This window comes from Paenibacillus chartarius, from assembly GCF_042432825.1.
GTDB classification, from domain to species: Bacteria; Bacillota; Bacilli; order Paenibacillales; family NBRC-103111; genus Gordoniibacillus; species Gordoniibacillus chartarius.
In genome coordinates, this window is record NZ_JBHLWN010000062.1 from 1 (window position 1) to 43504 (window position 43504).

Here is a 43504-nt window from a genome sequence, read left to right on the forward strand (position 1 = left end):
CTTCTGCCTCATTCACCCCTCATTCAGACTCAGAACACCTGCTTAATTCCGAGCCTCTATATTCTCAGATAATACAAAGAAGCACGATAATATCAATTTTCCATGCTTGGCCAGATCGACACCTTGACGGTGACGATGCTGGAGCAGACAAGTAATACGAAGTAGCGTATAGTAGGAGTAGTTGAAAACGTATTCCAGGAGGCTACAGCCATGTCACAGGAGATTTGATTAACCTGCCGGTCAAAGATGTTGAGAGGTCCACTTGGGTTCCATGCGGTGAGCTTTGGTAACGAGAGGGCCAAGCTTGACATAGGCCAAACAACGATATTGCTGTTCCCGGATGCGGCGTTTGAGCAATTTACAGGCTCAAAAACCGCAGATACCTCCCATAGCGCAGAAGTAATATTTTCCGTTGGCGCTAAAAGCAGAGAAGAAGTAGATGCCCTTATTCAAAAAGTAGAGCTTGCCGGAGGATGCATCTTTGGCAAGCCGAGTGAAATAGACGGCTGGATGTACGGCGCAGGATTTGCCGACCTGGACGGTCACCGCTGGAACCTGCTGTATATGGATGAAAGCAAACAGCCGAAACGCTAATATGGAAGTACACATATTGGAACCAACCTCCCGTTAGCGGAACGAGGCCGCGGGAGCCGCCGCGGCTTCATTGTGCCGTTATAGCCGGCTCACGCATCAGTTAGTTCAGTCTAAATTTTTATTGTCCCGTGTAGCCACCATTCTACATACTTGCTTATTGTTGGCGCAACCCACTGCCGACTATCGTTTTCATGGTTCCATACAAACACGTCATCTTTGCACGCTCCCTTTCCAAGCACCGGAAAACAAAATAAGTCCCCGATTCCGCTATCCGCAAAAAAGATCAGGTTATCGAATGGCATATAATGTTCTTTGAAGTAATCGTCCCGATACCTCATGTTTTCATTCATAATTTCATCTATAGACCAGATCAGTCCCAAATCGTAACATCCCTTTAATCCATTTGTCTCCAACAGAATTTCTTTCAATTGTTGGGGCAGCACCGCGCTAAGCTGCTCTTCAACTTTTGCAATCTCATTTAGCGATGCTGGATTATGAAACGTACAATCCTCTGAAACACCCTTGAAAAATTCAACCCACATACATTCTCCTCCGCCGACAGCTACATAACCAGCTTTTCATATCCCGTCGTAGTTCAACATTCGATAGACCTTTTTTCTTGAAGTGCTTTCGAAATTTTGCAGACAACGTAACCCACAATGCTTCCAAATAAATTTAATAACACATCGTCAATATCAGCTATCCCGAGATTTGCAGTGTATTGGATGGAATATCCAAAGGAACTATGCCATTTCCCCTTGAAAAATAAATGTTCCCGTAACATGCCTTCTTGGGTCATTCCGATTTTCTCCATAACTCTTGACGAAGCAGCATTTTCAGGTCTGCACGTTGCGAAAATCCTGTGAAGTCTGAGATCGGTAAACCCAAATTTGCACAAGGCATATGCGGCTTCCGATGCATATCCAAGCCCCCCAATACTGACGATGTAAGCAATATCCAAGTGCCGCCTGCGAAGGTTCACCGATATGCAGCCCGCACCCTCCAATTAATGAACCGCTTTCTTTGAGGGTGATAGCTAACTAGTAAATCTCTCTAGGCTGTTGTTTCTGAGACCTTATCATTCTGTCTAAATAGTCTTTTGTTGCGGCCTCCGAGTTTGGCCCCCATTCCATAAAGCGTACTAGGTCGGCATCGGAAGCATAGGCATGAAACTGTTCCCAGTCATCCTTAGTAAATTCCCGTAAAATCAGTCGGTCTGTCTTAAGCAGCATAATAACCTCCCCGTAGCACGGCTAAGAAACAGGAATATCAACTCAGGACACCGGCTCTCCGCTCGAGGGATTACTCAGAAGTTATGCATGGGTTGAAAGGAAAACCTTAGGCAGTTACTGTACGATAAATCTAATATACCATAAAATGTAATTCTCTTGGTGTGGCGCCATACTATGATTTTTAAATTAATAATTGGAAATTCAATTGATAGCTTTATAGGAATCATTATTTTTCTCCCGTAAACGAAAATAGCGCCGCCCACAGGGACGACGCTCGTTTTTCGCTTCCAGTAGCCTTAATGAACCGGCTCCGTCTCAAACAAAATTTCGTCAATCGGCTCGTTCTTTACCATCATCGTCACATTAAACGAATCATAATCTTTCTCTTTATCCAGCTCTTCCATCAGCAGCATCGCGATCAGCTCGCGGTCGTCGGCGCCGCCCGGTTCCCGGAAGTCGATAAATCCTGTCAACTGGCGGTGGCTAATATCGACCGTTGCCGTACCGATCGGCAAGCCGCCGCGGGACTGCTGATATATTTCGTAGGTCAGCACATCCCCGTCGTCCCGCACGAGCACGATGTTGTAATCGTCACGGTCACCCTCGAACATCGCCTCATCCTCTTCTTGGCCGAGCAGGTCGTTTCGCTTCAGCTCGATGGAATCGACCAGCTCTTCCTCGAACATCATAACCAGCTGAAACGATTCCACATCATGCTCGTCAAAATCGTTCACGATAAGCCGTGCGGCTTCATCAATCTCTTCCTCAACGGGGTCGTACACCCAATCCACCGTACCGGACACATCGCGGCCCCGTATCGAGAGCAGCGCTTCGGCGACCAAATCCTGATGCCTGTCATAGATTTGATATTCGACCCGGCCGCGTTCTTCATGGACGATGATCAGCTCGAAGCCGAGCCCCTCCGACTCGTCATCGGCATAAATCGTCTCCGTCAGATCGTCTTGGTAAGAATCCATGGCGGACAGTTCCCCGTCATCCTCCACCCAATCGAAGTCGTTCTCTTGGCCTAGCTTGACAATGACTCGTTCGTAAGGAGCATAAGTTACGATCACATCGCAAGCTTGAACCGACAATGCTTCGGCCAGCGCCTCTACATGCCGCTGAACGCGATCCAGAACAAGAGGCTTCGACTCCTCGTCAAGCTCCTCCGCTTCGAGCTGCACGGCTCCCGTCAAGCGATCGTTTTCCCGGTATACGAGGGTCATATTCCCGACGTATCGATCGTCGTAGACGATGTCGAGCGTCTCTCCGCCAGACGTTTTCAAATCAGGTCTAAGCAACCATTGAGCCATAGTGAACAGCTCTCCCTTCCGCTTCGGATTCTTTCTGTAGAATACCCAAGAGCGGCAGGTTTATAACAAATATTTCAAAAGAAGGCGAGCTTAGACCGGAGCTCCGTCCTGTGCGCGCTGAGCGGCACCAGGCTGATCCGTCTCCGCCCCATTTTCGCTGCTAACCGTACGGTCCTCAGTTCCTCTCGGCAAGGCTAGCTGCGCCATCGGCGGAATCGGCTGAACCGGCGGCATCCCGGAATTCGGCATACCGGCCGGCTGAGTACCCTCATGAGGAATCGTCCCTGCCGGATTGACCGCCGTCATCCCGCCGGGCACTTCCTCTACGTACTGTTTTGCCATTCTTACCGTATTATCGAACAAGTCCTGAACGATGGTCCGAAACGCCGGCTTGGAAATGAACATCCGCAGCGCTGCGGGCATCATATCGTAGCCTTTGTCCACAACCCAATTGAATTTATCTTGGCCGGTAATGAGAATGAGCTGCTCCGCCCGCTTTTCCGCACCCAGCATAAGCGTCATGGCCGTCTTTTTCGCCTGCGACATCGCTATGCCCCGGTGCAAAATCAAATATAATACCCCTAGCACAAACGCGGCAATCGGCTCTCCGTACTCCACAATCCACGTAAACCACATTAGTACCCCTCCTCATGATGTGAACTTGTGTCTACGCTAACAAAGTACGCAAGCAAGCCCATTTGTGTGCTTACGGGATAAGAGTCCAAGCGCAGCGGGAAAGACGCCCATAGGATATCGTATACCGGGCGGCAAACCCGGAATCAAGAGCCTCAAGGAGGTTGAGGCATATGCATCCTGTTGGTGCATTTACCTCGACTGCTGCCATTTTGGTACTGTTCATTTTGCTGGTCATCGTTTCCCGTACTTTCCTTCTGTAAGCAGCAGAAAAGGGACTATCCGAAATCATCGAGGATGACGTCGGATGGTCCCGTTTCATTATGGCATAGTTATCTGGGTTTGTTTACGTTACTGCGCACTCCCGCCGTGCGCCATTAGAGCCGCCAGCTCGCTGTCCGTCAGCTCGCGGACAGCACCGATCGGCAGCTCGGGGTCCAGCTCTAGCGGTCCCATCGTTAGCCGTTTCAAATAGACGACTTTCTTGCCGACCGCCTCGAACATTCGTTTCACCTGATGGAACTTCCCTTCGGTAATCGTCAGTTCGATCCGGGCGAGACCGTCCGCCGCCTCCTCCGCACGCTCCACGATGTGCAGCTTCGCCGGCAGCGTGACATAGCCGTCGTCCAAGGCGACTCCCGCTTCAAAGGCTAGCTTGTCCTGCTCGCTTACGTTTCCGGCGACTCGGGCATAATACGTCTTCGGTACGTGCTTGCGCGGCGACAGCAGGTTGTGGGCCAGCTTGCCGTCATTGGTCAGCAGCAGCAGACCTTCGGTATCTTTATCGAGCCGGCCGACCGGGAACGGTTCGAACGTCCTGTATTCTTCCGGCAGCAGATCGATAACGGTGCGGTCTCTCGTATCTTCCGTTGCCGATACGACGCCGGGCGGCTTGTGAAGCATGAGATAAATAAACTCCCGGTAGCGTACCTCCTGCCCCAGAACGGTCACGCGGTCCGTTTCCGGATCAACCTGCAGACCGCTGTCCTTAACGACTTTGCCGTTCACTAGAATATCTCCGCTCTTGGCCAGCCGCTTCAGCTCGGTACGCGTGCCATAGCCCATATGCGCGAGCAGCTTGTCGAGTCTTAGCTTTTTGCTCATTGTGCTGTAGTTTCCCTCATCTTTCGATTTTACCCGTTCTCATGCTCTTTCACCGGCGGATTCGCGATTAGGCGCTCAACCGCATCACACAGTACCGGATCAAGCACTTCGATATCCAGATCATAGGGAGCGAACGGAGCTTCCCCGATCCGGCGCAATTTGTCCAGATACTCGGCACTATCCCGGCGAAGCTTGTCCAGATGAATGCCCAGCGTCTCTTCAGGCTGCGGGTCCAGCTTCTGCAGAGCGGCGGTCAACAGCTTCACCGCACCGCTGACGTTTCCGTTCGCATGATGATACAGTCCGACCGCGACCTGCAGCAAGCCTTGAAGCAGCGGGTGCCGGCCTTCCTCCAGCCACAGCTCCTCCATCACTTCATGGCACTCGAAGTAGTCTCTTTCGACGTTGAAATAGTATACGAATTCGATGAATAACCGGTCGTATCCTTGTACCATTCGGCTTCAGCCTCCCCGGCCCGAAGTCATTTCGGGGCTTCGTTCTTCGCTCTTGCGATCGCCGCTTCAAGCTCGTGCGACAGCTCCTCCAAAAGCCACAGCTCTTCCTTCTCCCAAATTTCGTTGAACCGGAGCTGGAATTGCGCCGCTTCGCGAACCCGGTGGTAAAAATACAGCTGCTGAATGTAGTTGAGAACGCGCGATACGTGGTTGGAGTTGTCCTCGAACATCTTCTGGGACTCCACAATCTCTTCCCGTATCGAAGACATTTCCAGATCGAGCAAGTAGGCCGCCTCCGCCGCTTTGCTGAGCCGCTTGCGCACCTCTTCGGGCAGCTTCGATTCTTTATATTTATAATTAAGGGAATGCTCGATCGTCGCCCAGAAATTCATCGCCAGGGTGCGGATCTGAATTTCCGCCAGCACGTGCTTCATGCCGAGCGACGTTTGCACCGGATACTCGACGATCAGGTGGTAGCTCCGGTACCCGCTTTCCTTTTTATTCGTGATATAGTCCTTCTCATAAACAAGCTTAAAGTCGCGGCGCTCGCGAATAAGCTCGGCTACCCGCTGAATGTCTTCCGTAAACTGGCACATGATGCGGATACCGGCGATGTCTTCGATGCCTTTCTCCAGCTGGTCCATCGGTACATTCAGGCGTTTCGCCTTCTCCAGAATGCTCGATATTTTCTTCACCCGACCTGTTACGAATTCGATGGGCGCGTACTCCTCCGAGCTTTTCAGCTCCGTGCGCAGCGTCTTGAATTTGACCTTCAGCTCCTCTACCGCTTGCTCGTAGGGAAACAAAAACTTTTTCCAGTCACGTCCGTCCATCCGACCTGCCTCCTGTCATCCCTGCCTACCGGTGATCCGCGCCGACCGCCTCCGCAATATGCGCAAAGCCGTCCCGCTTGAGCAGCTCCGCCAAGCCGTCGTTCAGCTTGCGGAGCAGCGCCGGGCCTTCATAAATAAGAGCCGTATACACTTCGATCAAGGAAGCGCCGGCGCGTATTTTATCATAAGCATCCTGTGCCGTGAAAATCCCGCCGCAGCCGACGATCGGCAGCTTGCCCTCCGTCAGCGAATAGATGCGCTTAACGATTTCCGTCGAGCGCTTCGTTAACGGTCTGCCGCTGAGCCCGCCCGCCTGCTGGCGGTTCGGGTGGAGCAAGCCGTCGCGACCCAGCGTCGTATTCGTCGCAATGATGCCGGATACGCCGCTGCTTCGGATCGTTGCGGCCGTCGCTTCCAGCTCGATATCCGATAAGTCCGGTGCGATCTTGACGAGAATCGGCTTCGCTTCGCCGCCATGATGCCGGCGCTGAGCCGCCATCTCGTCCGTAACGGCGCGAAGCAGACGCTCCAAATCGTTCCCATGCTGTAGATTACGCAAGTCCGGCGTATTCGGTGAGCTGATATTGACGACGAAGAAATCGCCGTATGGATACAGCGACTGAATGCATTTCCGGTAGTCGTCTTCCGCCTGCTCGTTCGGCGTCGTCTTGTTTTTGCCGATGTTCACCGCAACCGGAACGGGCTGCCGTCCCGCTCGCCGCAAATTGTCCGCCATGGCGGCGGTGCCGACATTATTGAAGCCCATCCGGTTAATGAGCGCTTCGTCCGGCGGCAGGCGGAACAACCGGGGCTGCTCGTTGCCGGCTTGTTCGACCGGCGTCACCGTACCGACCTCGACGAATCCGAAGCCGAGCCGGGAGAAGCCTTTGACCGCCCGCCCGTTCTTGTCGAGACCCGCGGCAAGCCCGATCGGCGTATGGAATTCTAGATTCCACAGCTTCGTACGAAGCTCCCGCTTCGCCTCCGTCCCCCATACCGCTTGGAGCAATGCGCCTGCGCCGGGCAGGCCGGCAAAGCCCCCCAGTCCGTCGACTATTAAATGATGCGCCGCTTCCGGATCCATCCGGAACAGCACAGGTTTTGCAATCGTTTTATAGATCATGTCCGACCCCTCCGTTTCTTACCAGTTTATCGCGAACGGGGCATTTATGCAAAAGGAGTTAGGCATATTTTGGATCGGAGCTTTTCAGCAATCGCTTACATTTTTCCGCTACCGCGGTTTCGGCGTTTATGATACGATATGGGCAGAAGCATCTATCGATCAAGAGAAAGGGTGATAGACTATGGCGCAGCGTAAAACCTATATGGACAAGCGCGCGAAAGATACGGTAAACAAAAAAGCCATCATATGGACGGGAGCGATCGTACTCGCCCTCGTCGTTGCGATGACTGTTTTGCTCATTGTGAATCCGTAAACGGACTAGTCTAGCCATTGATATACTTTGTTCGGATTGCTGTCGTTCGTTTGCAGGGGAAGCCGGAATGCCGGCTTCCCTTTGCCGTTTCCGGGATTTCCCCCGCCCCCTGCGCTGCCTGTTCCGCTGCCGCTCAGCGGTGCATCTTCGGGCAGAAGACCGCTGCCGATCGTTACTTTCGTCCCGTGCGGTACCATATCGTACAATTCCTCCACATCCGCCTGAAGCATCCGCACGCAGCCGAGCGACTCGTCCTGACCGATGCTCGACGGCTTATTCGTACCGTGAATCGCATACAGCGTATCCGACAGCGTCATCCCCCGCGAGCCGAAATCACCGTTCGACTTGTTGTTCGGGTTGCGGACCTTTTCCGATATCGTAAACTCGCCGTCAGGCGTCTTGTCGCCGCCCAAGCCGACCGGATACAGCCGCACGATACGGTTGCCCGACAGCAGGGCGAGCCGGTGCTGTTTCTTATCGACGACGATGCGAAGCGGCTCGGAAAGCGGCGGCAGCTGTGCGCCCGGAGGCGCTTTGGCGGATGCCGATGATGCGGGCGGCTCCGCCGCCGTCCCGGCGGCAGGAACGGCCGTTGATCCCGCTTGTACGATGATGGGAAAACGCGCTTGCATCTCCGGCGTTACTCCCGGCAGCAGATTGTCGGGATACGGTCTGGCCAGCTGCTCCGGCTGCTGAGGCGCCGTGCCGTAGCGCTGCGTATATGCGGCGATGGCGGAACGCAGCACTGCGTCCTGCTCCTGGGCGGACGCCCAGGCATCGACGACGGCGCGCGCCGCGTCCGCGCCGACGACCTCGCAGGCGCAGGCTGCCGGATCGAGCGGGCGTGCGGTCCGCACGCCCGTCTCGTCGGCGGCGCCTAGCCTGAACAGCAGCTTCGCCGGGACGTGCCAGTACACCCACTGGCCGTCCGGCGAAGCTGCCCCCGCGGCGGCGATCGCTTCGCCGCCGCTTCCCGCCGCCAGCAGCGCCATCGCTTGCGCTGCGGCGGCGCCGCTGCCGGCCCCGGCTTCGCCCGGGGCCGCGTACAGCACAGCGGGGGGCTGCCCGGCCCCCGCTGTGCCCGGTGCCGGCCCGCCGGGCTGGCCGGCACCGCCGGCGGCGCCTGGCGCCGCAGCGGCGGGCTGCGCGGGGGCGGCGGCTGCGCCGCCGTCCGCCCCGCGCCGGTCCGCCTCCGCGGCGCCCGCGCCCGGCTCGGCGTCGGACGCCGACGCCGAGAACAGCAGCAGCGCGGCCAGGCCCGCGCCGAGCAGCGCCGTGCGGCGGCGCCGCCGCTGCTGCGCCGGTGCCGCAGCCTGCGGCTTCGCGCGGCTGCCTCCCGCTCGCTCCGCCGCCTGCGCATCCGTCATCTCTCGCTTCAGCCGTTCGAGATCGACATCCGGCTTGCGCTTCTCGAACGCCTCATACACTTCGCCCGCTTGAGCGAAGCAGTATGCGGCTTTGCCCTCCTTGCCCTGCGCGGCATATTCTCTGCCCAGCAAGTACCAGGCCATCTTCTGATCGGGATGCTCGCGTAAAAACTGCTTCAAATACAGCGGATCGTCGATTTGGCTCCGGTCGAAAAATTGCTTTACCTGCTGATCCGTCCCTTTGCGCTCTATCGGTTTTCCTTCCACCGCTGCTCCTCCTGTTTCGTTACCACCTTATTCCAATAATGTATCGGCACGAAAACGGTATCTTGGGAGAGGCTTAAGTCCTATACGAGCCCCTGCTTTGCCCCAGATGACGCATCGCATCCTAATCCCGCAACAAGCAAAAAACCGGAGGCATCGCCCCCGGCTCATCTCACTGCCTTATTTCCAATCGCCCTATTCCTGCTCAGCCGCATCCATCAAATACCGCTTCTCTTCCATAACCGCCGCAAACGCTTGAACGACGATCGGATCGAAATGCGTACCTTGACAGCGCAGCAGCTCCTGTACGCCCTCATAATAGCTTCGGCCTTTGGAGTAAGGACGGTCTGTTGTCATCGCATCGAAAGCGTCGGCTACTGCCGTAATCCGCGCGAAGAATGGAATCTCTTCGCCTTTGAGTCCATCCGGATAGCCGGTACCGTCCATCTTCTCATGGTGATGCTTGGCGATAAGCGCTGCGGATACATGCTTCCCTTCTTCCTCCATCTTCGATAAGATGCGCGCGCCGATCGTCGCATGCGAGATCATGACCGCAAACTCGTTGTCATCCAGGCTGTTTTCCTTCAGCAGCACGCTATCCGGCACTCCGATCTTGCCGATATCGTGCATCAAGACAGCTCGATGAAATTGCTTGCATTGCTCCTCCGGTACGCCTAGCTTACGGGCGATCCAGAGCGAGTACAGCGCTACGCGGGAAGAATGACCGGCTGTATACGGATCCCGGGATTCCAGAGCGACGATCAGCATATGGATGGCGCTCATCGTAAACGGCAGCTTCTGCTCCTGTCCGTCTGCATACAGCTCTTGTGCGGATTCCAGCAGCAGCGTCAGTTCCCGGTTGCGCTGCTCCAACACACGGATCCGTTCCTCCAGAAAGGAGGTGTCTCTCATCTGCAATCACTCCCTGATAGCCGGAAGCCCCAGGGAAGGTCCCCGGGGCAACGTTAAGCCTTATTTTGTTCGCAGCACGGCAGCGCGCACTTCCCCAGCCCATTGTACGTCAAGTCCGATCTCTTCGGCAAAGAAACGAACCGGTACATATGTGCGGCCATCCTTGATATAGGGAGCAACGTCCGTAGGCTTGCTTACGTCGGCTTGTCCGGCTTCTTTGCGCGTCAGGCCGGTTTTCCCGACATACAGCTCAACGGTCGTATCGCCCTTCACAAGCGAGACGGTCTGATCATCCGAAAATTTCACTTCATAACCGAGCTCCTCGGCGATGAATCGAACCGGAACCATCGTGCGGCCGTTTTCGATTTCGGGCTGCGCATCGAATGCAATTTGCTTATTCTCAACGACGACCTTCACCAGGTTGTCTTTAGTCAGCACCGGAAGCTGGTAAGCCTCGAGCTGCCGAATCCGGTTGTTGCCCGAATCCGCTACATAAATCGTTCCGTCCGTGTCAATGGCAACTCCGGTCGGGACATTAAACAGCGCCCCCGACTCCGTCCCGTCATGAAAGCCATGATCGTTTGGCGTTCCGGCAAGCGTCGACACGACGCCATCCTTGATATAGCGGACCGCATGATTCAGCGAATCGGCGACAACCAGACCGCCATTGGGATCAACCGCAATCCCTTTCGGGAAGTTGAACATCGCCTGATCGGCCGCTCCGTCCGCATAATCCCCCTCGGCATACAGCGAAGCTTTCGCGTAGAGCGTTCCGTTCTCGCCTGTGCCTGAACCGGCAACCGTCGTCACTTTACCTGCCGCAAAATCAATATAACGAATACGCTGATTCCCGGAGTCACTCACATACAGATTGCCCTTGGCATCCAAAGCGAGTCCCGTCGGTTCATTGAACAAGGCGGTTTTCAAATCCCCGTCCCTGTAATCTCCTGCCGGCCTGACAACCGAAGCAGACAGTTTTACGGCACGTTTGGAAGCCGCATTGAGAGTGCTCACCGTTCCGTCGGCGGTTATTTTGCGAATCACGTGGTTCAAAGTATCCGCAACATAGACGGTACCGTCCGCTGTCACTGCGATTCCCGTCGGATAATACAGCTGAGCCTCCGCTCCCTTACCGTCCTTCAAACCGAGAACGCCGTTACCGGCCAATGTGGTTACGTTGCCGCTCGTATCGATTTTGCGAACGGCATGATTATCGGAATCCGCGACATAGACGCTGCCTTTGCCATCGACTGCCAGCGCTAATGGATTATTAAACAAGGATCGTTCCGCTTTGCCGTCCACCAGCGCTCCTTGCGGCAGCCCTTTGTTATCCAAAATGACGCTGATCGGCAGTCCCGCTGCTGTCGATACGATGCCGCCGCTTAGCTTACGAATCTTGTCATTCGTCGCGTCTGCAATATATACCGTCTTATCCGCCCCTATTGCAACCCCTGTCGGCATCCGGAACGACGCTTCCGCCGCCGCGCCGTCCTGCTCCGTATATGCGCCGCTGCCCGCAACGGTCGACACTTGAAGCATCGGCGTGCCATTACTGTTCAATACCGCTGCGGAATCGGCGGCGTATGCCGCCGTTCCCGCAACGGAGCTTGTAAGCAAGAGCAATGATAGCGTAGTTTTCGTTAAAAGTTTCATAGCTAGCTCCCTTGAATTATTGGACTGGAATTACTTCGTATAGGTGAACGATGTGTTATTTTGTTGAGCGACGGGAATTGCATTCCCCGCCTGATCGACAATCAGCACGTATTCAAGCTTGAAGTGCACCGGATCGGATGTCGTTACGTTGAATGGAATCTTCACAAGCTGATCATTGGTGAACGATACGGTGGAGCCTGCATTGAATTTGGTAACGGCATAAATCGTTTCGAGCTTTGTCGCACCGTTAACCGTACCTTGCGCGTATTTGATCACTTCAACGCTTTGAGCATCCGGGAATTTGTCTACATTGCGAACCGGAGTGCCATAAGGGTTCCCCGTCCCGCTGTCGCGCATCTCATCGCTCAAAAAATGAAGCTCGACACCATACACATTCGATAATCCGTCCAGCTTCACAGCAACATCGAAGCCGTCCGTTCGATCGGTTTTCACCAAGGTTACGGAGCTTTGATTCTGCGTAGTCACCTCAACGACAGGATGAGCCGTGTTGTCAGCCGATGTTACGTAAACATTTAACTTCTGTCCCCATAAATCAGTGGTCCACGACACATTAAACTGACCGTTAAGCCCTGTAGTCCCCTGAGCAATGATATCACCGGAAACATTCTTAACAACAATCGTAGAGCCTGCACCTGCTTGACCTTGAACATAATTGCTGCCCGCGGTAATGCCTTCCGGCGCTTTTGCTTTCACTACAGCTTCCAATGCAGCGCTATTGTTACTTCCATCCGTCACATAGGCGCGGAGCGTCGTACCGGCCGGGATCAACTCCGATGCACTTACATTATACGAACCATTCGTTCCGACTGGCCCGCTCGCAACCGCTACATAGCTTGTTCCGCTAAGCTTTTCAATCTTAATCGTTTTTCCTGCCATCGCTTTACCGCTAATGGACAGCGAGCGGTCATTAGCCGTCAGCTCCGTCGGCTTATCCAGCACAATTGTACCGCCCCCGTCCGAGCCCGAATTCGTGTTCGTATCCTGCTGCGGATTCTGCTGCGCCGGCGGCTTGGTTGGGTTGTTCACCGATTGTGCAGCACTTTGTACGATTTTCGCTTCTGCTTCCTTATTACTTTTCTTCTGATCCCGAATTTGCTCCTGGACCTTTTTAATAAAATCGTTCAATTGCAGCTGCTGCTGAGTCCGGTTCTGCAGCGTCTGCTGGGCGATCCGATCCATCCGGTCTTTTTCAGCCTGCTTCTGCTGCTGCTGCGCTGGATCGACACCGGCGTTACGGTCGATTGCCGGCTTGTTCAAATCAATCTTCTGCTCGGTCTTTTGGATATCCAGATTTGCATTGTCGATCAGTCTGCTGAGCTCGGCCGAATCCGTTTTATTCAACTTGATTGCTTCATTGGCAATATTGGATACGAGGCCGTTAATATTTTGCGATACTTTATTGAGATCCTCGAGAGTTTTTACCGTCAGGTCCGATACGGCATCTCCTCGCTGAAGAACAACGGGATTATTGTTGTTAAGTGCATTTCTCAAGTTGTCGATCAGCTGCGTGTTCTATTCTGCGATAACCGGTGCGTCAATAATAAACGCTTTAATGATTGCCGGATCCGCTTGCTTCACGATTGTCGACACATCGACAATGTTGACTGCATTAATGAGATTGCTAGGCGGAGCTGCAGGATTTAGATTGATTTGCTGCGTTGGAGCCAGCAGAACGGTTTGGCTGTTCGTTTGGCTGTCCGATTTCTGAATTTGCGTCGCCGGATCCGGTGTCGCCGTCGTATCGCTGCCCACCAGCTTTTGAGTGCCCGTTACCTTCGCAGCTACGAGTCCCGATGCAACGACGACCGACAGCGTTCCGTCCGGATTCGAAACAACCAGGTATGTCGTTCCCCGTACGCCCATCGTCGCCGTCGGCGTCTCGACTTCGTCTTCATTGCCGGTAGCCAGCGACTTCACTTTGTTCCACATCGAGCCGACCCAAACCTTGAAGCCGTTCTTCTTTCCTTCGGCACTATCCGTAAGCTCCGAGATTGTAATCGTGGAATTCGGAACGATGGTACGCTCCGACTCCGGGTCGGCGATCTTGACGACAACGTTGCCGTCAGAGCCGGTATTAATCGTGTCGCCTTCGTTCAGCGGCATCCCTTCATAGGCGGGAATCGGATTCGAGCCGCCGCCTTTCGTTACCGTTACGTCACCGCTGACGGATGAAACGAGAGCGGAACGCGAAGTTTTGGCAAATGCCGCAGACGCAAATAAGTTAAAGCATAATGCAAATACGAGAATCATACTGGTCAAACGCGATAATTTCATATGATGATTGCTCCTCCCCTTTGTTGCAAGCTTGATTATATATTAGGAAACCATGGGCTGGCCCGCTTCCGCCGGAGCCGATTTGTGACCAAGCACCTCATACAGCTTAATAGCAACTGTCTTCCCCTTCATCATTTTCTCAGCAACGAAATTCGTCTCGAAATAATCCTTCACCAGCTCGTACGTTACTTCGGAAATGAGAATTTGGTTGGCTGTCGTCTGCGACTCGATCCGTGCGGCTGTGTTGACGTTATCGCCGATTGCCGTATAATCGACGCGCAAATACGAGCCGATGTTGCCGACGACAACTTCGCCGGTGTTGATGCCGATGCCGCACGAAACGGTGACGCCGTGGCGCTGTTGAATTTGCTCCCGCACCTGGATCATCCCCTGCTGGATATCCCAAGCTGTCTTAACGGCATAATATGGATGATTCGGCACGTCCAACGGAGCATTGAACAGAATCATCGCCGCATCGCCGATAAACTTGTCGATCGTCCCGTGGTTTTGCAGTGCCTTCTCGGTAATCATGTTGAACATCGTGTTCAAGAAGTCGACGACCTCTTCCGGCTTCAGCTTCTCGGACAGCGTCGTAAATCCGCGAATATCGAGGAACAGAATGGAGAGCTCTTTGTTGATGCCGCCCAGCTGCAGCTCCTGGTCGCTCTTGGCAATCTCCTTGACGAGCTCCGGCGAAATGTAGCGGCCGAACTGCTTCGTGATAAAATTTTTCTGCTTCGATTCGTAGTACGTTTTGATGGCGATATTGACAAGGAATGCGACGAGCAGCGCAGCGACACCGTAAATAACAGAAATGTATGTATTCGTTGCGGAGAACAGGACATATTGAGCCGCAATCAGAACGATGGCCGAGCCGACGGCGTAGACGACACCGCTGATGGCGCGCAAACGCCACGTGAGCAATACGGTAAGGAGGAATGCAAGCAGCGGTATCAGCACGTTCTCGAGCCAATCCGGCCCTTCCGTTACATGCTGGCCCTTTAGCATCTGGGAAATCATGTTCGCGTGCGCATAAACAAGATACATCTGCGTATCAACCGGAGTTTTCCCTTGATCGTCGCTGGCCGCCGTCATGCCGATCAGCACGATGCGGTCTTTGAACGTCTCGGGCTTCACTTTGTCGGACACCGCATTCGAGAACGACATCGTCAGGAAGTCTTTGGAAGCGCCGTCGTACTTAATGTTGAAGAGCTTCTTGCCGTCGTTATTCAGATACGGGTCTACGTTGCCTCCGGCAAGCTTAACCGCCTGCACGGACAATGACGGATACACCGTCGCCTTCCCGTCCTTATCGACCGCTTTGATTGCACTCCAAGCTTCGCGAATGCCGGTGTCGCTGTCCTCGATCCGGTTAATGTGTCCGGGAATCGAAGCTTCGAAAATTTCCGGAATCGCCTTGTTCAGCTCGTAAACGAGCGGATAGCCGTCAGCATCGTACCGGACGACATTCGTCAGCTCCGTATCGGTCTTGCTTACGATGGGAATGATGACGTTCTTATGGTTCTTAAGTTCGTCCGCAAACGCTTTGTCGTGACTTTGGTCCTTGCTCCTTGAGGCGAACGTAATGTCGAAAACGACAGCTTTCGCGCCGGCGAGCTTCTTCAGCAGTGGAATATAGACGTCACGGTCCCAAGGAAACGTTCCGATACCGGCAATATCCTTGTCGTCAATACCGATGACGATAATATCTTCATGCGGCTGCCCGGACATTGTCGATTCCATGTCGTAATCGTACAAATTATAATCCAAAACCTTGATCGAATCTGTTATCAAAATAACAAAAAGCAGAAAAACGGCAATGATATTGCCAATCCAAATCGTGCGCAGCTGGCTTCGCTTCATATTTGTCTACTTTTCCCCTCCCAAATGACCTAGTACCATTGTAAAATGGGGTCTGGGGGTTGGCAATGTATTGTTTCAAAATTCTACATATTGTATCGCATTCTGCCAATATAAGAAAACCCGGAATAGGCATGTCGCACTAAGCGAGTCCTACGCCGGGCTCTTCAACTCAAACCAAAATATTATTTATTAAACGGAGCGTCAGCAACTTTGATCGAGTCTGTCGGGCAGCCGTCTTGTGCGTCCTGCAGATCGTCGTAAAGGTCCTCAGGAATTTCGGTAACGCCCTTGTTGCTGTCGCCGTCGAAGATTACTTCAGCAAGACCTTCATCGTCGTAATCGTAAATGTCAGGAGCCGTAGCGCCGCAAGCGCCGCAGGCGATGCAAGTTTCTTTGTCAACCCAAGTATACTTAGCCATGTTCTTAGAATTCCTCCTCTGAATATCCTCATTCGTAACTATAATATAAAAAAGAAGAAACTTCAATGATTTAGACAAGCGAGAATGGTTCTCAATCCCGCGCCGTTACTGGGTTTGCAGGCTTTCAGCCTACTCTTCGTCCCGATCCAATCGCCGCCGTTTCATATAGTCCATTTGAAGCGAAGTACCCCGTTCTCTGTGGTTGCGAATCATCGCCGACGGATCGTCGCTCATCATGCCCGCCGTCAAAATGGCGCTTTCCCCGAACTTATCCCGGATACGGTCCATCGCTTCATTCAGACGCTCTTTTTTCGGTTCCTGCTCGAAAGTGAATAGATCGAGCTGCAGAGCCGCTTCCTTCTTCGGCTGCAAATTTTGCAGTGTAACTCCAAGCAGCCTGACCGGCTTGCCTTCCGGCCAATGGGTATCGAACAGCCGGCACGCTTCCCGGTAAATGTCATCGTGGCTCTCTGTCGGCTTATTGAGCGTGATCGACCTCGTGTACGTTTTCATCGACGGCTCGCGGATCGTAATTTGGACCGTCGATGCCAGCAAGCTTTGCCTGCGCAGACGCCGCGCCACTTGATCGGACAAATTCAGGAACACGCGCCGGATATCGCCCCCGTCAGTATAGTCCCGCGGCAGTGTTGTCGTATGGCCGATAGACTTGCTCTGCTCCCGCTCCGGATTCACGGGACTATCGTCGAGACCGTTCGCCGCCCGCTTCAACCAAGCGCCGTATACGCCGAATCGTTCCGTCAGCAGCCGTTCATCGGCCTTTGCCAGCTGCCCGAGGGTATAAATTTGCAGCCGCTCGAGCTTCTCCGCCGTTTTCTTGCCGATTCCGTACATCGTGGCGCACGGCTTGTCCCATAACACGGACGGCACGTCCCGTAGGCGCAGCACATTAATCGCATTTGGCTTGCGCAGGTCCGAGGCTACCTTGGCCAGCAGTTTATTCGGCGCTACACCGATCGAGCACGGCAAACCGAGCTCCGTCATAATTCTATCCTGGATCGACTTGGCAATCTCGAGCGGCGATCCGAATTGCTTGCTGCCGGTAATATCCACATAACATTCATCGATGGATACCCCTTCGACGAGTGGAGAGTACTGATAGCAAATTTTCATAAAACTGACGGAAAATTGCCGGTACAGATCAAAGTTCGGCCGAATCAGCTGCAGCTCCGGGCAAAGCCGCAGCGCCTCCCGCACCTGCATTCCCGTCTTCACGCCGCGGTCCCGTGCCGCATATGAAGACGTTACGATAATGCCGTGCCGTAATTCCACGCTACCCGCTACGGCGATCGGCTTGCCTTTATACGCTTCCGGTTCGACGACCTCGTGCACCGAGCAGTAAAATGCGTTCATATCGATATGAAGGATCACTCGCCCGTTCTTAGGGTAGTACTCGCTCCCGGTTTTCATACCCCCAGCTTCACAACCTCCCGCCTTCCGCATGCCCAAAGCACTTTCAGCATAAAGGACGTCACAAGCGGGGTCAAGTATGGTATAATCGGTAAATATAAGATCGAAGGGGAGGCCCTTACATGGCACAAATCGTCAAAATTTTTGATACGACGCTGCGCGACGGAACGCAGGGCGAGGGCGTCAGCTTATCGGTCGAAGACAAGCTGAAGATCGCCCAGAAGCTCGATGTCCTAGGCGTTCATTATATTGAAGGCGGCTGGCCCGGCAGCAACGGGAAGGACATAGAGTTTTTTCACAGAGTGAAGGAACTCAATCTGACGCACGCCAAAGTGACCGCTTTCGGTTCGACGCGCCGCAAAGAAACGAAAGCGCAGGACGATCCTAATTTGAATAGAATTTTGGAGTCCGGCGTCGAGGTCGCTACAATTTTCGGCAAATCGTGGGATTTTCACGTACACAAGGCGATCCAAACGACACTCGAAGAAAATTTGGCGATGATTTACGATTCCGTCAAATTTCTGAAGGATAACGGTTTGGAAGTCATTTATGACGCAGAGCATTTCTTCGACGGGTTTAAAAACAATCAGGAATACGCGCTGCAAACGATCAAGCATGCCGAAGCTGCGGGCGCGGATTGGATCGTCCTTTGCGACACGAATGGCGGCTCGTTACCGGATGAAGTCGCCGAGATCGTCGCCAAAGCGGGGCAGGCGGTTTCCGTACCGATCGGCATTCACGCCCACAACGACTGCGAGCTCGCGGTAGCCAACTCGCTTGCAGCCGTAAACGCGGGTGCGCGTCAAGTGCAGGGTACGATCAACGGCTATGGCGAGCGCTGCGGCAACGCCAACCTTTGCTCCGTTATTCCGAATTTGCAGCTGAAGCTCGGCTACTCCTGCATTTCGGACGAACAGCTCTGTACATTAACTCAAGTGGCACGTTACGTCAGCGAAGTGGCCAACATGCATATGCCGGTTGGGCAGCCCTACGTCGGCAATGCCGCATTCGCCCATAAAGGAGGCATCCACGTATCGGCGATCCTCCGTCACGCGAAGACGTACGAGCACATTACGCCTGAGCTTGTCGGCAACAAGCAGCGCGTCCTCGTATCGGAGCTTGCGGGTCAAAGCAATCTGATCGTCAAAGCCCAAGAGCTGCAGTTGAATTTCGACAAGGACAATCCGAAGGTGAAATCGGTCATCGAAAAGGTCAAGGAGCTCGAGCATCAGGGTTATCAATTCGAAGGCGCAGACGCTTCTCTGGAGCTGCTGCTTCGCGAAGCGATCGAAGGCCTGGAAGAAGTGTTTACGCTCGAATCGTTCAAGATTATCGTGGAGAAGTCGGCAGGCCGAGGCGTTGTCACCGAAGCGATCGTCAAAGTGAACGTACACGGCGAGACGATGCTTACCGCGGCGGAGGGCAACGGACCTGTCAACGCGCTTGATCTGGCCCTGCGCAAAGCACTCATCCCGCATTATCCGGATATTCAGAAGATTCATCTTACGGATTACAAGGTACGCGTCTTCGACGAGAAGGATACGACCGCGGCCAAAGTCCGAGTCTTGATCGAAACGGCGGATGCCGACAACTCCTGGAACACGGTAGGAGTATCCGAGAACATTATCGAAGCAAGCTGGAACGCTCTTGCCGACTCGATCCGCTACGCGTTGATCGGCAAAACCCGCGTCGAGCATAAGCAGCCTGAGCCGCAGCGGCTCGGCGTAATCAATCATTAATCGTATAGCATTCGGTCGTGAAGCACACGCCGCCCTAGATTAGGCTTATTCAGGCCTGGTCGGGGGCGGCGTTTTATTTTATAAGGAGATAAGGACGATGGATTTTGAAACCTGTTATGCACAATGGATACAGAAGCACGCTGCGATCCGACAAGGGGAAGCACGAAGACGCTTTCAGCTCCCCTATACAAAAAAAGCAGCCGTCCCGCATCATCGCGCGCAAACGGCTGCCCTCCCTTTTACATTTTCGCCAATTCTTTAAGCTTCTTCTCCCACTCCGCATACGTCAACACGTTGACGACTTCCCTCACATTTCCTTGCCGGTCGATCAAATAGCTCGTCGGAATAAAGACGAACTTATATAGCTCGGCCGTCCCCCCGCTTTTATCGAGCAGAATCGGAAATTTAAGCCCGTATTGGTTCACAAACCCGCGAACTTCGTCCAGCTTATCGCTTTGCGTCAAATTGACGCCATAAAAATCAATTTGGTCCTTATACTGCTCATATAGCTTTTGCAAATCCGGGGCTTCTTCCTTGCACGGAGGACACCAGGTGGCCCAAAAATTGACGACGACCGGCTTCTCGCGCTGGCCCCCAACCCGATACCTTCCCCCGTCAAGACCTTCAAGCTCGAACGCCGGGGCTGCATAATTCGCTTTAACCGATCCTTCCTTGGCGACAGCGGGCTCTTTCTTCGCTCCGGCGACGCTCTGGTATACCGCCAAGCCGATTAGGGCGAGCAAGACGACCAGAACGATGGCATTCCTACTTTTCATTGCTGTCCTCACTCCTTCCCTCCATATTATCTCCAAACCGCGCAAAATTCCAACATCTGAGCCAAACGTCACAAGAATGTGCGATTCCTGCTTCGGACAAAGTAGTAAAAGAATAATGCCCGAAGGAGATGCGTTATGGAAAAGGCCAAAACGAGAAAACTAAACATCACGTTTGAGAGTGAAATTTCCAGCACGCAAGACCATGACGTTCACGAGCCGCACCAGAAAAAGTCCGCAAAAGGAGGCGGCGGGAAAAGCAGTGTAGGGCAAACCGGCTTTTGGATCTATTTTGCCATTGCCTCTGTGCCGCTTGTTCTCGTTCTGGGCAACTCCATGCTTGTACCGATTTTGCCGGAAATGAAAGATCAGCTCGGTATTTCACGTTTCCAGAGCTCGCTGGTCATTACACTCTTCTCCTTGACAGCCGGCTTCCTCATTCCGGTGGCAGGCTTTCTCTCCGACCGGTTCTCCAGGAAAGCCGTCATGATACCCGCGCTCATTATTTACGGCGCTGCCGGTGTCCTTGCCGGTTTCGGAGCGATCTGGCATTCGTATACGATCATCATTATAAGCAGAGCGATCCAAGGGATCGGAGCGGCAGGCACCTCTTCGATTGCGATGGCGCTTGTGGGCGATTTATACAACGGCGGAACGGAGAGTAAAGTGCTGGGCATCACGGAAGCGGCTAACGGCTTCGGTAAAGTCATCAGCCCGATTCTCGGCTCGGCGTTTGCTCTGCTCGTTTGGTTTGCGCCATTTTTCGCCTTTCCGTTATTTTGCCTGATTTCTCTCTTGTGTGTCATGTTCATTATCAAAGAACCGAAGAAAACGAAGGAACCGCCGAGCCTTGGCAAATACATGCATCAAATTGGCGCAATTCTCAAAGCCAAGGGCCGCTGGCTAATCCCGGCCTTTATCGCAGGTTCGCTGGCACTGTTCAACCTGTTCGGCGTATTGTTCTACTTGTCCGATACATTGGAAGAGGCCCCTTACAAGATCGACGGTATTATCAAAGGTCTTGTTCTGGCGATTCCTTTGCTGGCTATGGTCATCACCTCTTATACGACAGGGGCGCTAATCAAGAAGAACGGCACGCTGATGCGCTGGCTCATCAACATCGGCTTCGTGCTGCTGAGCGTCACGCTCGGATGCTGTATCTTTTTCCATGACAACATGTATTTGTTTATCGGGCTGCTTACCGTCGGAGCAGTGGGTACGGGTTTGATTTTACCATGTCTCAATACGATGATCACCGGCTCCGTGGAGAAGGAACAGCGCGGCATGATTACGTCGATCTACAATAGCTTGCGCTATATCGGCGTGGCGTTCGGCCCGCCGCTGTTCGGATATCTGATGAAAATATCGAACGAGATGGTGTTTATCGTCGTCACTTCCCTCGCCGTTATAGCGCTGGCGATGGTGTTTTTCCTGATCAGGCCGTCCGGAAAGCTGGAATCCGCTTAATGCTTCTACTATAATTAGAGGCAATAACAGGAGGTGCCGGCAGCGATGGAGATCCGATGCAGCGAATCGCTTCTAAACAGCTTGTACGAATATTGCCGTAGCTGTTATCCCCAGGAAGCCTGCGGGTTCGTCATCGGTGACAAGCTGTCCGGCGGCACCACCCTGACCGTGCGGCGCTTCGCCCCTATCGGCAATAGCAGTCCGTTTCCGAACGACCGATTCGACATGAACCCCGCCGAGCTCGCCGCATTGCTGGTTCATACACCGCAAGAGCGGCTGCTTGGCATTTATCATAGTCATCCGCATGCGCCTCCAATACCCTCAGAGCTCGATTTGCAAACGGCCTGGCACACCTTGCCGACGTACTGGATCGTCTCGCTGTGCGGCCCGGAGCGGCCGGAAACAGCGATATACCGCTGGCTCCCGGACGATGACAAACAAAAAAGACTCCACCGCATCAGGGGAAGCCTTATCGTTACGAATGGTGATGACTAAGAACTGCGTACAAATCAGCTAGCGTATCGATACCCCGGGATTGAATTTCTTGCATGAGCTTGGACCACAGCTTCGCGGTCATCAGCGAATCCTCAAGCGCATGATGGCGCAATGTAATTTCGATTCCGAATTCTTCTAGCAGCGTATCGAGATCATAATAACGCCGCCGCGGCAGCAGCCATTTGGCGATCATCATCGTATCCAGGACGCGGTGATTCAAATGGACTCGGGACGTTTTCCACAAGGCGGCGTTCAAAAAATTTTTATCGTGTCCCGTACCGTGCGCGACCAATATTTTTTGCTGCACGAATTCGAAAAATCCTTTCAGCACCTCCATAAGCTCGGGTGCCTCCCGCGCTTCCTCGTTCGTGATCCCGGTCAGCTCCGTGATATGCTCGGGAATGTTCCGCCTAGGGTTGACCAAGCTGTAAAATTGCTCTCCCGTCATCTGCCCGCCGGTCATCGCCACACCGCCGAAGGATATGATTTCGTCCCCGTTCGAGTAAGCGAAACCTGTCGTTTCCAGGTCAAAAATAACGAGCTCCATCGTTCGCAGCGGAATATCGTGCAAAGAATCTTTACGCTGCTCTTTCATCATGTGCCTGATGAAGGCCATTTGCTGTGCGCTTTGCTGATTGAACACCGAAGTGAGCGCCGGCGTAATACCGCCCATCTTATACAGATGCCACATCCGCCCGGCCGGATGCATGTCCTTCATCGGTCATCCCCCTTCACCGCATGCCTTACATATCGCTGCAGCCGCAGCCCGCACCGCAGGCAGCGCTTCAATTCGATGCGCCGTTGTTTGGTGAGCGCCTGAGCCGGCAGCTTGCCGCGAGTCGTATACATATCGTTTTCCATTTGGAACGGTGTCATCGCCCGAAGCTTCAGCGCCAGCTTGGTCACCGCGCGCCATTCATCCGCCAGGACCCCGTTCACTGCTCCGATCCGCTCCAGCGCGTCAATTCGTTCCAGTGTCCCCGAATGCGCCACACCGGCTTGAATCGCCAGCAGCCGTATCCCGTTCACTATCGGAATATAGGCGCCATATTTGATATCGACGCCCCCCGCATCTTCACCGTATCTCTCGGTAATGAGCTGCCCGAACACACCGAGCGAAACTTTATGATGAAGCGTGTTGTGCAGCAAAGCACGCAGAACCGGCGGATGCTCCTTTACATAGTCAAGGTGCACCTGCTTCAGCTTATCAGCGAGCGCTTCGTCGCCATATATGCATCGAAGATCGGAATATATGAGGAAGTAGCGAATATGCTCCCAATTCGGCTCCTCCAGCCAACCCCGAACCATGGATGAATAGTCGCGATACGACTTTCTCCACATCGGATTGCGGGCCAGCACCTCTCCGGAGCAAGGAGGATATCCAAGCACAAACAGCCTTGTGTGAATTTCATGAGCTAGGAGTTCGAAATACGGTCCGGCCAGCTCCGCCTCTTCCTCACTGCCGGGATCGGCAAAAACGATACCGTTATCCTGATCGCTCCAAAGCGTCTGCTCCCCGCGGCCGCCGCTGCCGAACAAGAGGAACGCGAACGGAAGTCCCGGCGAAGGCACGCCGCTCGCATCGACTTGACGGACAGCTAGCTCGATCGCACGCCGGATGAGCGCGTCGTGAAGCCGATTAAGCTCAATATGAAACTTGTCAAAATGATCAAAAAGGAGAGGATCACGGTACACCTCGTGGGCCGAGTCCCGGATCGCACGGAGGACTTGCACCTCCTCCGCCCTTGCAATGCGCTCCAGAACTTGATCCCCTAAGTGACGTACCATGATGCATCTCCTCCGCTCGGCTTTATTTATTCGTTATACGCCTATTACGCCGATACGTTGCTTTGATCTTGCAGCTTTTTCATTTGCTCCGGATAGCCGTATGTGCCATGCTCGGACAGGTCGAGACCGATAATTTCTTCCTCTTCCGTGACGCGCAGTCCGATCGTCACCTTCAGCAAGCCCAAGATAATGAAAGACAATACGAATACGAAGACGAATGCGCCGGCAAGACCGAGTGCTTGAACGCCGAGCTGGTGGAAGCCGCCGCCGTAGAATAATCCAGGACCGCCGACACCGACTTTCGCCGCCAGCTCCGGCGTTGCGAAGAATCCGGTAGCCAAAGTACCGACTACGCCGGCGATACCGTGAACGGAGAAGGCGAAGATCGGATCGTCCAGACCTGCTTTTTCGAACCATTGTGCCGTAAAGAAGGTGATGATAGCTGCTGCAGCGCCGATGACGATTGCAGCCCATGTTTCAACGAACGCACAGGAAGCCGTAATGGCAACCAGCGCTGCGAGAACGCCGTTCAGCATGCTAGGAATGTCCGCCTTGCCGAAGTACATCCAAGAGACGACCAGAGCGGCGACAGCACCTGCAGCAGTAGCCATATTCGTAGTCAACGCAATGTATCCGAAGAATCCGTCATTCATTGCACTCAGTGTCGAGCCCGGATTGAAGCCGAACCAGCCGATCCACAGAATGATGACGCCGAGTACGGACAGCACCTGGTTGTGACCGGGAATCAGGTTCGGAGTGCCGTCTTTATTGAATTTACCGATACGAGGCTTCAGCAAAATCGTAGCGACAAGCGCCGCAGTTGCACCCTGCAAGTGGACGACCGTCGAGCCGGCGAAGTCCTGCATGCCGATCTTGGCCAGCCAGCCGCCGCCCCACACCCAGTGGGCAACGATCGGATAGATCAGAACCGTGTAGAGTACGCCGAAAATGAAGTACACCGGCAGCTTGCCGCGCTCCGCGAAGCCGCCCCAGGCAATGGCCAGCGAAACTCCGGCGAAAGCGAGCTGAAACAAAAACTTGATGCTAATCGGAACATCGGATAGTGCGAGGGAAGAGAAAGCGGCTTTCGCCTGCTCCTCCAGCCCTGTTACGAAGAAGCCCGTCGTCCCGAAGAACTCGTTGCCGTCCCCGAAAGCGAGACCGAAGCCGAACGCCCAGAACGCGATTGCGCATAGGCCGAATGTGAGAATGGTCTTGCCCGCTACGTGGCCGGCGTTCTTCATTCTAGTCGAACCTGCCTCCAGGAGCGCAAAGCCCGCTTGCATGAAAATAACGAGGATGGCAGCTAACATAACCCAAACCGAGTTGATGGCAGCTTGCAGCTGCAACGGCTCCGGAGGTGCCGGATCTGCAGCGAATGCTGCTGTTGCGGGTAAAACTAGCATGAGGAGTACGAAAGCCGATAGGAATTTCTTTACCACATGACCACATCCTTTTCCTTTGTGTTAGTTAATGTAACACGTAATGAAATTCTTAGTGTCATTATAGTCGCGTTTTCGGATTTTGACAATATCATTTTTCATAAATTATTCAAAATACGAAATTAAACCTCACATTATCCCATGAACATTCGGATTTCAACGCATTCGCGTTAGCTTTTCTTGCCTGATGAACATTCAAGCCTGCCGTGCAACGAGTAATATCCGGTGTCAGCAGCACGAACTTTTCGGCTCTGAAGAGCCCAGGTTATTGCGTTTGACTGTGCCTTGAGCATTCGGGTATCATTATTATTAAGGAAAAGAGCGATAAGAGGTGATGGCAATGGGAGAGAAGAAGCTGTATAAGATCGGGGAGCTTGCCCATTTGGCCGGCGTCAGCTCAAGAACGATCGATTATTATACGAAGATGGGACTTATCAATCCCGAGACCCGCTCGTGTACGAATTACCGGTTGTACAGCGATGAAACTTTGCTTCGGCTGAAACGTATTGAACATATGAAGCGGGAAAAATATACCCTGGAAGAGATCAAGAGCTCTCTGCGCGAGTGGAGTGCAATCGGTCAAAGCGAGCGAGTGACAGATAAACTGACATCACTTCACATTCATCTTGAGCAGCTGCAGAAGGAAGCGAAAGAATTAGGCCCGATGCTCGAGCAATTAAAGCCTAATCAGATGAAGAAGCTCATGAAGAAATTGACCCCCTCCACCGCGGCATGCATCGAGGCGCTCCTGCTGCTTCTAGGGAATAGCCAAAGCTAAAGGAGGAACAGACTCGCATGTTGTTTCACCCTATGGATATTCTGATTTTCATCGCGTTCGGCTTGTCGCTATGGGCCTCGTTCCGGGTAAGAGGTACATTCAATAAGTGGGCGCAAGTGCAGGCCCGCTCTTATATGACAGGGGCGGACGCGGCAAGACGCATGCTCGACGCCAACGGATTGTACCACGTCAGGGTTGAGGCGGTGCCCGGCGTGTTGAGCGACCATTACGACCCGATGTCGCGTACGGTCCGGCTGTCTGAGCCAGTCTACTATGAGAGCTCAATCTCGGCGATTTCCGTCGCTTGCCACGAGGTCGGTCACGCCATCCAGCATCAGAAGCGCTATCCGATGCTCGTAGTCAGACACGCCATGTTTCCGGCGGTCCGCTTCGCTTCCGGCATCGCTCCGCTGCTGCTGCTCGCCGGGCTGATCTTTCAAAGCTTCCCGCAGCTGCTCCTGCTGGGCATCTTGTTCTTCGCCGGCGCCGTAGCCTTTCAAATCGTTACGCTGCCGGTCGAATTCAACGCAAGCAACCGGGCCCGCAAGCTGATGGTCGAATACGGCTTCATTGCTTCAGATGAAATGCACGGCGTTTCCAAAGTACTGAATGCCGCAGCGCTGACGTATGTGGCGGCTGCTTTGATGTCCGTCCTGGAGCTGCTGAAATACGTGATGATTTTCAACCAGCGCGAAGAATAAATGCAAAGAAACCTCCCGCGTCGCTGCCGCACAGCGATTCGGGAGGTTTTATTATGTGCTTCAGCGACTATGGACATATTCGAGCAGAAAGCGCCGGAATACTTCGGCGACCGGGGGCAGCCGTTCGCCGGTCCGATGAATCAATCCGACGGTCCGCGTCACCCGCGGCTCCGAGATGCGAACTTTTATAGGGCGCAAGGAGCCGCCTTCCGCCAGCGCCATTTCCGGCAGCAGGCTGACCCCCATCCCGGCTGCCACCAGGCCGCGGATGGTGTCTGTCTCCTCGGCTTCGAATCCGACATGCGGTGTGAATCCGGCCTTCAAGCATGCTTCCATAACGATCGTCCGCAGCGAATATTCCTCGCCGAACATTACGAACGACTCGTCCTTCAGCTGTTCAAGCCGAATCGTTTGATATTCGCTAAGAATGTGGTGCTGAGGCACGATCGCATACAGTTCTTCGGTCAGCAGCAGATCGCCGGTTACATACTCGTGATTTTCCGGAAATGGAGAAATAAAGGCCAGGTCAATGTCACCCTTGGATACATCCCGGATCAGACTGTTGTATGTCCCTTGTCTCAGCTTGAACTTCACGTTCGGATGAAACTTGCGGAACGCCGCAACAACAGTAGGAAGCAAATGCAGCACGACGCTGTGCGGGAAGCCGACGCGAATTTCCCCCGCCTCCGGATCGAGAAATTCGTGAATTTCGCTGACGGCCTTCTCCAGATCCGTCATAATGCGTTCGATCCTGCTTAGAAACAAGCGTCCGACGCTTGTCAGATGAAGGTTGCGGCCCTTCTGGACGAACAGGTTGACGCCTAGCTCTTCTTCCAGCAGCCGGATTTGGCGGGATACCGCCGATTGGGCGACGTGAAGCTCCTCCGCTGCTTGAGTCACATGCTGTTTACGCGCCACTTTGACGAAATATTGCAATTGTCTTAGCTCCACTGCAGCCTCCTTGCGGTCATTGGACAATGTCTCATCGGAAAGATTATAATGAGGAAGGGTTTACCACGGCCCTTAAAATTCGCTCATACTCAAAGGAGGATCCTCTCTCATGACTCAGCAACTTGCACAACGCACGGGCGTTGCAACCCTGAAGGGCAATCCGATCACGCTTGTCGGCCCTGAGCTGAAAGCCGGCGACACGGCGCCTGACTTCAAAGTGAACAAGGACCTGATGACGGAAGTTACGCTGAAGGACTACGCCGGCAAGGTGAAGCTGATCTCCGTCGTTCCTTCTCTGGACACTGGCGTTTGCGACGCGCAAACTCGCCGCTTCAACGAAGAAGCCGCTAATCTCGGCGACAACGTAGTCGTATTGACGATCTCCGTTGATCTGCCGTTTGCTCAGTCCCGCTGGTGCGGCGCCGCCGGCATCGATAAAGTCATTACGCTTTCCGACTACAAGACGAAATCGTTCGGACAAGCCTACGGCGTCCTGATTAACGAGCTTCAGCTCGACATGCGCTCGATCTTCGTCATCGATCAGAACGACAAGATCACTTATGTCGAATACCTGAAAGAAATGACGGAGCACCCGAACTACGAAGCAGCTATCGCCGCTGTGAAAGCACTCGTATAATTTCGGATTCCGGATATACCGCTCGGCATAGAAAAACAGCGAGAACATTCTCGCTGTTTTTTCATTTTTTGTAGGCGGCCAATTTTTTATCCAAGGCCCCGTATATATCTAGAATCGTGCGGTAGTTCGAGCCAAAATCTCCAAGCGACCCTCGGGAAGCCGAGTAAATGTCTATGGCGCTATGTACCGGGGTGATGCTGAACAGCGTCAAGGTGACATCCTGCGTGCGGCCGAGCATCGTCCGTCTCTCGACGACTATTTCCCCTACATTCTTCACTTCATGAAGCAGCTTGTAGCCTGGCAGCTTTTTAAGGAGCGTAATTGTTTCGTCCCACAGCTTATCCATCGGCAAGTTGTAATGACGTGTCCGGAGAGCCGGGTCTTTGGCCTTCTCACCGGTCGATTCAAAGCTGCGCACAATGCCGATAAGCGTACGTTTAAGCAAAAGCTTTTCCCCCTTACACGAGCTAGCAGCACATAGAAACATCAATCATCGATGCACTAAACTTAATATTACCATTGATTGCGGCCAAGCAAAAGAGGGAACATGCGCTCCTTACAAAATATTGCTTATCCCGCCATCCGATTCGGTCTTTCCAGCAGCTCGCGCAGCACATAAGCAATCGCCCCGTGCGCCGTCGCCGTCTCCCCTAGCTCGGAATACCGAATCGGAGCTTCAAACGACGGAACAAACGGAAAGCGCGCCTGAATCGCCCCTTCCACATGAGGCTGCATCCACTTGCGATACCTTGCAATGGAGTTGCCGATGACGATCATCTGGGGATTCATCGTATGAATCATGTTGCCGATGCCGATGCCCAAATGAACGCCGCTTCGAATCAGCGCTTCAAGCACATCCGGATCTCCCGACTCCGCCCGCTTCACTATCGTCTCGCCGACGGCCGGTTCGTATGCGAGTCCGAGCTCATCGGCAAGAGCTTGCTCCGAAGCGTACATTTCCCAGCATCCTTGGTTTCCGCAAGAGCAGCGCCGCCCATCGATCTCGATTGTCGTATGTCCGACCTCGCCGGCATAGCCGCCGGCACCGCGATAAATTTCGCCGTTGACGATAAAACCGGCGCCGATCCCCGCTCCGACGCTTACGTATAATATTTCCGTAATCTGCTGCGCCGCGCCGATATCATGCTCGGCGAGGGCCGCCAAATTCGCTTCATTCTCAATAATGACCGGGATCCCAAGCTCCGTTTGAAGCCTCGAACGCCAGTCGAGCTGGCGCCAGCCGTGGGCAGGAACGAACAAAATGCGCCCGCTGGGCTGCTCGATGAGTCCGGCAATGCCGAGGCCCACTCCAACTACGCCGTGCGGACTGGGCGGCAGCTCAGCCCTCAGCTCGCGTGTCACATGAACGAGATCCGTAAGGACTCGATCGGCATCACCGGGCACCTGCAGCGGGTACCGCAGTTCCCGCACGACGTCCCCACGCAAATCCGTTACTAGCGCAAGCACATCCGTACGACGCAAATCAAGACCGATGACGTAGCCGGCTTCAGCATCGATTTGCAGCAGCACCGGTTTGCGTCCTCCGCTGGATGCGCCGATTCCCGTCTCCGTGACGAATCTTTCCGCGATCAGCTCTTCGACCAGCGCCGACACGGTCGCCCTCGTCAGCTTCGTCAGCTTCGCCAGCTCCGCCCGGGATATGGGGGCCAGCCGGCGAATGAGCCGGAGCAAGGTCGTCTTATTCATCGTCTTCAGCATGGAGCTGTCACCGGTCATCGGTATTTTTTTCATCATCGGGTCACCGTTTCGGAAGGAATTTGCAAGTACGCATGGAATAAGTATATCACAGCCTTTGTATATTCAATAAACAAAGTTATTGGAGGGTTAACAAGACATATGAAATACTATTTGGGCATCGATATCGGTACTTCTGCAGTTAAATGTATTGTAGTGGATGAAGAAGGAACCGTCAAAGGCAGTCACAGCGCCGAATATCCGCTGCTCCAGCCGAATCCGGGCTGGGCCGAGCAGCATCCGGAGGACTGGTGGGAAGGTTCGGCGTCCTGTATACGCGAGCTGCTGAATAAAACCGGTATCTCAGGCGAAGATGTGGCGGGCGTCGGCCTGTCCGGACAAATGCACGGCTCCGTCTTCCTCGATGAAGAGCTGAACGTCATTCGTCCGGCCCTGCTCTGGTGCGATCAACGGACATCCAAGCAGACTGCCGCCATCGAGCGGACGATCGGCTTTGAGGAGCTCGGCCGCCTGACAGGTAACCGGGCGTTGACCGGTTTTACGGCACCGAAGGTGCTGTGGCTGAAAGACGAAGAGCCGGCCAACTATGCCAAGGTGCGGCATCTGCTGCTGCCGAAAGACTACGTTCGCCTGCAGCTGACCGGTGAGCTCGGCATGGATGTCGCCGATGCGAGCGGCATGCTGCTGCTCGACGTAGCCGGCCGCCGCTGGTCGCGCGAAGTCACCGATGCGCTGGGCATTCCGATCGAATGGCTGCCCCCGCTGTATGAGAGCGCTGACGTAGCCGGCCGCATTACCGTCGAAGCCGCAGCACGTACCGGTCTCCAAGCCGGTACGCCGGTCGTCGCCGGCGGCGGCGACCAAGCTTGCGGCGCCGTAGGCGTTGGCGTCGTGCGCAGCGGCATCGCTTCCGTAGCGCTCGGCACGTCAGGAGTCGTCTTCGTACATGACGATAAATACACGGCGGACGATGAGTTTCGCCTTCACTCCTTCTGCCATGGCGTACAGGGCAAGTGGCACCGCATGGGCGTTATGCTCGCGGCCGGCGGATCGTTCCAATGGTGGCGCAATCATTTTGCACAAGAAGAGCTGGAACGTGCGCAGCAGGAAGGCCGTGACGTATACGACCTGCTGACCGAAGGCGCCGCGGGGGCCCCGCTCGGCAGCGAAGGCCTGCTGTTCCTGCCTTATTTGACCGGCGAGCGCACGCCGCATCCGGATCCGCAGGCCCGCGGCGGCTTCGTCGGCCTTAACCTTCGTCACACCAAGGCGCACTTGACTCGCGCCGTCATCGAAGGCATTACGTTCGGCCTTCGCGATTCGCTGGAGCTAATCCGTTCTTCCGGCGTTGCGGTCCATGAGCTGCGGCTGAACGGCGGAGGCGCGCGCAGTCCGTTCTGGCGCCAGTTAATCGCCGATATCTTCGGCATCCCGGTCGTTACCGTCAACTCAACGGACGGCCCGGCTTACGGGGCCGCTGTTATGGCCGCCTCCGGCGTCACCGGACGAAGCATTCCCGAGCTGTGCGAAGCCTGGATCCGCGTCGTCACCCGCGAGGAGCCGATCGCCGCGAATACTGAAGCTTACGAAGCCTATTATGAAGTGTACCGCAGCTTGTATCCGGCGCTTAAGGGCGCCATGCACGAGCTGAGCGACTTGGCGCAGAAGCAGCACTAACGGACAAAAAGGACCTGTCGATGGGGAGAAGCTTATGCGCAGCTTCCCGTTAGACAGGTCCTTCTTCATGCTCTAGTTAGAAAATGCTCTGGTTCGCACCTTTCCAATCGGCGAGGAACCGTTCGATGCCTGCATCCGTAAGCGGATGCTTCATCATCGACTCGATCACCTTGTAAGGAACCGTCGCAATATCGGCACCGAGCTTCGCCGCTTCGATGACATGCACCGAATGACGGACGCTCGCGGAGATAATTTCCGATTGGATATCGTGCATCCGGAAAATTTGGCTGATCTCCTCAATGAGCTGCATGCCGATCATATTGATATCGTCCAGACGCCCGATAAACGGCGATACGTATGTCGCGCCCGCACGTGCGGCGAGCAGCGCCTGCGTAGAGCTAAAAATCAGCGTTACGTTCGTCTTGATGCCGAGCTCCGTCAACCGCTTCGTAGCCTTGAGACCGTCCGCGGTCAACGGCACCTTCACAACGACACTGTCTCCTAGAGCGGCCAGCTTCTTTCCCTGCTCGACCATTTCGTCGGCTTGAAGCGAAATGACCTCCGCACTGATAGGCAGGCTGCCGACGATGGAAATAATCTCTTTCACCGTCTCAAAGAAATCCCTGCCTTCTTTCGCAATCAGCGACGGATTCGTCGTTACGCCGGCGATGACCCCAAGCTCATGCGCTTTTCGAATGTCTTCTACGTTCGCCGTGTCTATGAACAGCTTCATGATTCCTCTCCCTTGTCCTGCAGAATTTGATCGGATTCCATCCTGGATCAAAGCGGAAGCATTCGATGATAACCGGACAAGGTTTAGAATGTGCCGAAACAAACAAAAAAATCGGGGATAGCCCCGATTTTTCATTTGCATTAAAAACCCGCATATGCCGTCCGGTCTTTATGTTTCGAAACCTGCGTAGCAGGTGGGTGTCCGCAGATGCGCTTTTGAAGTCCCTTTTCGAGGGCAGGTCAGCCGCGCAGCAATATAGGTCTCCCGAGAAACATATTCAAAGGTTTCAAACACGATAAAACCGTAACGAACATCGCAGGATTTGGTTTGTAGACTTATTATAGCCCCGGGTTAAGGGAAAGTAAACACGAAACCGATGGATCGGTTACCGAAAATTACTTTTTGACCTCATCCGCCTCTTCCTCGGTCTGATCAGTCTGTACAGCCAGCTTCTCCTGCTCCTTCTCCTCCAACTCCTGCTGCTTCTGCTGCAGTCTGGAGAAAGATTTGTAAAACATAAAGAAGGAAAACGCCGAAACGAGCGAGCCCATGAAGAACGGGATCAGGAACGTAAACTGCGTTACGCTGATGTAAAGAATGAGACCATTGATGACAATCAGAGCGACTGACGCGAGCGGGTTGCCGATCGTGATCAGCAATGCGTTCTTCACGATTTGGAGCGTTTTCATGTGCAGATGAACGAGAATCGAGAAGAAATTGAACAACGAAGCCATCAAAATAACGCCGAACGTAATAAACAGCACGGAGAGCAGCTGAAGCGTTCCCGCCTGCGACACATAAAAGCGGTAGTTCACGATCAAGATGACGCCGATGATAACGTACAGAATGCCGCCGATCATGCTTTGCAAATAATTTTCTTTATAACCTCGGAAAAATGTTTTGAGGAGCGGCACATCGCCTTCCCCCATGACCCATTTGCGGGCGACGGCGAACATGGCTGCCGTAGCCGGGAATAGTGTAAATGGAGATACAATGGCGATAAGCACCAACGTTTGCATAAATACGTCTTCTGGGCTCGTCATTGCCGCTAATAGCAAAAAGAACACCGGAATCGAGCAGATGATCCATAACACGTTCGTAACGGACAACCTCATGATCCATTCGGAAATCCGATAAAACCCACCCATAAGACCTTTCATTTCCATTGCAGGCAGTCCTCCCTTGTCGACGGCATAGCTTATCCCATTATAACCGATTTTCCCTCATTCGCCAAAGCAAGAAGTTGTAAGCCGCGCTCCTCGTGCCGTCGGCCCCAAGACCACTTCAGAGCTAAAGACCGCCCAAATTGGGCCGTCTTCGCGGCTCCATGCACTTCACTAAATATTCCCACAAAAAACAGGCCCCTCAAACGAGGAGCCCGTCATTATGCGTTTATACCAGCGTCTCTTCCGAGCTGCGCGGCGCGCGGTCACGATCGCGGTCGCGGTTGCCGCCTGCGCTGCCCCCGCGATAGCCGCCGCCGCCGCCGCCGCGGTTGTCGCCGTCGCGGCGCGGGTAGCGGTCACGGCTGCCGTAGTCGCTGCGTCCGCCGCCGCCTTCGCTGCGGCGACGGTCGCCCCAACCGGAACCGTAGCGGCCGCCGACTTTGCGTCCGGAATCGCGGACGTCCGGACGGCGCTTGCGAGCCCGGATCGGATCTTCCGGCGTCAGTTCAATCGTAACATCCTTCTTCTCGCCCGTCAGGAGCTTCAGAGCAGCTGCCAGCAAGTTAACGGAATCATACTGCTCGAGCAGATGAATCGCCATGCCTTTGAACTCGCCCGCCGTCTCGCTGTCCAGCACTTCCAGAATGCGCTCCGCCGTTACCTTCTGTTTGCCTTCGAGCGCCTCCGCAAGGCTCGGCAGCGGCTTCTTCGGAATCTTGTGGCGCGTAACCTTCTCGATGAAGTGAAGATGATCGAGCTCGCGCGGCGTAACGAACGTCCAGGCCGTTCCTTCTTTGCCGGCGCGGCCCGTACGGCCGATACGGTGCACATAGCTTTCCGGATCCTGCGGCAGGTCGAAGTTAACGACGTGTGTTACGCCGGATACGTCCAGGCCGCGGGCCGCAACGTCGGTCGCTACAAGCACATCGATGCTGCCGTCGCGGAATTTGCGCATGACATTGTCGCGCTGGTTCTGCGACAGGTCGCCGTGCAATCCTTCCGCCGAGTAGCCGCGCTTCTGCAGCGCTTCAGCCAACTCGTCGACGCGGCGCTTCGTCCGGCCGAAGATGATCGCCAGCTCCGGCGACTCCATGTCCAGCAGACGAGAAAGCGCGTCGAACTTCTGCTTCTCATGAACTTCGATATAGGCTTGCTGAATCAGCGGCGCACTAACTTGCTTCGGAATAACGGATACGTGCTCCGGATTCGTCAGGAACTGGTTGCCCAGCTTCTGAATGTTCGGAGGCATCGTCGCTGAGAACAGCATCGTTTGACGGTTTTGCGGCACAAGGCTCAAAATCGTCGTGATGTCGTCCATAAAGCCCATATCGAGCATTTCGTCCGCTTCATCCAAAATAACCGTCTGCACGTCGTCCAGCTTGATCGTCTTACGGTTAATGTGGTCGAGCAGACGACCCGGCGTACCGATAATAATTTGCGGCTTCTTCTTCAGACCGCGAATTTGCTTCACGATATCTTGACCGCCGTAGATGGCCAGGGAACGCGTGCCCTTGAACCGGCCCAGCTTGCCAATCTCTTCGGCAACCTGAATCGCAAGCTCACGAGTAGGACACATAATGAGAGCAACGATCCGCTCTTCGTTCACGTCGATTTTGTTCACGAGCGGCACGCCGAACGCCGCCGTCTTGCCGGTACCCGTCTGCGCCTGACCGATCAGGTCGCGGCCCTCCAGCGCCAGCGGTATCGTCTTCTCCTGAATTGGGGTGGACTCCTCAAAGCCCATCTCCGTAATGGCTCTCAGCACTTTAGGCTCGAGGCCGAACTCTTGGAATGTTTTCAACTCCATCCAATCTCCTTTGTTTGAAAGGGGGCTGTGTTGCCCCTCTATCTGTATTTACCCTTAAGGTCGACACCTCATGGTTCCAGTATTCCAAGCTGATCCGCATGACCATTCATCGCTTAAGCCGAACTTAAGAATATCTAGATTATTATAGCACAAGCCAAATATTGTTTGCCAGTTAACGGGCAAAGATCGCAAAATGTATGAAACCTCAGCCCGTATTCCCCGTAATACTAAGCAAAGTAATCCCAAGCATGGTCAGAGGAGCGAAAACCGTATGTCGATATTCAAGCGAATTGGCAGTATCGTGCGAAGCAACCGTCCGGAGCCGATTAAAGCATCACCGCCTAACCCATATGAGCATAGTCGTCCCGGCGATATCATTGAAGTCGATTTGGAGCAGTATATGGTGTCCGGCAAAGTGGTGTATTTTGACCGAGGCTTCGAGCCACACCGCTTCGCTTATTATATCCAAAGCGGCAAAGAGATCAGGTGCCTAATCGTGGAGAAAGGCCGAACGAATGAAATTTTCTTATGCTCGTTCCTGGAAGGCTCTCTGGATGACCCGCACAACGTCCCGACCCAGCTTGACATTGACGGAGAAGTCACTTACCACTTGGAGCATCATCGCAGCGACGTGACCCGTGCGGAAGGAAATACCGATTTCCGTACGGGGGACGACGTGCTGTTCTGGCGCTATCTCGGCGCAGATAACGACTACTTCTTTCTGCAATGGCAGGACGGCAAATTCGTGGCTCTGCAAGGAAACAAAATACCGGCGGCCGACGTCAAGTTTCTTCACGCTGGCCGTTAATTCGATCCAGGGGTGAGCAGCATGAAACGCATGAAGACATGGATCGCCGCGCTGCTGATCGCTGCGCTCCTGTCCGGCTGCACCGACGCCGGCTCCTACATCAAAGGTGAATACCCGCTTATCAAAGCGGAAGGACAAGGCAGCCAAGTCGTAAAAATATACAGCGCTGAAGGCAAGGACGTACCGACGGTAGCCCGCGAGCTTACCGCCAAGGAGAAGCCGCTGGAACAGTCCAAGGAGTCCGCCGATCAGATGTTCCTGGTTTACCAGGATAAAATTGTTAATTTGCAAAAGGACCCGCAGAACGAAGCGAATACGTTGGTGGAAGTCGACTCCATCGAATATGCGAGACAGAACTACGATTCTTCGTTCCTGCAGGGCTTCGTAACCGCAGCGCTGCTCCAATCCGTACTAGGAAACAGCTGGTACAGCAGCCCGCCGAAGTCTGCGCCTTATCGGGGCTATACGACGGTATACCCGAATGTCGGCAGCAGCGCGAACAGTGCGCCGAAGCCGTCCGCCGCCACCCAGCCGAATACAACCACGGGCTCGGGCAGCTTCTCAACAGGCAAAAGCACAGCGGCCGACAGCGTGCGGAAGAACGACGGCTCGGTACCGAAAGCATCAAACGGGGCCGGCTCCTCCAGCACCTACAACAAATCGCAGCCGAGCACCAGCAAAGGCTCCGGCACCTTCAAAAAACGAAAATGACAAACAGCCGCCCGTCAGCTTATCGAGCTGTCCGGCGGTTTTTCTCATTCGGATAAACGGTCAATGGCGGTTGCTCGTCAAATATAAAGCCTCTTTTATTTGACAAATGGTTAGTTTTGTATGGAACTTTCCATCTTTATGCATGATACTTGCTAATGTCTGCATACTACTTGTAGAGGTGATTGGCTTTGAAAAGAGCTGTCGACGCTCTAATCATCGTTTTGGGGGCACTGCTTGTCGCGATCGGCTTCAACACGTTCCTCATCCCGCACGAGCTGCTCAGCGGCGGCGTCTCCGGCGTGGCAATGCTTGTCGGATACATTTTCACCCAATGGAATATTTCGCTCTTGTACCTCATCTTTAATCTGCCGATTATGATCTGGGGCTTAGTCGTGATGGGCAAAAGATTCGTGATCTACAGCATTGCCGCCGTGTTGTTCACCTTCCTGTTCATGCAATGGGTGCCGACCAGCCTGTACGTTAGAGATCCGATTCTCGCATCCGTGTTCGGCGGCGTTATCGTCGGTATCGGCAGCGGAATCACCTTGCGTATCGGCGGCTCCAGCGGCGGCTTCGACATCGTAGGCTCGATCTTGACGCGCAACCGCGATTTTCCGCTCGGCACGGTGCTCTTCGCCTTGAACGGCGTCGTAATCGTACTTCTTGGCTATTTGAAGAACAATTGGGACTTGGCGCTTTGCTCCATGCTGGCAATCTTCATCAGCGGTAAAGTGGTCGATATGATTCACATCCGCCATGTCAAAGTGACCGCCTTCATCGTTACCAGGAAGCGCGAAGAAATGGCCGAACGGCTGCTCAAGATCCCGCGCGGCGTTACCGTTATGCGCTCGGAAGGAGCCTTCACCCAAAACGAGCATTATACGCTCATGACCGTAGTCACGCGCTATGAGCTCGCCGAATTAAAAAAAATCATCCGGGCGGTCGATTCCAAAGCGTTCGTCAATATTGTCGAGACCGTCAGTGTCTGGGGCGAGTTCAGACGCGCCAAGCAGTAAGAGAACGCGTTGGTCTATGAAATCCAAAAACTGTACATACAACAAGCATGGAGATGTGCTATACTGAGGTAGTAAAATTTCATAGCGACTTGGGTTACAGCAAGCGATTCACGGTTCGACCTTTTTTCTCATTTCGACAACGACTGGGAAGGGATGGTGCCTGTGGAAACGGTGAAATTGTCCAAGATCGTCTCGAAATTGTCTCCAGAACTGGTTCCTTTCCTCAAGAAGAAGGAGCTTGACTCCGACATCGTCTTGATGGACGGTCTCGATTCTCTTGAAGTCGATGACGTAATGGAGATTGTACAATTCAGCATTTCGGAACATCAACGCGACGCCTTTCTTCACTGAAAGGCGTTTTTTCTTTTATTTCGGCCCGCAAAATGTTATTCTTTTGTAATAAATACTGGTTTCATCGAATGTAAACGTAAGGTAAACTAGAACCATAACCTTTGGAGGTGTCTCGTATGGGTTTATCGCCTTGGCATATCATTTTGGTAGCGGTCGTCGCACTCCTGTTATTCGGACCGAACAAGCTGCCTGAACTCGGACGGGGCTTCGGCAAAATGTTCCGCGAATTCAAGGACGCAACAACCGGTAACGGCGGTAACGATGAGCCGGCGCCGCAGCGCAAAGAAATTAACCCGGCTGAGACAGTAAACGCGGATGTGAAGCCGGAAGCCTCTGCAGCTCAGACCGCACAACCCGCTCCGCAGCAAGATCGGCAGCCGTGATCGAATAAGCCCGCCTTCTCTCGCTAGAGATAAAGGCGGGCTTATTTGTTTATCCATCACAAGCAACCGTCAGATTATTGTCCGACCGGCTTCCACCCTTTACGCCGGCGCGCCACGAAATGCGTTCCCAAAAATCCTGCCGCAGCAAGCAGTGCCATAATGGACGCAAATATGTACATGCTTCCTCCCCCGTACGCATCGTTCAGCATCCCTCCGACTATGCCTCCGGTAATTCCGGCGAGACCCAGGAACACCATCGCAAGGAGCGACTGTCCTGTCGCGCCGAGATGCTCCGGCAGGATGCGCGCGGTATAGTGCACCGCGGCAATCCAGAACACGGCGAACGTCACGGCGGCGCCCGCTTGCAAGAGCAGCAGCACCCAGGCATTCTCCGCAGCCGCATAGCCGAGCCATCGCAGCGAAAAGAGCAGTGCAGCGAGACCGATTAATGAAAATTCGTGTACGCGGCGCAGCAGCCGATTGAGGAGCAGGAAGACCGGTATCTCCACGACGGCGGCGAGCGCCCAGGCCCAGCCGACCATGTTGTCGGTGGCTCCTAGCTGCTTCATGTACAAGCCCAGCATTACGTCGTTCATCCGGTGCGGTATGGAGATGACCAGGACGAGGCCCAGAAAGCCCATGAACGGTTTGTTCTTCAGCAGCTGCCCCATCGTCCGCAGCGACGTTCGCTCTCCGCTCACCGGTTCGTCGCGAAGCGGGATCAGCAGCAGCATCGGGACGACCCAAGCCGCCCAATACAAATACGGAATCTTCAAGATTCCCCCCATTAACGCCAGCAGCGAGCCTCCGAGCAGCGATACCATCGTAAAGCCGATCGAGCCGAACAGCCGTACGGAGCCATACGAGGAACCGCGTCGCTCAACCGATCGAATCGTAATGCTGTCGAGCAGCGGCATGGACGGCTGCTGGAAAAAATAGAGCAGCAGTACAAACGTTAGCGTCCACGCATAGGAGCTCACGTTAAACAGCCCGACGGAGCTGACAATCGTTAGCAGCCAGAGGATGAGGATGATTTTCTTCACCGTGTGCCAGCGGTCGCTCAAATATCCCCATAATGGCTGGGCGAAGATTGCTACTAGCGGACCTACGTTCATCAGAAATCCGATTTCCGCAGACGTATATCCTCGGGTTCCGAAATATAATGGTAAAAACGGGAGCAGTACTGCATTCGTTGCATACGCCCAGAAGTTGAGTCCGCGTAGAGTCAGCAATTGTTTATCCATGTTAGCGCAAGTTCCTTTGACTGCAGTATGGTCGATCTCCATCCGACTTATATCGTAACCGAAAAAGCGGCCGAAGAGAAGACCCTGCCAATAGTCGACAGCATACGGCACCGTCCTACAAATTACCTATGTGCTCGTAGCTCTATTTTACATATAATAGATAAATAGACTGCTAGAATGGGAGAGGACAACGCAATGGATGTACTTCTGGCTTCACTGATGATGATTTGGGGAAATGTGTCCTCCGGTAATCCGGACGTCACCTTCGAGCAGATGGTGCAGGCGTCGATCGAGGCGCAGAAGCCGCAGGTCGTTCAGCCTGCACAAACCGCCGTCGCTTCCGGCGGCACGGGCGGCTTTCAGATTGATTATTTAACGCCGACGAACAAGCAGGATCCGCAGAAGGATGCACCAAAGGTCAAGGGCGTTTACGCTACGGCTTACAGCGCCGGGGGCGCCCGCTTTGAGAAGCTCGTGAAACTGATGGACGACACCGAGCTGAACTCCATGGTCATCGATGTGAAGGACGACAACGGCTGGATCACGTATCCGACGGGGAATCCCAACCTCGAGAAGATGGGAGCCGAGCAGAAGTTTATGGACGTCAAGAAAGTGATCGATACGATGAATGAGCATAACATCTATCCGATCGCCCGCGTCGTTGTATTCAAAGATACGGTTCTTGCCAAGAAGCGGCCGGACCTGTCGTTCATCAACCCGGACGGATCCGTGTGGAATAACGGCAAGGACAGCTTCGTCAACCCTTACAACAAAGAAGTATGGGAATATAACGTTGAAGTGGCGAAGGAAGCGGTGAAAGCGGGCTTTAAAGAAATTCAGTTCGACTACGTACGGTTCCCGGAAGGCTTCGAGAAGCGGGCGGACGTGCTCAAATATACGAAAGATGAGCGCACACGTATCGCCGCCGTTGCGGAGTTCGTCAAATATGCGCGCGAGCAGCTGACGCCGCTCGGTGTTCGCGTTTCGGTCGATATTTTCGGCTATGCGGCCAGCGTTCCGGCTGCGGAAGGAATCGGGCAAGATTTCCAGAAAATTTCCGAGAACGTCGATGTCATCTGTCCGATGATTTATCCGAGCCATTATACGACCGGCTGGTTCGGGGCCAAGGTGCCTGACGCCGCCCCTTACCAAACGATTAATGGCGCTATGGTCGATACGAACAAGAAGCTGGACCCGCTAGGCTCGCAGCTGAAGCCGATCGTGAGACCGTGGATTCAAGACTTTACCGCTACATGGGTGCCGGGACATATCAAATACGGAGCCCATGAGGTGGAGGAGCAAATCCGGGCGCTGCGCGACAACGGCGTCGAGGAATATTTGCTCTGGAATGCCGGCAACTCGTATTCGGCTGATGCAAAATTTTAAACCAAGTCCCCGCTTATCCATACAAAAAATAAAGAGCGGCCCCTTCCTTGCAGCTTGATGCAAAGAAGCGGGCCGCTCTTCATTGGTGTATCGGCGTACGATTGTTCGACCGATTACCGTTGGCCCGCCCACTGCCCTTTCGACACTTCCCGGAACCGTGAACGAATTGCATGATACGCCGTTTATGATAGCAGATGGTCAAGGTTTTGGCGAGAGGACTGGCGCTTGGCTCGCAGCGCTTGCTGTTGCCGTGTGTGAAATTCAGGTACAATAAGGAAAATGTGCCGCAGCGGCGCTAGAGATGGAGGGACATTCGTATGTTGGAGGCGGGGACGAAAGCACCGTTGTTCGAAGCGGAAAGCACCCAGGGAACGATCCGGCTTGCCGATGCGATTGGCACAAGGCCGGTCGTATTAATCTTTTACCCGAAGGACGAAACGCCGATCTGTACGAAACAGCTATGCGCGGTTCGCGATTCCAAGGAGCATTATGCGAAATACAACGCTCTTGTGCTTGGCGTCAATCCGGGCTCCCTGGAGGAGCACCGGAAATTTGCAAGCAAGTTTCTGTACGATTTTCCGCTAATTTCGGATAAGGGTGAAACGATTCGCCGGCAGTACGATGTCGGCGTCAATTTCTTGTCCTTTCTAGGACAGCAGCGCGTCGTGTTCGTGATCGGCAAGGACGGCCGCGTTGCCTATGCCCGCAAAGGAAACCGGCCGACATCGGAAATTATCGCGGCACTGGAAGCGGCGGAACGGGCGGGAGCACGATCGTAATCGCCGTTCAACGAAATGAAAACGCCCCTAATCCAAGTGGATTGGGGCGTTTTAGCATTAGGACTCTGCTCCATTCGAGCTGGTTCCTCATTGCCGTACTCTTTATTGAGACAGGCGCATAGCCAGATCGTACATCTCCATGTTGAACGGTTTCTTGGCGGCGACGACTTGGTCGATCGGAGTCGCCACGAGCTCGCCGTTAATGATGCCGCAGGCTTTGCCGGATTCGCCCGCTATGAGCTGGCGTACGGCGAAGTCGCCGAGACGGGAAGCCAGAACCCGGTCGTTGTGCGTCGGCGTGCCGCCGCGCTGAATGTGGCCAAGCACCGTAACGCGCGGCTCGATGCCGTTGCGTTCCGTAATTTGACGGGAGATATCTTCTCCGCGGCCAACGCCTTCCGCTACGATGATGATACTGTGACGTTTGCCGTTCATGAAATTTTCCTTCATCCGGCTCGCGATATCGTCGATATTGTACGGAACTTCCGGCACCAGTATCGCTTCCGCTCCGCTGGCGAGACCCGCATACAGCGCGATATCTCCGCAGTGACGGCCCATAACTTCAACGATGGAGGAACGCTCATGCGACGTCATCGTATCGCGAAGCTTGTTGATTGCATCAACGACGATGGTTACGGCTGTGTCGAAGCCAATCGTGAAGTCCGTGAACGGAATGTCGTTGTCAATCGTGCCCGGCAGCCCCATCGTCTTGATGCCGAGCTGGCTCAGCTTGTTGGCGCCTTGATAAGACCCGTCCCCGCCGATGACGACAAGACCGTCGATCCCGCGGCGGTGCAAATTGTCGACAGCGATCTTACGCCCTTCTTCCGTCAAAAACTCTTTGCAGCGGGCCGTCTGCAGAATCGTACCGCCGCGCTGGATAATATCGCCTACGCTGCGCAGATCCATTTTACGAATATCGTCGTGAATCAGTCCATAATACCCGCGCTGCACGGCATAAACTTCAAGTCCATGAAACAAGGCGCTGCGCACGACGGCGCGAACTCCTGCGTTCATTCCCTGCGAATCGCCGCCGCTGGTAAGCACTGCAATCGATTTTACTGCTGACATGATGGTTCCCTCCTGAGATTAATTTAAGCCTCTCGGAATAAAAATTCCCGCATCGGCTCTGGCCTTTCGGCCAGGGTCTTGTTT

General features: G+C 54.1%; 46 protein-coding genes and 1 other RNA gene. 17 read left to right on the forward strand and 30 right to left on the reverse strand.

Translation table 11 applies throughout. The features are described from left to right. Positions 1-276 precede the first annotated feature (276 nt). Positions 277-594 (forward strand): VOC family protein, encoded by a 318-nt coding sequence (locus ACFFK0_RS15070; protein WP_377471082.1) that lies wholly within the window; start codon positions 277-279, stop codon positions 592-594. A gap of 110 nt (positions 595-704) precedes the next feature. On the opposite strand, the gene ACFFK0_RS15075 is transcribed toward ACFFK0_RS15070, so the two are convergent. The 5 genes from ACFFK0_RS15075 to ACFFK0_RS15095 all read right to left on the reverse strand — a co-directional run bounded on the left by ACFFK0_RS15075 (position 705) and on the right by ACFFK0_RS15095 (position 3775). Then, entirely contained in the window at positions 705-1136 is a 432-nt protein-coding gene (locus tag ACFFK0_RS15075) for an SMI1/KNR4 family protein (RefSeq protein ID WP_377471083.1), read from the reverse strand. A 53-nt stretch (positions 1137-1189) separates the two neighbouring features. Then, positions 1190-1555 carry a GNAT family N-acetyltransferase gene (locus ACFFK0_RS15080; RefSeq protein WP_377471084.1) on the reverse strand — a complete coding sequence of 122 codons (366 nt, stop codon included), beginning with the start codon at positions 1553-1555 and terminating at the stop codon, positions 1190-1192. Positions 1556-1634: 79 nt separating this feature from the next. Then, positions 1635-1826: a GNAT family N-acetyltransferase gene (locus tag ACFFK0_RS15085; RefSeq protein ID WP_377471085.1), complete on the reverse strand. Its 192-nt coding sequence runs from the start codon at positions 1824-1826 to the stop codon at positions 1635-1637. A gap of 296 nt (positions 1827-2122) precedes the next feature. Beyond that, positions 2123-3139: a hypothetical protein gene (locus ACFFK0_RS15090; RefSeq protein WP_377471086.1), complete on the reverse strand. Its 1017-nt coding sequence runs from the start codon at positions 3137-3139 to the stop codon at positions 2123-2125. Positions 3140-3229: 90 nt separating this feature from the next. Then, positions 3230-3775, reverse strand: coding sequence for a hypothetical protein (locus ACFFK0_RS15095; RefSeq protein WP_377471087.1), 546 nt, complete (start codon positions 3773-3775; stop codon positions 3230-3232). Positions 3776-3945: 170 nt separating this feature from the next. Between ACFFK0_RS15095 and ACFFK0_RS15100 the strand changes: the two genes are divergently transcribed. After that, complete coding sequence (locus tag ACFFK0_RS15100; protein ID WP_377471088.1) at positions 3946-4035, forward strand: YjcZ family sporulation protein; 90 nt, start codon at positions 3946-3948, stop codon at positions 4033-4035. A gap of 88 nt (positions 4036-4123) precedes the next feature. Here the strand turns inward: ACFFK0_RS15100 and ACFFK0_RS15105 are convergent, their stop codons facing one another. From ACFFK0_RS15105 to ACFFK0_RS15120, 4 genes are read right to left on the reverse strand one after another with little or no spacing between them, the layout of a single operon-like run. Then, complete coding sequence (locus ACFFK0_RS15105; RefSeq protein WP_377471089.1) at positions 4124-4876, reverse strand: pseudouridine synthase; 753 nt, start codon at positions 4874-4876, stop codon at positions 4124-4126. Positions 4877-4905: 29 nt separating this feature from the next. Then, on the reverse strand, positions 4906-5331 hold the full coding sequence (locus tag ACFFK0_RS15110; RefSeq protein WP_377471090.1) for a DUF309 domain-containing protein: 426 nt from the start codon (positions 5329-5331) through the stop codon (positions 4906-4908). A 26-nt stretch (positions 5332-5357) separates the two neighbouring features. Then, positions 5358-6164: a GTP diphosphokinase gene (yjbM, locus tag ACFFK0_RS15115; protein ID WP_377471091.1), complete on the reverse strand. Its 807-nt coding sequence runs from the start codon at positions 6162-6164 to the stop codon at positions 5358-5360. Between the two features lie 25 nt (positions 6165-6189). Further along, positions 6190-7287: a quinone-dependent dihydroorotate dehydrogenase gene (locus tag ACFFK0_RS15120; protein ID WP_377471092.1), complete on the reverse strand. Its 1098-nt coding sequence runs from the start codon at positions 7285-7287 to the stop codon at positions 6190-6192. A gap of 181 nt (positions 7288-7468) precedes the next feature. Between ACFFK0_RS15120 and ACFFK0_RS15125 the strand changes: the two genes are divergently transcribed. Beyond that, positions 7469-7600 carry a hypothetical protein gene (locus tag ACFFK0_RS15125; protein ID WP_377471093.1) on the forward strand — a complete coding sequence of 44 codons (132 nt, stop codon included), beginning with the start codon at positions 7469-7471 and terminating at the stop codon, positions 7598-7600. A gap of 5 nt (positions 7601-7605) precedes the next feature. Here ACFFK0_RS15125 and ACFFK0_RS15130 read toward each other — a convergent pair whose 3' ends face one another. The 8 genes from ACFFK0_RS15130 to ACFFK0_RS15165 all read right to left on the reverse strand — a co-directional run bounded on the left by ACFFK0_RS15130 (position 7606) and on the right by ACFFK0_RS15165 (position 17834). Then, entirely contained in the window at positions 7606-9234 is a 1629-nt protein-coding gene (locus tag ACFFK0_RS15130; RefSeq protein ID WP_377471094.1) for a L,D-transpeptidase, read from the reverse strand. Between the two features lie 192 nt (positions 9235-9426). After that, a complete protein-coding gene (locus ACFFK0_RS15135; protein WP_377471095.1) occupies positions 9427-10143 on the reverse strand; it encodes an HD-GYP domain-containing protein in 717 nt (238 codons plus the stop codon). Positions 10144-10203: 60 nt separating this feature from the next. Next, positions 10204-11796, reverse strand: coding sequence for an NHL domain-containing protein (locus ACFFK0_RS15140; protein ID WP_377471096.1), 1593 nt, complete (start codon positions 11794-11796; stop codon positions 10204-10206). A 30-nt stretch (positions 11797-11826) separates the two neighbouring features. Continuing rightward, a complete protein-coding gene (locus ACFFK0_RS15145) occupies positions 11827-13308 on the reverse strand; it encodes an Ig-like domain-containing protein (protein ID WP_377471097.1) in 1482 nt (493 codons plus the stop codon). 21 nt (positions 13309-13329) lie between these two features. Continuing rightward, positions 13330-14091: a FecR family protein gene (locus tag ACFFK0_RS15150; protein WP_377471098.1), complete on the reverse strand. Its 762-nt coding sequence runs from the start codon at positions 14089-14091 to the stop codon at positions 13330-13332. Between the two features lie 42 nt (positions 14092-14133). Further along, positions 14134-15954 carry a CHASE2 domain-containing protein gene (locus ACFFK0_RS15155; protein WP_377471099.1) on the reverse strand — a complete coding sequence of 607 codons (1821 nt, stop codon included), beginning with the start codon at positions 15952-15954 and terminating at the stop codon, positions 14134-14136. A 182-nt stretch (positions 15955-16136) separates the two neighbouring features. Continuing rightward, positions 16137-16373: a ferredoxin gene (locus tag ACFFK0_RS15160; RefSeq protein ID WP_377471100.1), complete on the reverse strand. Its 237-nt coding sequence runs from the start codon at positions 16371-16373 to the stop codon at positions 16137-16139. A 129-nt stretch (positions 16374-16502) separates the two neighbouring features. Further along, positions 16503-17834, reverse strand: a complete 1332-nt coding sequence (locus ACFFK0_RS15165) for a DNA polymerase IV (protein ID WP_377471101.1) — start codon at positions 17832-17834, stop codon at positions 16503-16505. Between the two features lie 89 nt (positions 17835-17923). On the opposite strand from ACFFK0_RS15165, the gene cimA reads away from it, so the two are divergent. Beyond that, positions 17924-19540, forward strand: a complete 1617-nt coding sequence (cimA, locus tag ACFFK0_RS15170) for a citramalate synthase (RefSeq protein ID WP_377471102.1) — start codon at positions 17924-17926, stop codon at positions 19538-19540. Between the two features lie 239 nt (positions 19541-19779). Here the strand turns inward: cimA and ACFFK0_RS15175 are convergent, their stop codons facing one another. Beyond that, complete coding sequence (locus ACFFK0_RS15175; protein ID WP_377471103.1) at positions 19780-20316, reverse strand: TlpA family protein disulfide reductase; 537 nt, start codon at positions 20314-20316, stop codon at positions 19780-19782. A gap of 135 nt (positions 20317-20451) precedes the next feature. Between ACFFK0_RS15175 and ACFFK0_RS15180 the strand changes: the two genes are divergently transcribed. Beyond that, positions 20452-21780, forward strand: coding sequence for an MFS transporter (locus tag ACFFK0_RS15180; RefSeq protein WP_377471104.1), 1329 nt, complete (start codon positions 20452-20454; stop codon positions 21778-21780). A gap of 45 nt (positions 21781-21825) precedes the next feature. Next, the gene (locus ACFFK0_RS15185) at positions 21826-22275 is read left to right on the forward strand and encodes a M67 family metallopeptidase (protein ID WP_377471105.1); all 450 of its coding nucleotides are present in this window, start codon (positions 21826-21828) and stop codon (positions 22273-22275) included. Here ACFFK0_RS15185 and ACFFK0_RS15190 read toward each other — a convergent pair. From ACFFK0_RS15190 to ACFFK0_RS15200, 3 genes are read right to left on the reverse strand one after another with little or no spacing between them, the layout of a single operon-like run. Further along, positions 22256-22993: an exonuclease domain-containing protein gene (locus ACFFK0_RS15190; protein WP_377471106.1), complete on the reverse strand. Its 738-nt coding sequence runs from the start codon at positions 22991-22993 to the stop codon at positions 22256-22258. The genes ACFFK0_RS15185 and ACFFK0_RS15190 overlap by 20 nt on opposite strands. Then, a complete protein-coding gene (locus ACFFK0_RS15195; RefSeq protein ID WP_377471108.1) occupies positions 22990-24063 on the reverse strand; it encodes a DUF294 nucleotidyltransferase-like domain-containing protein in 1074 nt (357 codons plus the stop codon). The genes ACFFK0_RS15190 and ACFFK0_RS15195 overlap by 4 nt, the downstream gene beginning before the upstream one ends. A gap of 44 nt (positions 24064-24107) precedes the next feature. After that, the gene (locus ACFFK0_RS15200) at positions 24108-25469 is read right to left on the reverse strand and encodes an ammonium transporter (protein ID WP_377471133.1); all 1362 of its coding nucleotides are present in this window, start codon (positions 25467-25469) and stop codon (positions 24108-24110) included. A gap of 376 nt (positions 25470-25845) precedes the next feature. Between ACFFK0_RS15200 and ACFFK0_RS15205 the strand changes: the two genes are divergently transcribed. Both ACFFK0_RS15205 and ACFFK0_RS15210 read left to right on the forward strand, forming a co-directional pair. Continuing rightward, positions 25846-26283: a MerR family transcriptional regulator gene (locus tag ACFFK0_RS15205; protein WP_377471109.1), complete on the forward strand. Its 438-nt coding sequence runs from the start codon at positions 25846-25848 to the stop codon at positions 26281-26283. A gap of 17 nt (positions 26284-26300) precedes the next feature. Beyond that, positions 26301-26984: a zinc metallopeptidase gene (locus tag ACFFK0_RS15210; RefSeq protein WP_377471111.1), complete on the forward strand. Its 684-nt coding sequence runs from the start codon at positions 26301-26303 to the stop codon at positions 26982-26984. 60 nt (positions 26985-27044) lie between these two features. On the opposite strand, the gene gltC is transcribed toward ACFFK0_RS15210, so the two are convergent. Beyond that, positions 27045-27935, reverse strand: coding sequence for a glutamate biosynthesis transcriptional regulator GltC (gene gltC / locus ACFFK0_RS15215; RefSeq protein ID WP_377471112.1), 891 nt, complete (start codon positions 27933-27935; stop codon positions 27045-27047). Positions 27936-28044: 109 nt separating this feature from the next. Here gltC and tpx point away from each other — a divergent pair, with 109 nt between their 5' ends. Next, on the forward strand, positions 28045-28572 hold the full coding sequence (gene tpx / locus ACFFK0_RS15220; RefSeq protein ID WP_377471114.1) for a thiol peroxidase: 528 nt from the start codon (positions 28045-28047) through the stop codon (positions 28570-28572). 61 nt (positions 28573-28633) lie between these two features. Here the strand turns inward: tpx and ACFFK0_RS15225 are convergent, their stop codons facing one another. After that, a complete protein-coding gene (locus ACFFK0_RS15225; RefSeq protein ID WP_377471115.1) occupies positions 28634-29017 on the reverse strand; it encodes a DUF1499 domain-containing protein in 384 nt (127 codons plus the stop codon). Positions 29018-29142: 125 nt separating this feature from the next. After that, positions 29143-30327, reverse strand: a complete 1185-nt coding sequence (locus ACFFK0_RS15230; protein ID WP_377471117.1) for an ROK family protein — start codon at positions 30325-30327, stop codon at positions 29143-29145. Positions 30328-30429: 102 nt separating this feature from the next. On the opposite strand from ACFFK0_RS15230, the gene xylB reads away from it, so the two are divergent. Next, a complete protein-coding gene (gene xylB, locus ACFFK0_RS15235) occupies positions 30430-31965 on the forward strand; it encodes a xylulokinase (protein ID WP_377471119.1) in 1536 nt (511 codons plus the stop codon). A gap of 76 nt (positions 31966-32041) precedes the next feature. Here xylB and fsa read toward each other — a convergent pair whose 3' ends face one another. The 4 genes from fsa to cshA form a co-directional block, all read right to left on the reverse strand. Then, entirely contained in the window at positions 32042-32698 is a 657-nt protein-coding gene (fsa, locus tag ACFFK0_RS15240; protein ID WP_377471120.1) for a fructose-6-phosphate aldolase, read from the reverse strand. Positions 32699-32839: 141 nt separating this feature from the next. After that, a non-coding RNA gene (gene ssrS / locus ACFFK0_RS15245) (6S RNA) lies at positions 32840-33023 on the reverse strand. A gap of 70 nt (positions 33024-33093) precedes the next feature. Then, a complete protein-coding gene (locus ACFFK0_RS15250; RefSeq protein ID WP_377471121.1) occupies positions 33094-33864 on the reverse strand; it encodes a YesL family protein in 771 nt (256 codons plus the stop codon). 226 nt (positions 33865-34090) lie between these two features. After that, positions 34091-35665 (reverse strand): degradosome RNA helicase CshA, encoded by a 1575-nt coding sequence (gene cshA / locus ACFFK0_RS15255; RefSeq protein WP_377471122.1) that lies wholly within the window; start codon positions 35663-35665, stop codon positions 34091-34093. 277 nt (positions 35666-35942) lie between these two features. Between cshA and ACFFK0_RS15260 the strand changes: the two genes are divergently transcribed. The 5 genes from ACFFK0_RS15260 (at position 35943) to ACFFK0_RS15280 (ending at position 38940) form a co-directional block, all read left to right on the forward strand. Beyond that, positions 35943-36479, forward strand: a complete 537-nt coding sequence (locus ACFFK0_RS15260; protein ID WP_377471123.1) for a DUF4178 domain-containing protein — start codon at positions 35943-35945, stop codon at positions 36477-36479. Between the two features lie 21 nt (positions 36480-36500). Continuing rightward, complete coding sequence (locus ACFFK0_RS15265) at positions 36501-37190, forward strand: DUF4247 domain-containing protein (protein WP_377471124.1); 690 nt, start codon at positions 36501-36503, stop codon at positions 37188-37190. 188 nt (positions 37191-37378) lie between these two features. After that, positions 37379-38206 (forward strand): YitT family protein, encoded by an 828-nt coding sequence (locus ACFFK0_RS15270; protein WP_377471125.1) that lies wholly within the window; start codon positions 37379-37381, stop codon positions 38204-38206. A 153-nt stretch (positions 38207-38359) separates the two neighbouring features. Continuing rightward, the gene (locus ACFFK0_RS15275) at positions 38360-38557 is read left to right on the forward strand and encodes a hypothetical protein (RefSeq protein ID WP_377471126.1); all 198 of its coding nucleotides are present in this window, start codon (positions 38360-38362) and stop codon (positions 38555-38557) included. A gap of 116 nt (positions 38558-38673) precedes the next feature. Then, positions 38674-38940 (forward strand): Sec-independent protein translocase subunit TatA/TatB, encoded by a 267-nt coding sequence (locus ACFFK0_RS15280; RefSeq protein ID WP_377471127.1) that lies wholly within the window; start codon positions 38674-38676, stop codon positions 38938-38940. 74 nt (positions 38941-39014) lie between these two features. On the opposite strand, the gene ACFFK0_RS15285 is transcribed toward ACFFK0_RS15280, so the two are convergent. Beyond that, positions 39015-40184: an MFS transporter gene (locus tag ACFFK0_RS15285; RefSeq protein WP_377471128.1), complete on the reverse strand. Its 1170-nt coding sequence runs from the start codon at positions 40182-40184 to the stop codon at positions 39015-39017. Between the two features lie 195 nt (positions 40185-40379). Between ACFFK0_RS15285 and ACFFK0_RS15290 the strand changes: the two genes are divergently transcribed. Further along, on the forward strand, positions 40380-41570 hold the full coding sequence (locus ACFFK0_RS15290) for a putative glycoside hydrolase (RefSeq protein WP_377471129.1): 1191 nt from the start codon (positions 40380-40382) through the stop codon (positions 41568-41570). A gap of 317 nt (positions 41571-41887) precedes the next feature. After that, on the forward strand, positions 41888-42349 hold the full coding sequence (locus tag ACFFK0_RS15295) for a peroxiredoxin (RefSeq protein WP_377471130.1): 462 nt from the start codon (positions 41888-41890) through the stop codon (positions 42347-42349). Between the two features lie 102 nt (positions 42350-42451). Here the strand turns inward: ACFFK0_RS15295 and pfkA are convergent, their stop codons facing one another. Continuing rightward, entirely contained in the window at positions 42452-43420 is a 969-nt protein-coding gene (gene pfkA, locus ACFFK0_RS15300) for a 6-phosphofructokinase (protein WP_377471132.1), read from the reverse strand. Positions 43421-43504: the final 84 nt, after the last annotated feature.

Bases quoted from the DNA above. Each gene is read 5' to 3' on its own strand.
- cimA (WP_377471102.1), top strand. From the start codon at position 17,924: ATGGCACAAATCGTCAAAATTTTTGATACGACGCTGCGCGACGGAACG.
- ACFFK0_RS15290 (WP_377471129.1), top strand. From the start codon at position 40,380: ATGGATGTACTTCTGGCTTCACTGATGATGATTTGGGGAAATGTGTCC.
- ACFFK0_RS15140 (WP_377471096.1), bottom strand. From the start codon at position 11,796: ATGAAACTTTTAACGAAAACTACGCTATCATTGCTCTTGCTTACAAGC.
- ACFFK0_RS15125 (WP_377471093.1), top strand. From the start codon at position 7,469: ATGGCGCAGCGTAAAACCTATATGGACAAGCGCGCGAAAGATACGGTA.
- ACFFK0_RS15100 (WP_377471088.1), top strand. From the start codon at position 3,946: ATGCATCCTGTTGGTGCATTTACCTCGACTGCTGCCATTTTGGTACTG.
- ACFFK0_RS15155 (WP_377471099.1), bottom strand. From the start codon at position 15,954: ATGAAGCGAAGCCAGCTGCGCACGATTTGGATTGGCAATATCATTGCC.
- pfkA (WP_377471132.1), bottom strand. From the start codon at position 43,420: ATGTCAGCAGTAAAATCGATTGCAGTGCTTACCAGCGGCGGCGATTCG.
- xylB (WP_377471119.1), top strand. From the start codon at position 30,430: ATGAAATACTATTTGGGCATCGATATCGGTACTTCTGCAGTTAAATGT.
- ACFFK0_RS15165 (WP_377471101.1), bottom strand. From the start codon at position 17,834: ATGCGGAAGGCGGGAGGTTGTGAAGCTGGGGGTATGAAAACCGGGAGC.
- ACFFK0_RS15265 (WP_377471124.1), top strand. From the start codon at position 36,501: ATGAAACGCATGAAGACATGGATCGCCGCGCTGCTGATCGCTGCGCTC.
- ACFFK0_RS15110 (WP_377471090.1), bottom strand. From the start codon at position 5,331: ATGGTACAAGGATACGACCGGTTATTCATCGAATTCGTATACTATTTC.
- ACFFK0_RS15120 (WP_377471092.1), bottom strand. From the start codon at position 7,287: ATGATCTATAAAACGATTGCAAAACCTGTGCTGTTCCGGATGGATCCG.
- ACFFK0_RS15200 (WP_377471133.1), bottom strand. From the start codon at position 25,469: ATGCTAGTTTTACCCGCAACAGCAGCATTCGCTGCAGATCCGGCACCT.
- ACFFK0_RS15210 (WP_377471111.1), top strand. From the start codon at position 26,301: ATGTTGTTTCACCCTATGGATATTCTGATTTTCATCGCGTTCGGCTTG.
- ACFFK0_RS15205 (WP_377471109.1), top strand. From the start codon at position 25,846: ATGGGAGAGAAGAAGCTGTATAAGATCGGGGAGCTTGCCCATTTGGCC.
- ACFFK0_RS15175 (WP_377471103.1), bottom strand. From the start codon at position 20,316: ATGAAAAGTAGGAATGCCATCGTTCTGGTCGTCTTGCTCGCCCTAATC.
- ACFFK0_RS15275 (WP_377471126.1), top strand. From the start codon at position 38,360: ATGGTGCCTGTGGAAACGGTGAAATTGTCCAAGATCGTCTCGAAATTG.
- ACFFK0_RS15190 (WP_377471106.1), bottom strand. From the start codon at position 22,993: ATGAAGGACATGCATCCGGCCGGGCGGATGTGGCATCTGTATAAGATG.
- ACFFK0_RS15180 (WP_377471104.1), top strand. From the start codon at position 20,452: ATGGAAAAGGCCAAAACGAGAAAACTAAACATCACGTTTGAGAGTGAA.
- ACFFK0_RS15250 (WP_377471121.1), bottom strand. From the start codon at position 33,864: ATGGAAATGAAAGGTCTTATGGGTGGGTTTTATCGGATTTCCGAATGG.
- ACFFK0_RS15085 (WP_377471085.1), bottom strand. From the start codon at position 1,826: ATGCTGCTTAAGACAGACCGACTGATTTTACGGGAATTTACTAAGGAT.
- ACFFK0_RS15135 (WP_377471095.1), bottom strand. From the start codon at position 10,143: ATGAGAGACACCTCCTTTCTGGAGGAACGGATCCGTGTGTTGGAGCAG.
- ACFFK0_RS15075 (WP_377471083.1), bottom strand. From the start codon at position 1,136: ATGTGGGTTGAATTTTTCAAGGGTGTTTCAGAGGATTGTACGTTTCAT.
- ACFFK0_RS15280 (WP_377471127.1), top strand. From the start codon at position 38,674: ATGGGTTTATCGCCTTGGCATATCATTTTGGTAGCGGTCGTCGCACTC.
- ACFFK0_RS15230 (WP_377471117.1), bottom strand. From the start codon at position 30,327: ATGATGAAAAAAATACCGATGACCGGTGACAGCTCCATGCTGAAGACG.
- ACFFK0_RS15095 (WP_377471087.1), bottom strand. From the start codon at position 3,775: ATGTGGTTTACGTGGATTGTGGAGTACGGAGAGCCGATTGCCGCGTTT.
- tpx (WP_377471114.1), top strand. From the start codon at position 28,045: ATGACTCAGCAACTTGCACAACGCACGGGCGTTGCAACCCTGAAGGGC.
- ACFFK0_RS15260 (WP_377471123.1), top strand. From the start codon at position 35,943: ATGTCGATATTCAAGCGAATTGGCAGTATCGTGCGAAGCAACCGTCCG.
- ACFFK0_RS15195 (WP_377471108.1), bottom strand. From the start codon at position 24,063: ATGGTACGTCACTTAGGGGATCAAGTTCTGGAGCGCATTGCAAGGGCG.
- fsa (WP_377471120.1), bottom strand. From the start codon at position 32,698: ATGAAGCTGTTCATAGACACGGCGAACGTAGAAGACATTCGAAAAGCG.
- yjbM (WP_377471091.1), bottom strand. From the start codon at position 6,164: ATGGACGGACGTGACTGGAAAAAGTTTTTGTTTCCCTACGAGCAAGCG.
- ACFFK0_RS15295 (WP_377471130.1), top strand. From the start codon at position 41,888: ATGTTGGAGGCGGGGACGAAAGCACCGTTGTTCGAAGCGGAAAGCACC.
- ACFFK0_RS15150 (WP_377471098.1), bottom strand. From the start codon at position 14,091: ATGAAATTATCGCGTTTGACCAGTATGATTCTCGTATTTGCATTATGC.
- ACFFK0_RS15160 (WP_377471100.1), bottom strand. From the start codon at position 16,373: ATGGCTAAGTATACTTGGGTTGACAAAGAAACTTGCATCGCCTGCGGC.
- ACFFK0_RS15185 (WP_377471105.1), top strand. From the start codon at position 21,826: ATGGAGATCCGATGCAGCGAATCGCTTCTAAACAGCTTGTACGAATAT.
- ACFFK0_RS15285 (WP_377471128.1), bottom strand. From the start codon at position 40,184: ATGGATAAACAATTGCTGACTCTACGCGGACTCAACTTCTGGGCGTAT.
- ACFFK0_RS15090 (WP_377471086.1), bottom strand. From the start codon at position 3,139: ATGGCTCAATGGTTGCTTAGACCTGATTTGAAAACGTCTGGCGGAGAG.
- ACFFK0_RS15105 (WP_377471089.1), bottom strand. From the start codon at position 4,876: ATGAGCAAAAAGCTAAGACTCGACAAGCTGCTCGCGCATATGGGCTAT.